At 71.0% G+C, this 57,671-nt stretch carries 48 protein-coding genes and 1 pseudogene (2 of these 49 cut by a window edge); 23 read left to right on the top strand and 26 right to left on the bottom strand.

Annotated features, from left to right (window positions below; translation table 11 throughout):
* From ACWDU4_RS01360 to ACWDU4_RS01335, 6 genes are all read right to left on the bottom strand, one after another.
* Window positions 1-1,252 carry the 5' portion of a flavin-containing monooxygenase gene (locus ACWDU4_RS01360; RefSeq protein ID WP_450112026.1) on the bottom strand. Its footprint begins 260 nt before the window's first position, so 1,252 of the gene's 1,512 nt are visible here — the first part of the coding sequence; the start codon lies at window positions 1,250-1,252; the stop codon falls past the left edge of the window.
* Window positions 1,249-1,827, bottom strand: coding sequence for a TetR/AcrR family transcriptional regulator (locus tag ACWDU4_RS01355; RefSeq protein WP_450112025.1), 579 nt, complete (start codon window positions 1,825-1,827; stop codon window positions 1,249-1,251). Before ACWDU4_RS01355 ends, ACWDU4_RS01360 begins: the two co-directional genes overlap by 4 nt.
* 63 nt (window positions 1,828-1,890) lie before the next feature.
* Window positions 1,891-2,832 (bottom strand): glycoside hydrolase family 19 protein, encoded by a 942-nt coding sequence (locus ACWDU4_RS01350; RefSeq protein WP_450112024.1) that lies wholly within the window; start codon window positions 2,830-2,832, stop codon window positions 1,891-1,893.
* Window positions 2,833-3,446: 614 nt separating this feature from the next.
* A complete protein-coding gene (locus ACWDU4_RS01345; RefSeq protein ID WP_450112023.1) occupies window positions 3,447-4,442 on the bottom strand; it encodes an aldo/keto reductase in 996 nt (331 codons plus the stop codon).
* Window positions 4,443-4,521: 79 nt separating this feature from the next.
* Window positions 4,522-4,950, bottom strand: coding sequence for a nitroreductase family deazaflavin-dependent oxidoreductase (locus ACWDU4_RS01340; RefSeq protein ID WP_450112022.1), 429 nt, complete (start codon window positions 4,948-4,950; stop codon window positions 4,522-4,524).
* Between the two features lie 95 nt (window positions 4,951-5,045).
* Entirely contained in the window at window positions 5,046-6,377 is a 1,332-nt protein-coding gene (locus tag ACWDU4_RS01335) for an acetyl-CoA C-acetyltransferase (protein ID WP_450112021.1), read from the bottom strand.
* A 130-nt stretch (window positions 6,378-6,507) separates the two neighbouring features.
* Here ACWDU4_RS01335 and ACWDU4_RS01330 point away from each other — a divergent pair, with 130 nt between their 5' ends.
* Together ACWDU4_RS01330 and ACWDU4_RS01325 are read left to right on the top strand one after the other, a co-directional pair.
* Window positions 6,508-7,854, top strand: coding sequence for a 3-oxoacyl-ACP reductase (locus tag ACWDU4_RS01330; RefSeq protein ID WP_450112020.1), 1,347 nt, complete (start codon window positions 6,508-6,510; stop codon window positions 7,852-7,854).
* Complete coding sequence (locus ACWDU4_RS01325) at window positions 7,854-8,738, top strand: MaoC/PaaZ C-terminal domain-containing protein (RefSeq protein WP_450112019.1); 885 nt, start codon at window positions 7,854-7,856, stop codon at window positions 8,736-8,738. The genes ACWDU4_RS01330 and ACWDU4_RS01325 overlap by 1 nt, the downstream gene beginning before the upstream one ends.
* A 91-nt stretch (window positions 8,739-8,829) precedes the next feature.
* Here the strand turns inward: ACWDU4_RS01325 and ACWDU4_RS01320 are convergent, their stop codons facing one another.
* Both ACWDU4_RS01320 and ACWDU4_RS01315 read right to left on the bottom strand, forming a co-directional pair.
* Window positions 8,830-9,423, bottom strand: a complete 594-nt coding sequence (locus ACWDU4_RS01320) for a TetR/AcrR family transcriptional regulator (protein WP_450112018.1) — start codon at window positions 9,421-9,423, stop codon at window positions 8,830-8,832.
* 129 nt (window positions 9,424-9,552) lie between these two features.
* Complete coding sequence (locus ACWDU4_RS01315) at window positions 9,553-10,746, bottom strand: glycoside hydrolase family 3 N-terminal domain-containing protein (protein WP_450112017.1); 1,194 nt, start codon at window positions 10,744-10,746, stop codon at window positions 9,553-9,555.
* Between the two features lie 275 nt (window positions 10,747-11,021).
* Between ACWDU4_RS01315 and ACWDU4_RS01310 the strand changes: the two genes are divergently transcribed.
* The 4 genes from ACWDU4_RS01310 to ACWDU4_RS01295 all read left to right on the top strand — a co-directional run bounded on the left by ACWDU4_RS01310 (window position 11,022) and on the right by ACWDU4_RS01295 (window position 17,294).
* A complete protein-coding gene (locus ACWDU4_RS01310) occupies window positions 11,022-11,489 on the top strand; it encodes a universal stress protein (protein ID WP_450112016.1) in 468 nt (155 codons plus the stop codon).
* Window positions 11,490-11,501: 12 nt separating this feature from the next.
* Complete coding sequence (locus tag ACWDU4_RS01305; protein WP_450112015.1) at window positions 11,502-12,584, top strand: isochorismate synthase; 1,083 nt, start codon at window positions 11,502-11,504, stop codon at window positions 12,582-12,584.
* An 86-nt stretch (window positions 12,585-12,670) separates the two neighbouring features.
* Complete coding sequence (locus ACWDU4_RS01300) at window positions 12,671-12,841, top strand: DUF2613 domain-containing protein (protein ID WP_450112014.1); 171 nt, start codon at window positions 12,671-12,673, stop codon at window positions 12,839-12,841.
* A gap of 58 nt (window positions 12,842-12,899) precedes the next feature.
* On the top strand, window positions 12,900-17,294 hold the full coding sequence (locus tag ACWDU4_RS01295; RefSeq protein WP_450112061.1) for an alpha-(1->3)-arabinofuranosyltransferase: 4,395 nt from the start codon (window positions 12,900-12,902) through the stop codon (window positions 17,292-17,294).
* 23 nt (window positions 17,295-17,317) lie between these two features.
* Here ACWDU4_RS01295 and ACWDU4_RS01290 read toward each other — a convergent pair.
* Window positions 17,318-18,379, bottom strand: a pseudogene (locus ACWDU4_RS01290) (acyltransferase family protein); the annotation flags it as partial.
* A gap of 225 nt (window positions 18,380-18,604) precedes the next feature.
* Here ACWDU4_RS01290 and ACWDU4_RS01285 point away from each other — a divergent pair.
* Both ACWDU4_RS01285 and ACWDU4_RS01280 read left to right on the top strand, forming a co-directional pair.
* Window positions 18,605-19,786 carry a DUF3068 domain-containing protein gene (locus ACWDU4_RS01285; protein WP_450112013.1) on the top strand — a complete coding sequence of 394 codons (1,182 nt, stop codon included), beginning with the start codon at window positions 18,605-18,607 and terminating at the stop codon, window positions 19,784-19,786.
* A gap of 151 nt (window positions 19,787-19,937) precedes the next feature.
* The gene (locus ACWDU4_RS01280) at window positions 19,938-20,693 is read left to right on the top strand and encodes a Mut7-C RNAse domain-containing protein (RefSeq protein ID WP_450112012.1); all 756 of its coding nucleotides are present in this window, start codon (window positions 19,938-19,940) and stop codon (window positions 20,691-20,693) included.
* Between the two features lie 32 nt (window positions 20,694-20,725).
* Here ACWDU4_RS01280 and ACWDU4_RS01275 read toward each other — a convergent pair whose 3' ends face one another.
* Entirely contained in the window at window positions 20,726-21,952 is a 1,227-nt protein-coding gene (locus ACWDU4_RS01275; RefSeq protein ID WP_450112011.1) for a polysaccharide biosynthesis protein, read from the bottom strand.
* A gap of 80 nt (window positions 21,953-22,032) precedes the next feature.
* Here ACWDU4_RS01275 and ACWDU4_RS01270 point away from each other — a divergent pair, with 80 nt between their 5' ends.
* Window positions 22,033-23,874, top strand: coding sequence for a hypothetical protein (locus ACWDU4_RS01270; RefSeq protein WP_450112010.1), 1,842 nt, complete (start codon window positions 22,033-22,035; stop codon window positions 23,872-23,874).
* Here ACWDU4_RS01270 and ACWDU4_RS01265 read toward each other — a convergent pair.
* Window positions 23,803-25,047, bottom strand: a complete 1,245-nt coding sequence (locus ACWDU4_RS01265; protein WP_450112009.1) for a glycosyltransferase family 4 protein — start codon at window positions 25,045-25,047, stop codon at window positions 23,803-23,805. The genes ACWDU4_RS01270 and ACWDU4_RS01265 overlap by 72 nt on opposite strands.
* Before the next feature lie 138 nt (window positions 25,048-25,185).
* Here ACWDU4_RS01265 and ACWDU4_RS01260 point away from each other — a divergent pair, with 138 nt between their 5' ends.
* The 4 genes from ACWDU4_RS01260 (at window position 25,186) to ACWDU4_RS01245 (ending at window position 29,712) form a co-directional block, all read left to right on the top strand.
* Complete coding sequence (locus ACWDU4_RS01260) at window positions 25,186-25,941, top strand: class I SAM-dependent methyltransferase (RefSeq protein WP_450112060.1); 756 nt, start codon at window positions 25,186-25,188, stop codon at window positions 25,939-25,941.
* Window positions 25,942-25,960: 19 nt separating this feature from the next.
* A complete protein-coding gene (locus ACWDU4_RS01255; RefSeq protein WP_450112008.1) occupies window positions 25,961-26,848 on the top strand; it encodes an ROK family protein in 888 nt (295 codons plus the stop codon).
* Between the two features lie 150 nt (window positions 26,849-26,998).
* Window positions 26,999-28,171: a phosphotransferase family protein gene (locus ACWDU4_RS01250; protein ID WP_450112007.1), complete on the top strand. Its 1,173-nt coding sequence runs from the start codon at window positions 26,999-27,001 to the stop codon at window positions 28,169-28,171.
* Between the two features lie 92 nt (window positions 28,172-28,263).
* A complete protein-coding gene (locus tag ACWDU4_RS01245) occupies window positions 28,264-29,712 on the top strand; it encodes an aldehyde dehydrogenase (protein ID WP_450112006.1) in 1,449 nt (482 codons plus the stop codon).
* A gap of 64 nt (window positions 29,713-29,776) precedes the next feature.
* On the opposite strand, the gene ACWDU4_RS01240 is transcribed toward ACWDU4_RS01245, so the two are convergent.
* Window positions 29,777-30,349, bottom strand: a complete 573-nt coding sequence (locus tag ACWDU4_RS01240) for a hypothetical protein (RefSeq protein WP_450112005.1) — start codon at window positions 30,347-30,349, stop codon at window positions 29,777-29,779.
* A gap of 198 nt (window positions 30,350-30,547) precedes the next feature.
* Here ACWDU4_RS01240 and ACWDU4_RS01235 point away from each other — a divergent pair, with 198 nt between their 5' ends.
* Entirely contained in the window at window positions 30,548-31,510 is a 963-nt protein-coding gene (locus tag ACWDU4_RS01235; RefSeq protein ID WP_450112004.1) for a cation diffusion facilitator family transporter, read from the top strand.
* Window positions 31,511-31,589: 79 nt separating this feature from the next.
* Here ACWDU4_RS01235 and epsC read toward each other — a convergent pair whose 3' ends face one another.
* From epsC to ACWDU4_RS01200, 7 genes are all read right to left on the bottom strand, one after another.
* Window positions 31,590-32,174 (bottom strand): serine O-acetyltransferase EpsC, encoded by a 585-nt coding sequence (epsC, locus tag ACWDU4_RS01230; protein ID WP_450112003.1) that lies wholly within the window; start codon window positions 32,172-32,174, stop codon window positions 31,590-31,592.
* A 5-nt stretch (window positions 32,175-32,179) separates the two neighbouring features.
* Complete coding sequence (gene cysK / locus ACWDU4_RS01225; protein ID WP_450112002.1) at window positions 32,180-33,115, bottom strand: cysteine synthase A; 936 nt, start codon at window positions 33,113-33,115, stop codon at window positions 32,180-32,182.
* A 162-nt stretch (window positions 33,116-33,277) separates the two neighbouring features.
* Complete coding sequence (locus tag ACWDU4_RS01220; protein WP_450112001.1) at window positions 33,278-35,104, bottom strand: phosphoenolpyruvate carboxykinase (GTP); 1,827 nt, start codon at window positions 35,102-35,104, stop codon at window positions 33,278-33,280.
* 317 nt (window positions 35,105-35,421) lie between these two features.
* A complete protein-coding gene (locus tag ACWDU4_RS01215; protein ID WP_450112000.1) occupies window positions 35,422-36,141 on the bottom strand; it encodes a hypothetical protein in 720 nt (239 codons plus the stop codon).
* Between the two features lie 184 nt (window positions 36,142-36,325).
* Entirely contained in the window at window positions 36,326-36,628 is a 303-nt protein-coding gene (locus ACWDU4_RS01210) for a DUF6802 family protein (RefSeq protein WP_450111999.1), read from the bottom strand.
* 45 nt (window positions 36,629-36,673) lie between these two features.
* Window positions 36,674-38,056 carry a hypothetical protein gene (locus tag ACWDU4_RS01205; RefSeq protein WP_450111998.1) on the bottom strand — a complete coding sequence of 461 codons (1,383 nt, stop codon included), beginning with the start codon at window positions 38,054-38,056 and terminating at the stop codon, window positions 36,674-36,676.
* On the bottom strand, window positions 38,049-38,795 hold the full coding sequence (locus tag ACWDU4_RS01200) for a hypothetical protein (protein WP_450111997.1): 747 nt from the start codon (window positions 38,793-38,795) through the stop codon (window positions 38,049-38,051). The genes ACWDU4_RS01205 and ACWDU4_RS01200 overlap by 8 nt, the downstream gene beginning before the upstream one ends.
* A 211-nt stretch (window positions 38,796-39,006) precedes the next feature.
* On the opposite strand from ACWDU4_RS01200, the gene trmB reads away from it, so the two are divergent.
* From trmB to ACWDU4_RS01185, 3 genes are read left to right on the top strand one after another with little or no spacing between them, the layout of a single operon-like run.
* Window positions 39,007-39,786 carry a tRNA (guanosine(46)-N7)-methyltransferase TrmB gene (gene trmB, locus ACWDU4_RS01195; RefSeq protein WP_450112059.1) on the top strand — a complete coding sequence of 260 codons (780 nt, stop codon included), beginning with the start codon at window positions 39,007-39,009 and terminating at the stop codon, window positions 39,784-39,786.
* Entirely contained in the window at window positions 39,783-40,481 is a 699-nt protein-coding gene (locus tag ACWDU4_RS01190) for an NYN domain-containing protein (protein WP_450111996.1), read from the top strand. The genes trmB and ACWDU4_RS01190 overlap by 4 nt, the downstream gene beginning before the upstream one ends.
* Window positions 40,481-43,360: an MMPL family transporter gene (locus ACWDU4_RS01185; RefSeq protein ID WP_450111995.1), complete on the top strand. Its 2,880-nt coding sequence runs from the start codon at window positions 40,481-40,483 to the stop codon at window positions 43,358-43,360. Before ACWDU4_RS01190 ends, ACWDU4_RS01185 begins: the two co-directional genes overlap by 1 nt.
* A gap of 61 nt (window positions 43,361-43,421) precedes the next feature.
* Here ACWDU4_RS01185 and ACWDU4_RS01180 read toward each other — a convergent pair whose 3' ends face one another.
* The 5 genes from ACWDU4_RS01180 to ACWDU4_RS01160 form a co-directional block, all read right to left on the bottom strand.
* Window positions 43,422-44,075, bottom strand: coding sequence for a DUF1707 SHOCT-like domain-containing protein (locus tag ACWDU4_RS01180; RefSeq protein ID WP_450111994.1), 654 nt, complete (start codon window positions 44,073-44,075; stop codon window positions 43,422-43,424).
* Between the two features lie 33 nt (window positions 44,076-44,108).
* Window positions 44,109-46,082, bottom strand: a complete 1,974-nt coding sequence (locus ACWDU4_RS01175) for a DUF2339 domain-containing protein (RefSeq protein WP_450111993.1) — start codon at window positions 46,080-46,082, stop codon at window positions 44,109-44,111.
* 67 nt (window positions 46,083-46,149) lie between these two features.
* Window positions 46,150-46,848, bottom strand: coding sequence for a response regulator (locus ACWDU4_RS01170; RefSeq protein ID WP_450111992.1), 699 nt, complete (start codon window positions 46,846-46,848; stop codon window positions 46,150-46,152).
* The gene (gene macS, locus ACWDU4_RS01165; RefSeq protein WP_450111991.1) at window positions 46,800-47,972 is read right to left on the bottom strand and encodes a MacS family sensor histidine kinase; all 1,173 of its coding nucleotides are present in this window, start codon (window positions 47,970-47,972) and stop codon (window positions 46,800-46,802) included. The genes ACWDU4_RS01170 and macS overlap by 49 nt, the downstream gene beginning before the upstream one ends.
* Window positions 47,969-49,075, bottom strand: a complete 1,107-nt coding sequence (locus tag ACWDU4_RS01160) for an AI-2E family transporter (protein WP_450112058.1) — start codon at window positions 49,073-49,075, stop codon at window positions 47,969-47,971. The genes macS and ACWDU4_RS01160 overlap by 4 nt, the downstream gene beginning before the upstream one ends.
* 237 nt (window positions 49,076-49,312) lie before the next feature.
* On the opposite strand from ACWDU4_RS01160, the gene ACWDU4_RS01155 reads away from it, so the two are divergent.
* Window positions 49,313-50,767, top strand: a complete 1,455-nt coding sequence (locus tag ACWDU4_RS01155; RefSeq protein ID WP_450112057.1) for an adenylate/guanylate cyclase domain-containing protein — start codon at window positions 49,313-49,315, stop codon at window positions 50,765-50,767.
* Between the two features lie 52 nt (window positions 50,768-50,819).
* Entirely contained in the window at window positions 50,820-51,995 is a 1,176-nt protein-coding gene (locus ACWDU4_RS01150) for a lysylphosphatidylglycerol synthase transmembrane domain-containing protein (protein ID WP_450111990.1), read from the top strand.
* Between the two features lie 100 nt (window positions 51,996-52,095).
* Here the strand turns inward: ACWDU4_RS01150 and ACWDU4_RS01145 are convergent, their stop codons facing one another.
* Window positions 52,096-52,788 (bottom strand): FadR/GntR family transcriptional regulator, encoded by a 693-nt coding sequence (locus ACWDU4_RS01145; protein WP_450111989.1) that lies wholly within the window; start codon window positions 52,786-52,788, stop codon window positions 52,096-52,098.
* A gap of 161 nt (window positions 52,789-52,949) precedes the next feature.
* Here ACWDU4_RS01145 and ACWDU4_RS01140 point away from each other — a divergent pair, with 161 nt between their 5' ends.
* Together ACWDU4_RS01140 and ACWDU4_RS01135 are read left to right on the top strand one after the other, a co-directional pair.
* On the top strand, window positions 52,950-54,662 hold the full coding sequence (locus ACWDU4_RS01140; protein ID WP_450111988.1) for a 2-isopropylmalate synthase: 1,713 nt from the start codon (window positions 52,950-52,952) through the stop codon (window positions 54,660-54,662).
* 232 nt (window positions 54,663-54,894) lie between these two features.
* A complete protein-coding gene (locus tag ACWDU4_RS01135; protein WP_450111987.1) occupies window positions 54,895-55,446 on the top strand; it encodes a YceI family protein in 552 nt (183 codons plus the stop codon).
* 84 nt (window positions 55,447-55,530) lie between these two features.
* Here the strand turns inward: ACWDU4_RS01135 and ACWDU4_RS01130 are convergent, their stop codons facing one another.
* Window positions 55,531-57,075 (bottom strand): FAD-binding protein, encoded by a 1,545-nt coding sequence (locus ACWDU4_RS01130; RefSeq protein ID WP_450111986.1) that lies wholly within the window; start codon window positions 57,073-57,075, stop codon window positions 55,531-55,533.
* 120 nt (window positions 57,076-57,195) lie between these two features.
* On the opposite strand from ACWDU4_RS01130, the gene ACWDU4_RS01125 reads away from it, so the two are divergent.
* Window positions 57,196-57,573 (top strand): DUF3054 domain-containing protein, encoded by a 378-nt coding sequence (locus ACWDU4_RS01125; RefSeq protein WP_450111985.1) that lies wholly within the window; start codon window positions 57,196-57,198, stop codon window positions 57,571-57,573.
* A 70-nt stretch (window positions 57,574-57,643) separates the two neighbouring features.
* Window positions 57,644-57,671, top strand: partial view of a peptide MFS transporter gene (locus ACWDU4_RS01120; RefSeq protein WP_450111984.1) — the 5' end (the start) only. It continues 1,442 nt past the right edge of the window; only the first 28 of its 1,470 coding nucleotides appear in the window; its start codon is at window positions 57,644-57,646; its stop codon lies beyond the right edge, outside the window.

The raw sequence follows: 57,671 nt of genomic DNA, 5'->3' as shown, positions 1-57,671 counted from the left end.
GGGCCGCTCGGACGTACGCGGACTGGCTCTCGAGCATGTAGACGATCGAACTGTGCCCGAGGTTCGTGTTGGGCCCGTACATCAGGAACAGGTTCGGGAACCCGTGAACCGTCATTCCGCGATGCGCGCTGGGGCTCCCGTCCCAGTGCTCGGCCAGGGTGCGGCCGTCGGCGCCGCGCAGCATCCGTGCGATCGGCGGTTCGGTCGGGGTGAACCCGGTGCCGAAGATGATGGTGTCCACCTCGTGCTCGACGCCGTCCGCCCCGATCACCCCGGTGGGCGTCACTCGCATCAACCCGGACGGCACCACGTCGACGTCGTCGCGGTCGAGGGTGGCCAGCCAGTCGTTGGACAACAGCATCCGCTTGCAACCGATGGTGAACGTCGGCGTCAGGTGGCGTCTCAGCGTCGGGTCCGACACCTGCGCCCGCAACTGCGCCTTGGACACCAGCGCGAACAGTGGCAGCAGCCAGGTCAGGTAGGCGAACACGACGACGAAACCCTCACGCAGGGCGTACACGAGACCGCGGACGAGCTTCTGCGTCAACGGAAATCGGCGGTACAGGCCCTTCTCCGCCGGCCCACGGGTGCGGTTGAACCGGGGGATCACCCAGGACGCGGTGCGCTGGAACACGGTCAGCCGCTGTGTGCGGTCGACGATCTGCGGGACGAACTGCACCGCCGACGCGCCGGTCCCGACCACCGCGACCCGCTCGCCGGTCAGGTCGTGATCGTGGTTCCACGATGCCGAGTGGAACACCGTGCCCCGGAACGAGTCCAGGCCCTCGATGTCCGGCAGGTTCGGTGCCGAGAGCGCACCTGTCGCAGCGATCAGGACCTCGGCGGTGACCTCACCGCGGCTGGTCCGTATCCGCCACAACGCGGCCGCCTGGTCCCAGTGCGCTTCCAGGAGTTCACAGTCGAACACCGTGCGTGCCCGGACGCCACTGCGGGTGGCCACGTCCTTGAGATAGTCGAAGATCTCCGGCTGTTCGGCGAAGGTGTGACTCCACTTCGGGCTGGGCGCGAAAGACAACGAGTACAGCGTCGTCGGCACATCGCAGGCGCAGCCGGGGTAGGTGTTCTCCCGCCAGGTGCCGCCGACCTCGCCGGCGCGCTCGACGACGACCACGTCCGCGGCCCGGCCGCCGCGGACCAGGTCGGCCGCCGCGGCGAGTCCGCCGAACCCGGTTCCGACGACGAGAACGCGGGTGTGCGAGGGAAGTTCGGTCAATGCGGTCGTGGTGCTCATCGCCCGGTCACCATCGCCTCCCACGCCGGCAACAGGCGCGCCCGGCGCTCGGACTCCTCGGCCGGGGTCCGGAACAACGCGGACACCGCGAAGCCACGGGCCAATTCGATGCTCAGCTCGATCCCGTCGGGTCCGAATCGTTCGCCCATCACCTCGGTGGCCCCGCCGGTCAGCGCGTCGCTGACGACCCGCTCGAGCGGCACCATCGCCTCGAACAGTTCGCGATCGGTGCGCGCGGCGACCCACAGTTCGAGAGCCGCGTAGAACAGCGGACCCGAGAACGCGTCGACGAGCACTTCGAGTCCGCGTTCCGGCGCGGGTCGGGTGGCGAGGATCTCGGCGAGCCGCTTCTCCACCAGGTACTCCACCGCGGCGACCACGAGGGAGACCTTGGTCGGGAACTGGTGTAGCTGCGCCCCGCGGGACACCCCGGCCCGCCGGGCGATGCCCTGGGTGCTGGTGCCGGCGTAGCCCAGCTCGACGAGCGACTCGATCGTCGCGTCGAGCAGCCTCTGGCGGGTGTGCGCGCTGCGTTGCGCCTGCGTCCGTGTCGGACGTTCCGTGTCCTGGGTCACACCGGCACGATAGCAACAAACAGTCCGGACTGTCTGTAAATCTTCGAACCGATTCCGGCGCCCCTAGGGGCGGATCAGCACGTCCAGTCCACGCTGGAAGTCCTCGATGCGCCGGGTGAGGGCGTGATGGCCGCCGTTGACGAGCTCGGACACCCGGACGATCCCCGCGGTGTCCGCAACCTGGTTGAGGTTGCGCGACGTCCAGTACCACGCCGCGGTGGTGAACGCGTTCTCCGGCGCCGCCAGCAGCTCGGGGTGCGCGACGAAGTCGATGCCGGTGTACTGGCTCACCTTCTCGTAGTTGTGGCGGCCGGTGATCTGGATGGCACCACGCCCCTTGTACCGCTCACCATCCCCCGGCTGAGTGTTGCCGAGGTCGGCCCGGCCCTCGTAGGCGCGCCCGGAGGCGTACTCCTCGAAGGTGCGGAACCCGTCGGACTCGACGGCGAGCTGCGCGATGAACGCCGCCTGACGGACCGGGTTGTCGATGCCACCGTGCGCCATCGCGTCGTTGAGCGGGAGGATGTACTGCGCGATCTTCTCACCCGAGATGCCGGGCACGATCCGTGCGAACTCATCCGGGGTGACCGCGAGCGGCGGCGGAGGCGGCGGCGCCGGGGCCGGGGCCGGTTCCGCCGGAACGGGTGCGGAGGCCAGCTCGACGGTGGCCTGCTCCTCCGCGGGCGAGGACTTCGTCTGCACCCAGCCCGCGGACGCCGACGCGAGCCACTCACCGGACGCAGGCTCGGCCTCACCCTCGGCCGCCGGCGTCTCCCCCGACGTGGACGCCGACCCGGCAGCGGTCAGCCCCGGGAGCTCCAGGTGCGCGAACAGGTCACCGGACTCGCGGTATCCGACCGTCACGGAGGCGACGGCGTCGGCGTTGGCGACGGGGCCGTCGCCGGTGCCGACCACCGCGGCCGCGGTTGCGATCACCGACGCGGCGGCGAGGGCGGCGCCGAAGTGGCGCGTGCGGACGAAGGACCGCGCATTCGAAACGAACATTGGTCGTGCTCCAGATTCGGCCGAGTGCGGTTTCGGCCTCCGAACGGGCGCGGGTGTCACACAGGGCGGCTTCGGCCCTCGCGAGTCACCATCACGCAGCGAAAAGGTCACGACCAGGTAACGCTGCAGGTGAAAGGATTTTCAATGAATAGTGAGCAGGGTCACATTGACAATGTATAAAAGTCCGGGCTCACATTCGCTGCCGATTCGCAGCTGCACGCCCCGACAAACACGACCGCACTCCGCCACCGCCACACCGGTCGGTATCCGACGCGGATCGGACGAGACCGGCAACCAGATCCAGAGCCGATCACACTGTACTGCAAGGTCATTCGACCGAAGACAGGCACCCCGACGCAACGAGGAGGGGCGGGAGGATCGCCTTCTCCGACCGCCCGCGCCCACGCATTCCGGGTCGGTTGCCCCCACAGACGCACCGCCGAGCGGGCAGGCCGTCGATGCGGGGCTCGTTGACCACTTCGTGATCTACACAACACAACGCCCACGGATGGCCGTGACCTTCGACGAGACGTCGGTCGCGGGCCCGTGACACTTTCCGGGCCCGCGACCGACGGCCGCGGGCCCGGAAAGCTCAGACGATCCCGGCAGACGTCCTACCCCCTGCCGAGGGACACCCAACTCGGGTCCGCCGAACGCGCCCCGACGGTGATCGCGGCCAGTTCGTCGAGCCGCGCGACACGGTCCGCGGGGAGGTCGAGTTCCACCGCCGCGGCGTTCTCCTCGACCCGGGCGGCGAAACGCGTGCCCGGGATCGGCACGACCGGCAGCGCGAACTCGCGGCCCTTGGCGTAGAGCCAGGCCAGCACCACCTGGGCGGGCGTCGCGTCGGACTCGCGGGCCACCTCGCCGATCACCTCGAGCACCTTCGCATTGCCGGCGAGCGCGTCGGCATCGAACCGGGGGAACCGGCGGCGCAGGTCGGACGCGCCGAGGGCGGCCGGGTCGTAGGTCCCGGCGAGGAAGCCACGGCCGACCGGCGAGTAGGGCACGAATCCGACCCCGAGTTCAGCCGCGGTCGGGACGACGTTGCGCTCGACGTCCCTGCTCCACACGCTCCACTCGCTCTGGATCGCGGCGATCGGGTGGACCGCGTGCGCCCGGCGCAGTTCGTCGCCCGTCGCCTCCGACAGACCCAGGTGCCGCACCTTGCCCGCGGCCACCAGCTCCGCCATCGCGCCGACCGTCTCCTCGATCGGAACGTTCGGATCGACCCGATGCAGGTAGTAGAGATCGACGCTGTCGACACCGAGGCGGCTCAGCGACGCGTCCAGGAAGCCCGCGACATGCTCGGGCCGCCCGTCGATCCCCCGCTGTCCGGCGGCGACGTTGCCGACGAGACCGAACTTGGTGGCCAACTGCACCTCGTCGCGCCGGGTGCGCAGCACCTCACCGACGGCCTTCTCGCTCGCACCCTCCCCGTACACGTTGGCGGTGTCGAGGAAGGTGACGCCGATGTCGATCGAGTGGTGAAGTGTGGCGAGGGCCTGCGCCGGGTCCACCGGCCCGTAGACCGGGGCGACCGACATGGCGCCGTAACCCTGGGCGCTGACCTCGAGTCCGTCGGCGAGTGCAATGGTGCGAACAGTCATGGTTCGCATCCTCACCCACCGCGCACCGGAACGCACGGTCTGAAATCAGCGTGATCGCAGCGAACCGCCGCGCGCCGGGTCAGATCCGCCGCAGCGCCAGCACCGGAATGGTGCGGACGCCCCTGGTCCGCTGCTCGTACTCGGCGAATCCCGGGTAGCGCCCGGCCTGCTCGGCGTAGATGCGGTCGCGGTCCGGGCCGGTCACCTCGGTGACGGTCACCCGGTACGTCTCGGTACCGCGCTCGATCTCGGCTTCGCCCGCCGCGGTCACGTTGAAATACCAGGCCGGGTTCTTCGGAGCACCCGCCAAGGTGGCGAAGACGTAGATCGTGTCCGGGTCCTGGTCGTCGGGCAGGTACATCACCGGATTCACCACGTGGCGGCCGCTCTTGCGACCACGGTGATGGAGCAACACCAGCGGCGCGCCCTCGAACTGCCCGCCGACCCGGCCATCGTTGGCCCGGAACTCGGCGATGATCTTCGTGTTCCAGTCGTCGTTGTCACTCATGACGTCCATCGTCGTCCAGCCGGCCCGCATTCGCGAGACACACGGCGGCGGGGCGGCACCGTCGTCCAGGTGCCGCCCCGCCGGGTTCCGCGCGGCTACCGCTCGATGATCGCGGTGACGCCCTGGCCGCCTGCCGCGCAGATGGAGACCAGACCGCGGCCGGATCCCTTCTCCGCCAACATCTTTGCCAGCGAGGCCACGATGCGTCCACCAGTCGCGGCGAACGGATGTCCGGCCGCGAGCGAGGAGCCGTTGACGTTGAGCTTGCTGCGGTCGATCTTGCCGAGCGCGCCGTCGAGACCGAGCCGCTCCTTGCAGTACTCGTCCGACTCCCACGCCTGCAGGGTCGCGAGGACGACCGAGGCGAACGCCTCATGAATCTCGTAGTAGTCGAAGTCCTGCAGCGTCAGACCGTTTCGGGCGAGCAGCCGCGGCACCGCGTAGGTGGGCGCCATCAGCAGTCCGTCGTCGCCGTGCACGTAGTCGACGGCCGCGGTCTCCGAGTCCACCAGGTGCGCGAGCACCGGCAGGTTGCGCTGCGCGGCCCACTCGTCGGTGGACAGCAGCACCGCCGAGGCGCCGTCGGTGAGCGGGGTGGAGTTGCCGGCCGTCATCGTCGCGTCGCCGAGCTTGGTGCCGAACACCGGCTTGAGTGTCGCCAGCTTCTCCACCGTCGACCCGGGGCGCAGGTTGTCGTCGCGGGTCAGGCCGAGGAACGGGGTGACCAGGTCGTCGAAGAAGCCGCGGTCGTACGCGGCGGCCATGTTCTTGTGGCTGGCGGCGGCCAGCTCGTCCTGGTCCTCGCGGCGGACGCCGAACTCCTTGGCGGTGATCGCGGCGTGCTCGCCCATCGACAGCCCGGTCCGCGGCTCGCCGTTGCGGGGGATCTCGATGCCGACCATGGACGGGCGGACGTGTCCGAGCAGCTTGACCCGGTCCGCGGTGGTCCGGGCGCGGTTGACCAAGAGCAGGAACTCGCGCAGTTCGTTGTTCACCCCGATCGGGGCGTCGGAGGTGGTGTCGCTGCCGCCGCCGACACCGGCGTCGATGCGGCCGGCCGCGATCGCGTCGCCGACCGCGATGACCGACTGCAGACCGGTGCCGCACGCCTGTTGCAGGTCGTAGGCGGGAGTGTAGGGGCTCAACGCACTGCCGAGCACGGACTCGCGGATCAGGTTGAAGTCACGGCTGTGCTTGAGCACCGCGCCGCCGACGACCATGCCGAGCCGCTCGCCCTGCAGGTTGAACCGGCTGACCAGGCCGTCCAGCGTGGCGGTGAACATGTCCTGGTTGGACGCCTGCGCGTACGCCTTGTCCGAACGCGCGAACGGGATACGGTTGCCGCCGACGATGGCGACGGGGCGCAGCCCGCGCCCGCCGGTGGACGCGGCGGCCGGCTTCTTGGTGGAACGCGCTCTGGTGGTCACGGTGTCTCCATCTGGACGAGGTCTCGATGTCGAGGCTGTGCCTCGACACCAAACTTACTTCAGAGTAAGTTCATTGTCGACACCGCACCCGGTGCCCGGGTGCACGAAATACCGACCAAGAAGGTGGACCGTGGCAGCCAGCAAGGGCGCTCCCGACCTCTACTCCCAGTTCCTCAACTCCGCGCCGGGCGCGTTCATCGCCAAGCAGGCCGGGCTGCCGCAGCCGGAGCACCTGCGCCGCTACAAGGCGGGCGAGCCCGCCCTGGCGGGCCCGATCCTCATCGGCGGCCACGGCCGCCTCGTCGAGCCACTGCGCGAACTGCTCTCCGACTACCCCGCCTCGCAGCCGCACGACGACCGCCACGGCGCCCTCGTCTTCGACGCCACCGGCATCTCCCAGGTCACCGACCTGGTGCAGCTGTTCGAGTTCTACCAGCCGGTGATCCGCAATCTCGCGCCGTGCGCCCGCGTCGTCGTCCTCGGCACCACCCCCGAAGAGACCGGCGGCGTCGACGAGCACATCGCCCAGCGTGCACTCGAGGGCTTCACCCGCAGCATCGGCAAGGAGATCAAGCGCGGCGCCACCGCCCAGCTCGTGTACGTCTCCCCGAAGGCGTCCGCCGGACTGTCCGGGGTCGAGTCCACCCTGCGCTTCCTGCTCTCGGCCAAGTCCGCATTCGTCTCCGGCCAGGTCATCCGGATCGGCGGCGCCGACGCGACGGCGCCGCAGTCCTGGGAGAAGCCCCTCGACGGCAAGGTCGCCGTCGTCACCGGCGCCGCCCGCGGCATCGGCGCGACCATCGCCGAGGTGCTGTCCCGCGACGGCGCGCACGTGGTGTGCGCGGACATCCCCGCCGCAGGCGAGGCGCTGTCCGAGACCGCGAACAAGGTCGGCGGCACGTCCCTGGCACTCGACGTCACCGCCGAGGACGCCGCCGACAAGCTCGCCACCCACCTGCTCGAGCGGCACGGCGGCGCGGACATCATCGTCCACAACGCAGGCATCACCCGGGACAAGACCCTCGCCAACATGGACGAGGCCCGCTGGAACATGGTGATCGGCGTGAACCTGCTTGCGCCGCAGAAGATCACCGACCACCTCGTCGCGAAGGGCGCACTCAAGGAGGGAGGCCGCGTGATCGACGTGTCCTCCATCGCCGGCATCGCGGGCAATCGCGGCCAGACCAACTACGGCACCTCCAAGGCCGGTGTCATCGGCCTGGTGCAGGCCACCGCGCCGGTGCTGGCGGAGAAGAACATCACCATCAACGCCGTCGCGCCCGGCTTCATCGAGACGGCGATGACCGCGGCGATCCCGTTCGCGACCCGTGAGGCCGGCCGCCGGATGTCCTCGCTGCTGCAGGGCGGGCAGACCGTCGACGTGGCCGAGACGGTCGCGTACTTCGCCAGCCCCGCGTCGAACGCCGTCACCGGTCAGATCGTCCGGGTCTGCGGCCAGTCCCTGCTGGGGGCGTGATGACCGGTCGCACAGTCGAACTCACACACCAGCCGGGCGCCCTCGACAACTACGTGCGCGCCGCTGTGAGCGCGCTACCGTTCGCGAAGCCGTCCGGGCGCCGGAGCCTGCCGAAACAGACGCTGGCACTGTCCGGCCTGCGAGTCGACCATGACAACCTGGCCGCGTACGCGAAGGTGTGCGGGCTGCGGTTCGGCGACACGCTGCCGATCACGTATCCGTTCACCCTCGTGTTCCCGACCGTGATGCGTCTGCTCACCTCACGCGAGTTCCCTTTCCCGGCAATCGGTTCCGTGCACATCGACAACGTGATCGAGCAGCTGCGGCCGATCTCGGTGAGCGAGCCGCTCGACATCGCGGTGCACGCCGAGAACCTGCGCCCGCATGCGAAGGGAACCCAGGTCGACCTCGTCAGCGAGGTCTCGGTGGGGCGTGAACTGGTGTGGCGCCAGGTCAGCACCTTCCTGAAGATGCACGCCACCGACGCACCCAAGGAACCGAAGACCGAGCACGAGGACGAGACACCGCCGCGGCCGATGCGCACCCTGCGGGTGGACCAGAAGACCGTCAGCCGCTACGCCGCGGTCTCCGGGGACCGCAACCCCATCCACGTCTCGTCGCTGGGCGCCAAGGCCTTCGGGTTCCCGGGCACCATCGCGCACGGAATGTGGAGCGCCGCCGCGATCCTCGGCGCCGTCGAGGGTCGCATCCCGGATTCCGTGACCTACCGCGTGAAGTTCGGCAAGCCGGTGGTGCTGCCTGCGACGGTGAACGTCTACGCCGAGCAGGTCGCGAGCTCCGCCGAATCTGCCGGCAGCGGATGGGACCTCGCGTTGCGGCACCCGAAGAAGGGCTACCCGCACCTGACTGCCACCCTGCGCTGACGGCGACCCGCCTGGTCAAGGGCACCTTCGTTCGGCCTGACCGCACGAGGGTGCCCTTCAGCCCGAAGGCGGGGGCAACAGCGGCGAGGGCCTATTTCTTCTTGCCGGCCAGGCCGCGCCAGGCGAGGGCCTCGAGCAGGTCCGCGGCCTTCTCGACTGCGATCTCGCCGCCGGCGACGCGGTCCGCGACCGCCTCGCCCGCGCCGACCAGAGCGACGGCCATGATGCCGAAATCGGTGTCGGGCTCGGGCTCCTTGGTGCTCGACTCGAGCAGTTTCGCGGTCAGTTCGATCAGCCGGTCGCGGCTGGTGCGGACCTGCGTCGCGAACGTCTGCTCCCCCATCGACTGGCGGTACAGCACCATCCAGGACGACCGGTGCTCGCCGACGAACCCGAGGAACCCGACCAGCGCGGCCCGCAGCTGCTCGCGGGGCGTCAGATTGGGGTCGGCGGCGGGCGTGATGGCCTCGACGAACCGCTGCCCCTCACGGGCGATGCAGGCGGAGAACAGTTCGTCCTTCGAGCCGTAGTACAGGTACAGCATCGGCTTGGAGATCTCGGCGGCCGCGGCGATCGCGTCCATCGAGGTGTCGTGGTAGCCCTTGGCGGAGAACACCTCGACGGCGGCGTCGAGCATCTGCTGCTCGCGCACCGCGCGCGGGAGCCGTTTGGTTCCGCCGGCCATCGTTCCTCCAGAGTCTGCGGCGCCGACCGTGGTCGGTCCCCAGGGGTCGATCTTACTCTAGAGTAAGAATGGGTGGGTCACCTGCCATTCTGCCCCGACACGCGGCGAGGGAAGTGCACCGCCCCACCGTCAGCAGTGCACGACACCCTTCGCAGTCGCCACCCGCAGCACCGACGCATCGACCTGCGCCTGCGGCAGCCGGCCCGCCGCGACCTCGCTCTCGAGATGGTCGAGAACCTCCGGCACCTCGGCCGTCGTCAACCACAGGGCGACGTCCGCGCCCGCCTCCAGAGCCGCCGCGACGGCCTGCGGCACACTGAGCCGGTCGGTGATCGCCTTCATCCCGGACAGGTCGTCGGTGAAGATCGGCCCGTCGAAAGCCGGTGCGCCGTACCCGGTGCCGGTCCGCAGCAGCGACATCGCCGCCGGACTGATGCTCGCAGGCACCCCCGGCGCGGTCAGACCGGGCACGTCCAGGTGCCCGACCATCACCCCGACCCCGGTGGTGACGAGCGTGCGGTACGGCACCAGGTCGTGGGTCTGCAACTCCGCCAGGGGCGGGGTGGTGACCGCGCCGGTGTGCGAATCCCCCGACGCCGACCCGTGGCCCGGGAAGTGCTTGATCACCGGCAGCACCCCGGCGTCGCGCAGGCCGCGGGCGTACTCCCCGGCGTACTGCGTCACCACGTCCGGATCGTCGGAGAACGACCGGTCCCCGATCACCGAGTTCGCGGGCTGGTCGCTCACGTCGACGACCGGGGCGAAATCGACGGTGATCCCGAGGCCGTGCAGGCCGCGGCCCCGTTCCAGCGCCATCTCGTAGGTCTGTTCGGGTGTCATCGTCTGTGCGACCGTCCGGGGTGCGGGGTCCTCGCCGAGCAGGTCCGCGACCCGCGACACCCGGCCACCCTCCTCGTCGATGCTCACCATCACCGGCACCTTCGCGACCGCCTGCACCTGCGGCACCTGACGGTTCGCCAGCATCGTCTCGTCGGTCCAGCTTCCGACGAAGACGCCACCGACCTGCTCGTCCCGCACGACCGCGACGGCGTCGGCGGTCCCCGCCACCCCGACGTTGAGCAGCTGCGCGAGCCGCTGCCGCGGCGTCAGCCCGGCCAGGAAGTCGGCGCCGCAGGGCGCGCCCGCGAGCGGCGCGGCGGCGGCGCTGCTCTGCGGGGCCGAGGTCGTGGTGAGGTCGGTCGTCTCCGCCGACTCCGCCGCCGGGGTCGTCGCCGTCGTCTCGGTTCCCGAGTCGCCGCAGCCCGCCACCAGCCCGAGGCCGAGCAGCAGCGGAAGAACACGGAACGAGCAGATGCGGGTCATGACAGCGAGCCTAGGGCGTGTCTCCTGATCCCTCTCGGATGCATCTGGCGAAGCAATCGTCGTCCCGTAAGGCGGAGGAGAAGCCGATACCGCTGTTGTATCGGCGCCGACGACAACGCAACGGGGCGGCGATTGGGCGCCAGAGGCGCCGAAACGGGGATTGGGAGACATGCCCTGGGACCTGCCGACCGGACGCGTCCCGCGGCGACCGCGCTCGACCCGGCCCGACGGGTAGCCTGACAGCAGGATCGTCCCCCCGACTCCAGGAGGTCTCGATGCCCGCGGACCTGATACTCATCGCATACGACGGAACCGACAATTCCAAGCGCGCAATCGAATACGCCGGCCGTTTCCTCAGCGCCGACCGCGCGATCGTGATCACCGCGTGGGAACCGATGGTGCGCCAGGCCGCCCGGATGTCCGGGCTGTCGGGGGTCATGCAGCCCGAGTGGGTTCCCGACGAGGACACCGAGGACATCGCCCTCACCGACGCCAAGACCGTCAACAGCGAGGGCCTCGACCTGGCGCGCAGTGCGGGCCTGAACGCGGAGGGCCGCACCATCGAGTGCGTCACCACCGTCTGGACCACGATCGTCGAGGTCGCCGACCAACTCGACGCCGACATCATCGTCACCGGCACCCGCGGAACCACGGGGCTGAAATCGCTGCTGCAGTCCTCCGTCGCCGACCACGTGCTGCGGCACAGCCACCGGCCGGTGCTGATCGTCCCGCCCGGCAAATAACCTCGCACCCGAGTGAACGGATTCCTCCTCTCCCGCGCCGACCGGACCCTGCGCACCGCGGGAGGCCGGGCGCGCTTCGACACCGTCGACGCCGCCGTGGAGGCGCTGGCCGCGGGCGACGTCCCGCTCGTGGTGGGGGCGCTTCCGTTCGATCCGGCCGGCCCGGCCGCGCTGACCGCCCCCGAGACCGCCCGGTTCGACGCCGGTCCGTGGCGTCCCGACGCGGTGCCCGCGCCGCCCCGCGCACGGATCACCGCCACGATTCCCGCACCCGACGAACACCGGAAGCGGGTTGCCGCGCTGGTGTCCCGGCTGCGGGCCGGTGAGCTGGACAAGGTGGTCGCGGCCCGCTCGGTGGTGGTCGAGACCGACACCGAGATGCGTCCGTGGCCGCTGCTGGCGCGGCTGGTCGCCCGCGACCCCGGCGGCAACGGCTTCGGCGTCGACCTGTCTGCCGCGGGGGGCGAGTACATCGGCCGGTCACTGGTCGGGGCCAGCCCGGAACTGCTGCTCGAACGCGTCGGCCGCGAGATCCGCTGCTTTCCGCTCGCGGGCACCGCGACCCGCCACTCCGACCCCGACGTCGACAGGGCGGAGGGTGACCGTCTGCTCTCGTCGGCGAAGAACCTCGCCGAGCACGCGTTCGTCACCGACCGCATCCGCGCGGTCCTCGCACCGCTGTGCACCGAGCTGACCGTGCCGCGGCCGCAACTGATCGGCACCGGCCAGGTGTGGCACCTGGGCACCCCCATCCGCGGCCTGCTCCGTGACCCCGTTCCCACCGCGCTGGAACTGGCCCGCCTGCTCCACCCCACCCCGGCCGTGTGCGGCACCCCGCTGCAAGCCGCACTGGACGTGATCCGCGAGGTGGAGGAGCCGCGCGGCTTCTACGGCGGCGCCGCGGGCTGGTGCGACGCCGACGGCGACGGGGTGTGGGTGGTCGCGATCCGCTGCGCCGAACTCGACGCCGACGGACGCCGGTTGCGGGCCTGGGCCGGCGGCGGAATCGTCGCCGCGTCCGATCCCGTGGGCGAACTGGCCGAGACCACCGCCAAGCTCGGCACCCTGCTGTCGGCGCTCGACATCACGATCTGAATTCGCCTGCCGCCCCGAAACGGACCGGGCGGGTGATACCTTGGCGCGAACGTTTCCGTCAGGCAGCAGCAATTGGGAGATCCGAGATGAAGTTCCTTGTCCCCGGTGTGGCAAGTGCAGTGATCGGCGCGGTCCTCGGACTGGCCACCGTCTTCGGCGTCACCGCAGCCGCCTCGGACAACACCCGCCCGGACATCGACCGGACCGGGAACGCGAACTCGTCGCTGCTGAACCAGGTGGAGTACGGCAGCCGTTAACAGCACCACTAAGGGCGAGTGGCAGGGTCACTCGCCGATCTCCATCCCCCACGACGCGATCACCGAGACGCCGACCACCGCACCGCTGACCCGGCGGTGGCTGGTCGGCGCCTCGGTCGTCGCGTTTCTGCTCGCATTCGCTCAGGCGCCGGGCCGACTGGTCGCCGACACCAAGTACGACCTGACGCAGAACCCGCTCGGCTTCCTCGAGCGGGCGTCGCACCAGTGGTCGTCGCTCGCACCCCTCGGGCAGGTGCAGAACCAGGCCTACGGCTACTTCTTCCCGCACGGCGCCTTTTTCGGCGTCGGACACGTCCTGCACGTCCCGCCGTGGATCACCCAGCGGATCTGGTGGGCACTGCTGCTCATCGCCGGATTCTGGGGCATCATCCGGCTCGCCGAAGCGCTCGGTGTCGGCTCCCGCAGCTCCCGCATCATCGCGGCGATCGCCTTCGTGCTCTCACCGCGCGTCCTGACCACCCTCGGCTCGATCTCCTCCGAGACGCTGCCGATGATGCTCGCCCCGTGGGTGCTGCTGCCGGTGGTCCTGGCCCTGCAGGCGCCTTCGGCGCTCGTGCGTGGTTCGGGGGTCTCTCGACCCGCAAACCACGCACGAGCAGCGCAGCTGCCTCGGCTGGCGGCGCAGTCGGCGGTCGCGGTCGCGCTGATGGGCGCGGTGAACGCCGTCGCAACCGCGGCGGCGTGCCTTGTGACCGCCCTGTGGTGGATCGCGCACCGGCCGAACCGGCGCTGGTGGGTGTTCACCGCGTGGTGGCTTCCGCTGTGCGTGGTTGCCACGGTGTGGTGGATCGTGCCGCTGCTGCTGCTCGGCAAGGTCAGTCCACCGTTCCTCGACTACATCGAGTCGTCCGGGGTGACGACGCAGTGGACCAGCCTGACCGAGGTGCTGCGCGGCACCGACAGCTGGACCCCGTTCGTCTCCCCCGAACGGATCGCAGGCGCCGTGCTCGTCACGCAGCCCGCCGCCGTCGTGGCGACCGGCGCGCTCGCCGCCGCCGGGATGGCCGGCCTGGCGATGCGGTCGATGCCCGCGAAGGGCCGGCTGACGCTGATCCTGTTCGTCGGTCTCGCCGGGCTCGGCGCCGGCTACGTCGGAGAACTCGGATCACCGATCGCCGACACCGTCCGCACCTTCCTGGACTCCGGCGGCGCGCCGCTGCGCAACGTGCACAAGCTCGAACCGCTCGTCCGGCTGCCGCTCGTGCTCGGGCTCGCACACCTGCTGGCGAAGGTGCCCCTCCCCGGATCGGTGCCGACGCGACGCTGGCGCAGCGCGTTCGCCCACCCCGAACGCGAACCGATGGTGGCGGTGACCAGCCTGATCCTGGTCGCGCTCACGCTCGCGACGTCGCTCGCGTGGACCGGCAAGCTCGCTCCCCGCGGCGCCTACGACGAGGTCCCCGCCTACTGGCACGAGGCCGCCGACTGGCTCGGCGACCACGCCGCCGGCGCCTCACCCGACGGGTCGGACGCCGCCCGCGCGCTGGTGGTGCCGGGGGCGCCGTTCGCCGCGCAGGTGTGGGGCCTGACCCGGGACGAGCCCCTGCAGGCCCTCGCGTCGACCCCGTGGGCGTCCCGCGACGCGGTGCCGCTGGTGCCGCCCGGCGCGATCCGCGCCCTCGACTCCGTCCAGCGCCTGATCGCCGACGGCAGCCCGTCCGCCGGGCTCGCGCAGACCCTGCTCGGGCAGGGCATCCGGTTCGTCGTGGTCCGCAACGACCTCGACCCCGAGTCGTCCCGGTCCACCCGGCCCCTGCTTGTGCATCGGGCGATCGAGGGCTCCCCCGGCCTGACCCGCGTCGCGACGTTCGGGGAGGACGTCGGCCCGGGCGAGGTGGAGGGCATCGTCGCCGACGGCGACCTGCGGCCCCGCTACCCGGCGATCGAGATCTTCCGGGTCGACGCCCCGGAGTCGGGCCCCGCCGCACCGCCCGCGGGCCCGTACACCGTCGACCTGGCCGATGTCCCGTTCGTGCAGGGCGGCCCCGAATCGCTCCAACGGCTGGCGGCCCGGCGCGCGCAGGACGGAGACGGGGTGCCCGCCGGTCCGGTGCTGCTTGCCGCGGACGCCGCCCGCGCCGGACTGCCGATGGACACCGTCACCGTCACCGACACCCCCACCGACCGGGAGACCGACTTCGGGCAGGTCGACAACCACAGCTCCGCGCTGCGCGACCCTGACGACGCGCGCCGGACCCACAACCTGGTCGCTGACTACCCCGTCGACGGAGCGGAGCTGGTCACCGGCCGGTGGGAGGGTGCCCGGATCACCGTGTCGAGTTCGGCGGCCGACGCCACCCAGCTCGGCGGGACGGCACCGGGCAGCGGACCGGCCGCGGTCGTGGACGGCGACCAGGCCACCGGCTGGTTCAGCAACGGCCTGGAAAGCGCTCTGGGGCAATGGCTTCGAATCGACTTCGACGAGCCGGTCACGAGCGCGCTGCTGCACCTGCGGACCAGCGCGGCCGCTCTCGGTGTGCCCGTCAAGCAGCTCGAGGTCACCACCGCCAACGGCAGCACCGCCGTCCGGGTTTCCGAACCCGGGGAGCCACTCAAGGTGTCGCTGCCGCCGGGCCGTACCGACTGGGTGAAGATCACCGCCACCCACACCGAGGACGGTTCCGTCGGAACGCAGTTCGGAATCAGCGAGCTGTCCGTCGACGACTTCACCGACCGCGACGATCCGGTGACGGTGCCGATCCGGCACCACACCGTCCTGCCGCCGACCCCCGCCGGCGCGACCGTCCTCGGCTGGGACCTCGGCCAGGAACTGCCCGGCCGCACCGCCTGCGTCGAGGCGGAGGACCAGGTGCGCTGCCACCCCGGACTCGCCCTGCAGCCGGAGGAGCCCGGCGTCTTCGAACGCACCCTGTCGGTGCCGCAGGACACCGCGGTGGCACCGCGCCTGCTGGTCCGCTCGCGCCAGGGCCCCGAACTCGAGGCGATCCTCGCCGACCCGGCCCGGCCGCGGGCGAGCGGCGACGCAGCCGTGTCGGACGTGCGCAGTTCCCCGGCCGCAGCCGTCGACGGCGACAGGCGGACCAGCTGGACCGCCTCCCGCGACAGCATCGACGGCAAGGGCCCGAAGCCGACGATCACACTGACCCTGCCGGCACCCGTGGAGGTCTCCGGGCTGGAACTGACCCCGAGTACCGGGGCACTTCCCGCCCGCGCCACCCGCGTCGCCGTCGACCTCGGCGCCGGCCCACAGGTGCGGGACCTGACCGACGGCGACCGGATCGCACTGAACCCGAGGGTCACCGACCGCATCGTGGTCAGCATCGTCGACTGGGACGACGTGCTGGACCAGACCGCGCTCGGCTTCGCGCAGCCGGCGCCGCCCGGGTTCGCCGAGATCGGCGTGCTCGGCACCGACGCCGAGGGCGCGACCGTCACCGTCGCGGGCACCGGAATCTCGGACGTCCCGGCCGGTGACCGCACCGTCACGGTCGGGTGCGCGGACGGCCCGGTCGTCTCGTTCGCCGGGTCCGTGGTCCACACCACCGTCACCGCGACCGCTCTGCAGTTGCGTTCCGGCGCACCCGTTCCCGCGACCGTGTGCGCGGTCGACGGACCGTTCGGGCCGGCCGATGGCACCGCCCCGGTTCCGCTGCCCGCGGGATCACCGTCGGTGGTGGTGGCGCCCGGACCCGCGTTCACCGTCGACGGACTCCGCCTCGACGCCGCCGCGCCGACATCCACCCCGCAGCGCCTGGACCCCGTGTCGACCACCGCCTGGACGGCGAACCAACGCGAACTGACCGTCACGGCCGGTGCCGAGGACCGGCTCCTGGTGAACCCGGAGTCGCAGAACATCGGCTGGGTCGCCACCGCCCCGGACGGCACCGAACTGGCCCCGGTCGTGGTGGACGGCTGGCAGCAGGGCTGGATCGTGCCGGCCGGCACCGACGGCACCGTCACCCTCGAGTTCCCCACCGACCGCTGGTACCGGCTCGGCATCTTCGCCGGACTGCTCGCGCTGATCCCGCTGTTCGTGTTCGCGCTGTGGCCCCGGCGCCGGCCGGGACGCGATCCCGGGCCTGCGCCGCGCACCTGGCACAGCACCGCTGCCGGGGCCGCGGGCGTGCTGGCCACCGCGACGGTGGTGGCCGGCTGGCCCGGCGCCCTGGTCGCGGTCGCGGTCCTCGCCGCGGTCGCGGGCATCGGCCGGGCGCGCGGACCCGTGACCGCGGCCCGCGTCCTGGTCGGCGCCGCGGGGATCGGCACCGCGGTCGGCGCCGCGCTGCTCTCGACCGGGCCGTGGCGGTTCCCCGGCGGCTACGTCGGGCACTCGTGGCTGGTTCAGCTGACGGCGCTGGTCGCGGTCGTCGCGGTCGGATGGTCCGCGGTGCCGCTGTCAGCGACCGCCGCACGCCGCCTGGCCTCCCGCCGGGCCAGGGCGCGGCGCGCGGGCTCCTCGACCAGCGCGTAACTCGCGGACGCCACCGCCAGGCTCAGCACCACCGTCACCACGAGCACGAAGACGAAGTGCCCGTCGAACGGCAGGATGCCGAACACCGGGAACACGATGGACAGCACCAGCAGGTGCCAGATGAACACGCCGTACGACCAGCGCCCGGCCGCCAGCGCGGCCGGGCCCGCGAGCAGCCGGTGCCGGATTCCGTCGCCGAGCACCAGCGGGGCGAGCAGCGCGAACGCCAGCACCGCACCGAGCGCGATCTTCACCGCGTACTGCCACGGCGCCGCGCGGACGAGGCCCTCCGGGCCGGCGAGGTCGGTGCAGGAGAGCCCGAACGCGACCACCGCGACCGCGGCCATCACCCCGCGGCGGCGGGCGAACCGGTGCACCGGGCCGTCCGAAAGCATGACGAGTTCGGCGAGCAGCATCCCGGCGCCGAACCACGGCAGGTAACCGGGCAGCCAGTTGTCGGAGTGGATGCCGTCGGGGGTGGGGATCGGCAGGAATCCCCAGCCCAGGCTCACCGCCATTGCCGTGAGCAGCACGGGGATCCGCCACCGCGCCGCCGCGCCGCGCAACCGGACCAGAGCAAACGCCAGCAGCGGCAGCACCAGATAGAACGCCACCTCCACCGACAGGCTCCACATCTGGGTCAAGCCATCGGTCAGTGTCAGCGGCACGAACACCTGCACCAGGCCCAGGTTCGCCGCCCACACCTTCCACCCGCCGCCCGCGGCAGGCAGGAAGATCAGTACCACCACGACGACGACCCAATAGGCGGGCAGGATGCGGACCGCGCGGTGCAGGAAGTACCGGCCGGTTCGGGGACGGGCGCCGAGGCCCCGCGCGGCCGCGGCATGCGGACGCCACAACAGGAACCCGGACAGAGCGAAGAACACCGCCACGGCCAGGTCGAATCGCCCCCACACCCGTCCGAGTACCGGTGTCGACACCGCCCCGGTCTGAAAAGCGACGTGGGTGAGCAGCACCCCGAGCGCGGCCAGTCCGCGCATGCCCTCGAGCGCGGGGACGAATCCGCGCGCCGCCAGGTGCGGGGCGGTCGACGGGGTGGCTGTGGGAGCTGCGGTGATATCCATTTCGCGTCCAGTGTGCCCGGCGTGGGACAGATCGGACGTACCGACGAGTTTCGTACCGCGTGCAATATCTGGCGTGCCAGCGCAATCGAGCGCTCGACACTGTTACTGTCTGGGCTCACTGGGTGTCGTTTTGCGACACTCTGCGATCGATGCGGCGCCAGTCACCGCATCACAGGGGCGGCTCATCGGAAGACGGGCTCATCAGGAGACGAAGGAGATTCACGGATGGCGGAACGCTCAGGGCCGAGCAGAACACTCGCCTGCATTCTGGTGGGGCTCGGCGCATTCCTACTGGCAGCCGCTCTGCTGATCCCGACGTACACCGTCGGCAAGCTCAAGAAGACCCCGCTCGACCTCGAGGTCACGACGATCGCCGAGGGCAAGGGTGAGGTCCTCGACTCCAAGTCGCTGACCGCGGGCAAGGCCGTCGTCAACACCGACGTGCCGCTCGTCGCGCAGCGCTACGTCACCGTCGTCGACCCGTCCGACGCCGACCGCATCACCGTCCAGGCCGGTCAGACGCTGCGCCGCACCGACAAGCAGGGCGACACCGGCCTGCTGACCGCGACCATCGACCGCGTCACCCTGGACCGCGTGAGCTCGATGCCGATCCAGGACCCGATCGGCACCATCCAGACCGACGCCAACAAGCCGGCCGAGGAGGTCGAGCACACCGGCCTGCAGTACAAGTGGCCGTTCGACGCCGAGCAGAAGGCGTACCCGTACTTCGACATCAACGCCCGCGAGTCCAAGGACATCGACTTCGTCGAGGAGACGGAGATCAACGGGATGAAGGTGTACCACTACAACCAGAAGGTCGGCCCGGTCGACCTGTCGAAGGTCGTCGCCTCGCCGACCAACAAGCTCTCGCTGCCCGCGGCCACCTGGGGCGTGGAGGGCGGCGACGCCCCCGTCACGATGACCCGCTTCTACGAGAACGAGCGCGACGTGTGGGTCGACCCGGTCACCGGCGTCGTCGTCAAGGGCCAGGAGCAGCTGTACCAGTACTACGCGCGCACCGCGGACAAGCCCGAGGTGACCGTGCTCAAGGCGACGCTGCCGTTCAACGAGGACACCATCGAGTACCAGATCGGGCAGGCCAAGGACGGCCAGGACAAGCTGGCGGTCTTCGGTCGCACCGTGCCGATCATCGCCGGCATCCTCGGCCTGATCTCGCTGATCGCCGGCATCTTCCTCGGCACCCGCGGTGGCCGCGGCGGCGCGAAGCCGGCCGTCGCCGGTGGCGCCCCGGTCGCCCCGGAGGGTGGCACCGCGCCGGACACCCACTCGGGCAACTACAACGAGCCCGACACCGAGCTGATCCCGCGCCACGACTACACCTCCGACGAGACCGTCGAGATCCCGCAGGTCAAGCCCGACCAGGATCCGCCGACCACCCGTCTGTAGACAGATGCAGCGAAGGGCCCGCACTCACCGAGTGCGGGCCCTTCGCGTTGCACCACCCCCGGTGTGACCGAATGGGCCATTCGGTCACTCAGACCGTCCAGGTGACCCATTCGGTCGGTCCCGGCGGGCGTAGGTTGAGGCCGGGGGCTGTATGGCTGTCACCGACCGGCACTGCGAGTTCCGCTTCTACGAGGAGCTGAACGACTTCCTCGCGCCGAGTCTGCGCAGGCGGACCTTCCGGCACGACTTCACCGGCACCCCCTCGGTGAAGGACCGCATCGAGGCGTTCGGGGTGCCGCACACCGAGGTGGACCTGATCCTCGTCGACGGTGCACCCGTCGGATTCGACCGGCTGCTGCGCGGCGGCGAACGGGTCGCGGTGTACCCGGTGTTCGAACGCTTCGACCTGTCGGGAACGACCCGGCTGCGGCCGCGACCACTGCGGCAACCCCGGTTCGTTGCCGACGTGCACCTGGGCAGGCTGGCGTCGTACCTGCGCCTGCTCGGCTTCGACTGCCGGTACCGCAACGACGCCGACGACGCCGACCTGGTCGCGGTGTCCGTCTCCGAGTCACGCACCCTGCTGACCCGCGACGTCGGGCTGCTGCGCCGGTCCGCGGTGACGCGGGGCGCGTTCGTGCACGCCACCGAGCCGCGCCTCCAGCTGCGGGAGGTGCTCGACCGGTTCGACCTGCACGGGCAGATCCGGGCGTTGACGAGGTGCGCGCGCTGCAACGGTGTGCTCGACCCGGTCGCGCGGGGTCGGGTGCGGGACCGGGTGCCCGGCAGCGTCGCCCGCGAACAGACCCGGTTCAGCCGGTGCCGCGACTGCGGTCGGGTGTACTGGCCCGGCGGGCACGTCACCCGGCTGCGGCGACGGCTCGCGGAGGTCGGGGTGCGGCTGTGAGCCCCCCGGGACTTACCCGATGACCCGTTCGTTCAGTCGGAGCGATCCGATGGGACATTCGGGAACCCCGGGGAGGGCGGTTCGGCGCCGCGCAGTACCAGCAGGCTCGCGGCGGCCGCGGTGACGGCGGCGACGGTGGCCGCGACGGCAATCAGCTGCGACATGCTCGTCACCGCCGTGAGGACCACCGCCACCTCGACCGCCAGACCCAACCAGGCGACGCCCGCCAGCCACGTGCGTTCCCGCGCGATCGCCGACAGCAGCGCACCCTGCAGGACCGCCAGGCAGGCACCGGAGAGCGCGAACGCCCACAGCAGTCCCCGCACCGGAGCGTACGACTCCCCGAGCAGCGCGGGGACGAGCGGCGCGACGACCGCGGCCGCGACGACCGTGACGGCGCCGACCGCGACCAGCACGCCGAGCGCCGAGCGCACCGCCTGCGCCGAGTGCTCCGGGTTGGCCATCCGCGGGTACAGCACCACCCCGACCGCGGCGGGCAGCCAGAACGCGACCTTGGTGGCGACCGCGCCGAGTGCGTACTGCCCGGCCTGGTGCTCGTCGAGCACGATCCGCGCGAGCAGCACGTCCACCGACGAGAGCACGATCAACGCGAGCTGCACCTGCGAGGCCCGCAGCACGGCGGCGAGGGCGACCGCGGTCCGTGGGGTCGCGCGCGGCGGACCGTCTCCGGTGAGCAGCCGCGCGGCGACCGCGACCGCGCCGGTCCCGACCGCGGATGCGGTGAGGGCGGCCCCGGGACCGCCGCCGAGCACCAGCACGGCGACCGCGGGTGCCACCTTCCCGATGCCTGCCGCGGCGAGCACCACCGCCAGCGCCGCGAACCTCCCGACGCCCTGCAGCAGGCCCTGCTCACCGGCCAGGAGCACCAGCATCGGCGCGGTGAGCAGCGCGGCCGCGGTCGCGGCGACCCCGGTGTCCAGGATCGTGGCGATGGGGACGACCAGCAGCGCCGCGAGGACCGCGACGATGGCCGTGGCGCGGGCGGCCAGGCGGCGCAGCGCGGCGTCGTCGCCGCCGAGCACCACCTCCCGCGCGATGACGGTCTGCAGGGCGAGGGCGGGCACCGCAAGGACCAGCTGCGCGGCGGTGAGCGCGGCGAACTCTCCGTACCCGGCCGGGCCGAGCCACCGGGCGGCGAGCAGCGCCAGCAGGTAGGACAGGGCGTTCGCGGTCATCGACCCGGCGGTCACCATCGTCATCCCGGCCACGGCGGAGCCGGCGGCGGGGCGAGGTGTCATCCGCCCATGATGGCACCCGGCCACGCGTGTCCCCCACCGCCGCCCGAATACGCCCGCACGTCCCCTATAACGTGTGGTCCATGATCGAGCGGCCCGTGGGGCTCACCCGGGCCCCCGGGCCCGCACGGCCGGCCCTGTTCCTGGTGCCCGGGTACAGCCTGGCGTTGACGTTGCTGATTCTGGGTCCGCTGCTCGGGCCCGGGTATCTGCTGCTGCGGGACGCGGTGAGCACTCCGCGGTCGTACCTGACCGATTCGGCGTTGGGGCTGTCGGACGCGGCGGCGCGGGCGGTGCCGCAGGACGTGGCGGTCGCGGCGGCGTCGACGGTCGTGGACGGCGGCATCGTGGTCAAGGCGATCCTGCTGCTCGCATTGTGGGCGGCCGGGTGGGGCGCGGCGCGCATGGTGGCGGCCCTCCTGCCCTCCGCCGGAACCGCCGCCCGGCTGGTGGCGTCGACGGTGACGCTGTGGAACCCGTATGTCGCCGAGCGCCTGCTGCAGGGGCACTGGAGTCTGCTGGCCGGGTACGCGGCGCTGCCGTGGATCGTGGTGGCGGCGCAGAGGATTCGCCGCGAGCGCACGCTCCGCTCCCCACTGCTGTGGGCCCCGCTCGCCCTGCCGCTGGCCGCGGCCGGGCTGACCCCGACCGGCGCGGTGCTGGCATCGCTGCTGACGCTGGTGCTGCTCGCGGCACCGGGCGGCCGGGCTCCGCGCATGCCTCGTGTCGGCGTCGGGGCGGCGCTCGCGGTCGCGGCGTCGGCGCCGTGGCTGGTCGCGACGGCCCTGTCGGGTGCGGGCGCGCAGGGGGCGGATGCGGCCGGGGCGGCGGCGTTCGCGGCGCGCGCGGAGCCGGGACTGGCCACACTCGGCAGCCTCGCCGGCCTCGGCGGCATCTGGAACGCGGACGCGGTGCCGGGCAGTCGGACGACACCGTGGGCACTGGTCGGCACGGTCGTGCTGCTCGCGGTGGTCGGCTGCGGGCTGCCCGCGCTGTGGCGCAGGCGCGGCAACCCGGTGCTGGTCGCGCTGGCCGTACTCGCGGGGCTCGCGGTGGCGCTGCCCGCGCTCGCGGCGACCGGCCCCGGCCTGGTGGCCGGCGAGTGGGCAATGGTGCACGTGCCCGGCTACGGGTTGCTGCGCGACGCCCAGAAGTGGGTGGCCCTCGCGGTGCCGTTCTACGCGCTGGCCGCGGCCGCGGGTGTCGCGGCGGGCGCACGCCTGGCACGTCGGGTGTTCGCGCCGGAGCGGACGGGCGGCCGGGAGCGGACCGGGGTCGCCGCCGGGGTCGTGATCGTCGCGGTGCTGCTGTCGCTGCCGGACCTGGCGTGGGGTGTGGGGGGTGCGCTGCGTCCGGTGCACTATCCGACGTCGTGGCAGCAGGTCGCGACACTGCTCGACGGCGAGGACGGCGACGTCGCGGTGCTTCCGGTGGGCACGTTCCGCCGCTTCCCGTACTCCGGGCCTGCGCCGGTCCTGGATCCCGCGCCGCGGATGCTGCCACTCGACGTGCCGCAGACCGGGCGCCTCCTCGTCCTCCCTTCGGAGCCGACGTTCACCGGCGCCGGGTTCACCGAGATCACCGGGGAGGGTGGCCGGGCCGCGGAGGTCGAGCTCGTGCTTCTCGGCAGGGGCACCGCGGCGGACCTGTCCGCGCTCGGTGTCGGCTGGGTGCTCGTCGAGAAGGGCACCCCGGGCCTGCCCGGCGACCAGGAGTTGCTCGCCGGGCTGGATCACGTCTTCGGCGACGAGCACCTGACCCTCTATCGGGTGCCCGGCGACCCGGCGCCGCAATCGGAGCGCGGTGCGACGCGGATCGCGTTGGCCGCCGCCCACCTGGTGTGGGCGGCGCTGCTAGCGGGCGGCGGACTCGGCTGCGTACTCGGCGTCCGGCATCGCCGCCGGGTCCGCACCGATCAGCCCTGACACGTGGCGGCCGGCGGCGGATTCGGCGAGCACCCGGTGCACGCCGGCCGCGGTCTGCGACCACGAGAACTCCCGCGCCCGCGACCGCGCCTTCTCGCCCAGCTCGGTGCGGTGCTCCGCGTCCAGCAGCAGTTCCTCGACGGCGTCCGTCAGCGCCGTCACGTCCTCGGCGTTGTCGGCCGGATCGGCGACGTCGGCCCCGACCACCAGGCCGGTGACCCCGTCCACGATGGAATCGGTCAGGCCGCGGGAGCTTCGGTAGCCGACGGTCGGTACACCGTGCTGCGCCGCCTCGATCACCGCCAGGCCCCAGCCCTCCTTGCGGGACGGCATCACGTGCACCCAGGCCCGGGAGAGCAGTTCGTGCTTGCGGTGCTCGGACACGTGACCGTGGAAGGTCACCGCGTCCGCGATGCCGAGGTCGGCCGCGCAGGCCCGCAGGTTCTCCTCCCACCAGCCGCCGCCGATGACGTCCAGGTGCAGCGCGGGGATGCGGTCCCGCAACGTCGCGACCGCGGTGAGCGCGTCCTCGATCTGCTTGTGCGGCACCAGCCGTGACAACACGCAGATGCTCGGGTGCGCCGTGCGGGTGCCCGCGTCCCCGACCGGCGCGGTCGCGGGCACCGGGTCGACGCCGTTGCGGACCACGGCGACGCGGCCGCGATCGACGCCGAGCGCGTCGAGCTCCTCCGCGGACGGCAGCGACACCGTCAGGTACTGGTTGCCGCGGTGCAGCCGCGGCGAGAGCCGGGACTCGACCCACCAGCCGATCCGTCCGACCAGCCGGCCGGCCACGGGCCACTGCTCGCGGTGGCAGTGGTGCACGAGCACGGTGCTCGGGGCGCCGGCCACCAGCCGAGCGAAGAAGGGGATGCCGTTCTGGGTGTCGATGACGGCGTCCGGCGCGAGGCCCCTGAGCGGTCCGAAACCGAACCGGCCGGCGGCGATCGCGGCGAGGGCACGCGGATAGACGGTGAACCGGCCACCACCCCGGCTGATCCGGATACCGTCGACGACTTCCTCGCGCGGGGCGCCCGGATAGGAGGCCGTGCGGAGTGTCACCGAGATGCCGCGCGCGGCCAGACCGGCGCCGACCTGCTCGAGATAGCGTTCGCTGCCGCCGCCCTGGGGATGCCCGGTGTCGCGCCAGCACAACAACAGAACCTCGCGCACGGCACTACTCCTGGACCTCGGGCGTGTCGACCGCGGCGGCGGCCGGTGCACACCTTATCGGCTCAGCCCGGCCTGATGGTGCGGTCCGACCGCACCGTTTCCGGACCGATAGGCTGGCGCCTCGTGACCGCGCTCCCCGTGACCCGCATCTTCGCCCGTCGGGCCACCCTCCGCCGCTCGGTGCACCTGCTGTCGACCTTCAAGTACGAGCAGACCGACCCCGACGTCTTCTACGGCGCCCTGGCCACCGATTCGCTGGAACTGATCGCCGACCTCCACGCGGGAGCGACCGGCCGGACGCTGGACGGGTTGACGGTCCTCGACGTCGGTGGCGGTCCCGGCTACTTCGCCGACGCATTCCGCGGCGCGGGCGCGACCTACGTTCCGGTGGAGCCGGATCCGACGGAGATGCACGCGGCCGGGCTGCCCGCGCACGGCGGCATCCGCGGGTCGGGGATGGCACTGCCGGTCCGGGACGCGTCCGTCGACATCTGCTTCTCGTCGAACGTCGCCGAGCACGTGCCGGAACCGTGGACGATGGCGGACGAGATGCTGCGGGTCACCCGACCCGGTGGGCTGATGGTGCTGTCGTACACGCTGTGGTGGGGCCCGTTCGGTGGGCACGAGACCGGGCCGTGGCACGCGTTCGGCGGCGAGTACGCGGCCCGCCGTTACGCCCGCAAGCACGGCAGGGAGCCGAAGAACCGGTTCGGGGTGTCGCTGTTCGACGTCGGGGCGGCCGACGGGTTGCGCTGGGCGCGTTCGACTCCGGACGGCGAACTGCTCGCCGCGTTCCCCCGCTACCACCCCCGCTGGGCGTGGTGGCTGGTCAAGGTGCCGTGGGTGCGCGAGATCCTGGTGTCGAACCTCGTCGTCGTCCTGCGCAGGCGCTGACGCACTCTATGGTCGCAGGATGACCGCGCTCGCCCTGGACATCGGTGGCACCAAGTTCGCGGCTGCGCGGGTGCAGCCGGACGGAACGCTGGTCGCCGAGCGCCGCGTCGCGACACCGGGGTCCGACGTGTGGGCGGTCGCCGAGAAGCTGCTGACCGAGGTCGCGGGCGGGCACCGCGTGCGACGGATCGGGATCGGCTCGGCCGGCCCGGTCGACGTCGCGGCCGGCACGGTCGGGCCGCTGAACATCCCCGAGTGGCGCGGCGGCTTCGGACTCGTCGACGCCGTCCGCGGACTGTTCCCCGAAGCGGAGGTCACCCTCGCCATCGACGGCGCCTGCTGCACCCTCGCCGAATACCGGTTCGGCGCGGGGCGCGGGACCGGGAACCAGATCGGGATGATCGTCTCGACCGGGGTCGGCGGCGGGGTCCTGATCGGCGGCCGGATCGCGGGCGGGCGGACCGGCAACGCCGGCCACATCGGGCACGCCGTGGTGCCGGGCGCCGAGGACGTCGCGTGTGCCTGCGGCGGATTCGGCTGCCTCGAGGCGGTCGCCTCGGGACCGTCGGCGGTGCGCTGGGCGAACGCCCGCGGCTGGTCGGGGTCGACGGGGCTGGAGCTGTCGCGGGCGGCGGACGCGGGTGACGGGGTGGCGCTCGCGGCACTGCACCGGGCGGGAACCGCGGTCGGGACGGCGATCGCATCGGCGGCGGCCCTGCTGGACCTGGACCTCGCGGTGGTCGGCGGCGGGTTCGGTCAGGCCGGCGCCCCGCTGTGGGAGCCGATGCGGGCGGCCGCGCGGCGACATGCGCGGTTGTCGTTCAGCCGCGGGCTGCGGATCGTCCCGGCGGCGCTCGGCGGACGCGCGACGCTGATCGGCGCGGGCGCGTTGACGCTGGTCGACTGACCTTTCGCAATTTCGTTACAGGTCCAACCGAAATGGGGGCTGAATTCACGTCCGGAACTCTGTAACGTGTTCTAGTGTGCTTCTCACCACACTCTGCCTCGACGGCCGGGCGCACCGCCCTGCCCGCGGGGACGACGGAACGAGGGCACCGTGAGCGCAGCAGAAACCGCGTTTGGCGAAGGTGAGAACTTCTCGGAGGTCGCGCGTCCGAGCGATTCGAGACGCGATCCCGAGCAACTTCGCACCGCACTCCAGTCCTGGCTGACCGGCCGCCTACCCGACGGCGCCGATCCGCGCGTGTGCGAGGTGCACCTCCCCGACGCCAACGGCATGTCGAGCGAGACCATCCTGTTCGACGCCGAGTGGACCGAGGACGGCACGCGCCGCACCCACGATCTGGTCGCCCGCATCGAGCCGGGCGCCACCTCGATGCCGGTGTTCCCGAGCTACGACATGGGCACCCAGTTCGACGTGATGAAGGCGGTCGGTGAACTGTCCGCGGTGCCGGTGCCGGCCACCTACTGGTCCGAACCCGACCCCGCCGCGCTCGGTGCGCCGTTCTTCGTGATGCAGCGCATCGAGGGCGAGGTGCCGCCGGACGTGATGCCCTACAACTTCGGGTCGTGGCTGTCCGAGGCCACCCCCGAGCAGCGACGGGCGCTGCAGGACGCGTCCGTCGAGGTGCTCGCGCAACTGCACGCGATTCCCGACCCGGTTCGGCACTTCGGGTTCCTGCGCCTGCACGACGCGGGATCGAGTGCGGAGGAGTCGTTCCGGGCGCACCTGGCCCGCCAGCGCGGCTACTACGAGTGGGCGACCGCGGGCGGACCCCGGTCGCCGCTGATCGAACGGGCCCTGGGCTGGCTCGAGGCGAACGTGCCCGCCGACCCGTCGCCCGCCGTCCTGTGCTGGGGCGACTCGCGGATCGGCAACATCATGTATCGCGACTTCGCGCCGGTCGCGGTCCTCGACTGGGAGATGGCCGCGCTCGGCCCCCGCGAAATGGACGTCGCGTGGATGGTGTTCCTGCACAGGTTCTTCGAGGATCTCGCCACCCTGGCCGGGCTGCCGGGCCTGCCGGACTTCATGCGCCGCGAGGACGTCACCGCCCGGTACGCGACCCTGACCGGACACACTCCCGAGAACCTCGACTACTACAGCGTCTACGCGGCGCTGCGGCACGCGACGATCATGTTCCGCGTGCAGAGCCGGGCGATCGCGTTCGGCCAGTCCGCCCGACCCGACGACCCGGACGACATGATCCTGCACCGCAAGACGCTCGAAGACATGCTCGACGGCACCTACTGGGCCAGGGTGTCGTGACACCCGCCGCCGGCGAGGAGGCCCGCACCGCTCCCTAGACGCCGCACGACCGACCAGCGTTCCACGAAATCCGCACCAGCAAGGAAGAACTCATGACCGACTACGACAAGCTCTACATCGGCGGCCAGTGGGTGGCGCCGTCCACCGACGAACGCCTCGAGGTGTTCTCCCCCGCCACCGAGGAGCGGGTCGGCAGCGTGCCGGTCGCCGCCCCGGCCGACATCGACGCCGCGATCGCCGCCGCGCGCACCACCCTGGAGTCCGGCGCCTGGCCGCAGACGTCGCCCGCGCAGCGTGCCGAGATCCTCACCAAGGCAGCCAAACTCATCGAGGAGCGCTCCGACGAGCTGTGCTCGCTGATCTCGGCCGAGATGGGTGCGCCGCGGGCCGGGGTCGAACTGATGCAGAAGACCCCGTCGCTGGCCGCGCTGAACGCGTACGCGGGATTCGCGGAGTCGTTCCCGTGGGAGGAGGAGCGCACCGGCGTCTTCGGCACCACCAAGGTCTTCCGTGAGCCGGTCGGCGTCGTCGCCGCGGTCATCGCGTGGAACGTGCCGCTGTTCCTGCTGATCAACAAGCTCGCTCCGGCCGTCCTCGCCGGCTGCACCATGGTGCTCAAGCCCGCACCCGAGACCCCGATGAGCGCGAACCTCGTCGCGGAGATCTTCGCGGAGGCCGGCCTGCCCGAGGGCGTGCTGTCCATCGTTCCCGGCGGCGCGGAGACGGGCGAATACCTGATCTCGCACCCCGACGTCGACAAGGTCACCTTCACCGGCAGCACCGCCGTCGGCCGCAAGATCGGCGCGATCGCCGCGCAGAACCTCAAGCGCTGTTCGCTGGAGCTCGGCGGCAAGTCCGCCGCGATCCTGCTGGAGGACATGGACGTCCCCGCGACCATTCCGATGCTCGTGCTGTCGGGCCTGATGAACTCCGGCCAGGCGTGCGTCGGCCAGACCCGCATCCTGGCGCCGCGCTCGCGCTACGACGAGATCGTCGACGCGATGGTGAACTTCGCCCCGTTCCTGCCGATGGGCATGCCGGACGACCCGGCCGCCCAGCTCGGCCCGATCATCACCGCCAAGCAGCGCGACAAGATCCTCGGCTACATCGAGAAGGGCAAGGCCGAGGGTGCGCGCCTCGTTCTCGGTGGCGGTGTCCCGGCCGGCCTGGAGAAGGGCTACTTCGTCGAGCCGACCATCTTCGCCGACGTCGACAACTCGATGACCATCGCGCGCGAGGAGATCTTCGGCCCCGTCCTGTCGGTGATCCCCTACGACAGCCTCGACGAGGCCATCAAGATCGCCAACGACTCCGACTACGGCCTCGCCGGCTCGGTGTACACCACCGATGTCGAGAAGGGCCTGGAGGTCGCCAAGCAGATCCGTACCGGCACCTACGGAATCAACTGGTACGCCTTCGATCCCGGCGCCCCGTTCGGCGGCTACAAGAACTCCGGCATCGGCCGCGAGAACGGCCCCGAGGGCCTCGACGCCTACTGCGAGCTCAAGTCCGTCCTGATGCCCGCCGGCTACGGCATGTAGTCACGACCTCCACACGCGAACGCGCGCCGCACCGAAAGGTACGGCGCGCGTTCGCGTCTCTGGATCAGCTGCCGCTGCTGCCGCTGCTGCCCTGCGACACGCCGGCCAGGGTGAGGAGGACCGGGATCGCCTCCGGGTTCTCGAGCACCGTGCTGCCGAAGTCGAGAACACCACTGACACTGCCGATGCCGGACGGGACGATCACCGGCTTCATCGCCGTCGCGGCGTCCTTGGTGATCCCGGCGCACGCGCCGACCACGGCGTACACGCCGTCGGGCAGGTTCGAGACCGTCACCGTCACGGACCGATCCAGGATCGTGGTGACCGCCGGCGAGCCCTTGATGACCCCCGAGTTGAGGATCCCGAGGAAGTTGGCCGGGTTGGTGATGTCCGCCAGCATGGCTGAGATCTCGATCGCCCGGCCCGCGTCGACCAGGCCGGCCGCGCACCCGTCGAGCACGCCGGTGTTGGGGTCGGTGAGAGTGAAGGTGACGTCCCCGCCGCTGACCGACGCACTGAGCTCGGGCGCGGTCGCGGTCGCGGCCGACGCCGTCGCAGGCATCGCCAGGGCAAGCGCGGCGGTGGCGGCGGTGATCGCGGCGCCGCCGGCGATCCTCTTCATGGTGGTACTCGGCATCATGGCCCCTTCTCGGTGGTACACACGGAAAGCCGCGGCCACACCGTGTGGCCGCGGCAGCGGTAGAACGTCAGCAGGGTATGCATCCCGTGCCGGAAATAGGCGGAATACGCGGTTGATCGTTAGCAATTCAAGATCAAACTCGTTGCGCGGTGTCGGTCGGACCCGCCGAGTGCATCCGGTCGTATCGTTCGTTCCATGACCGAACGCGACACCGCGGCGGACGCGGACCAGGAGAGCACCCTGACCGTACTGCTCGCCTTCGGGGCGAATCTGGCCATCGCCGTGGCGAAGTCGGTCGCCGCCGCGGTGACCGGATCGGCGTCGATGGTCGCCGAGGCCACCCACTCCTGGGCCGACACCGGCAACGAGGTGCTGCTGCTGATCGCGAACCGGCGGTCCCGGCATGCCGCCGACCGGGCGCACCCGCTCGGCTACGGTCGCGAGGCGTACATCTGGTCGATGTTCGCCGCGCTCGGTCTCTTCGCGCTCGGCTCGGGCGTCTCGATCACGCACGGCGTCCAGGAACTGTTCCACGCGGAGCCGGCCACCGACTTCGGCATCGCCTACGCGGTGCTGGGCATCTCGCTCGTGCTGGAGGCGATCTCGTTCCGGCAGGCGTTCCGGCAGGTGCGTGCCGAGGCGGCGACCGCGGACCGAGACCTGTTCGAGCACGCCCTCAAGACGTCCGATCCCACGGTGCGCGCGGTGTTCGCGGAGGACGCGGCCGCGCTGATCGGACTGGTGATCGCGTTCGGCGGCGTGCTGTTGCACCAGCTGACCGGCTCCCCGGTGCCCGACGCCATCGGTTCGATTCTCGTCGGCATTCTCCTCGGCGTGATCGCGGTGATCCTGATCGACCGCAACCGGCGCTTCCTGGTCGGTGAGGAGGCGTCCCCGCAGCTCCGTGAGGCCGGCCTGCGGGCACTGCTCGACCTGCCCGAGGTGGACCGGGTGACGATGCTGCGAATGGAGTACCTCGGACCGCGGCAGGTGTATCTCGTGGCGGCCGTCGACCTGGTCGGCGACGACGTCGAGCACACCGTCGCGGAGCTTCTCGACCGCTGCGAGAAGGCACTCGAGCGGCATCAGCACATCCGCAAGGCGGTGCTGTCGCTGTCCACCCCCGACGAGCCGGCACTCACGCCCGACAACGCCTGAGAGCCCCCGATCCCGAAATGGCCCACCCGTTCGGTCGGACCGAACGGGTGGGCCATTCAGGAAGTCGCCGGGACGGGGATCAGATGTACATCGCGGGATCGATGTACATGTTCGGGTCGACCAGCTGCTCGTGCTGGCGTCCGCTGCGGTGCCGGACCGTCGCGGGAATCCCCGTCGCGATCGAGTCGGCCGGGACATCGCGGGTGACAACGGCATTCGCCCCGATCGCGCTGTCGTCCCCGATCACCACCGGGCCGAGCACCTTCGCGCCCGCGCCGATCGTGACCCGGTTGCCGATCGTCGGATGCCGCTTGGTCTTCGCCAGCGAACGACCGCCCAGGGTGACGCCGTGGTAGAGCATCACGTCGTCACCGATCTCGGTGGTCTCCCCGATCACCACACCCATGCCGTGGTCGATGAAGAACCGCCGGCCGATCGTCGCACCGGGATGGATCTCGATGCCGGTCAGGAACCGGGTGAACTGCGCCAGCACCCGCGACGGACCGCGAAGCGCGGGCACGGCCCACATGCGGTGCGCGACCCGGTGCGACCAGATGGCGTGCAGCCCCGAGTAGACGAGCGCGTTCTCGGCGTTGCTGCGCGCGGCCGGGTCCTGTCCGCGCGCGGCGTTCAGGTCCTCCCGAACCGTGCGCAGCACTCCCATACCGCTCAGTCCCGGATGTGCTCGAAGAGCGGCGTCGAGATGTAGCGCTCACCGAAGTCCGGGATGACCACGACGATCAGCTTGCCTGCGTTCTCCGGACGCTTGGCCAGCTCCAGCGCACCCCAGACGTTGGCGCCTGCGGAGATGCCGCCGAGGATGCCCTCGTCGGTGCCGAGGCTGCGGGCGGTGGTGATGGCGTCGTCGAACTTGACGTCGATGATCTCGTCGTAGACCTCGCGGTCGAGGATGTCGGGCACGAAGTTCGGGCCAAGGCCCTGGATCTTGTGCGGGCCGGGCTGGCCGCCGGTCAGGATCGGCGAGTCGGCAGGCTCGACACCGACGATCTGCACTCCGGGCTTGCGCTCGCGCAGCACCTGGCCGACACCGGTCAGGGTGCCGCCGGTACCGATGCCCGCGACGAAGATGTCGACCGCACCGTCGGTGTCGGCCCAGACCTCCTCGGCGGTGGTGGCCCGGTGGATCGCCGGGTTGGCCGGATTCGCGAACTGGCGGGCGAGGATCGCGTTGTCGGTCTGCCCGACGATCTCCTCGGCCTTCTTCACGGCGCCGGCCATGCCCTCGGCGCCCGGGGTGAGCACGATCTCGGCACCGTACGCGCGCAGCATCACGCGACGCTCGGTGGACATGGTCTCCGGCATCGTCAGGATCACCTTGTAGCCGCGGGCCGCCGCGACCATCGCCAGCGCGATACCGGTGTTGCCGGAGGTGCCCTCGACGATGGTGCCGCCGGGCTTGAGCTCGCCCGACTTCTCGGCGGCGTCGATGATCGCGACACCGATCCGGTCCTTGACGCTGTTGGCAGGGTTGTAGAACTCCAGCTTCGCGACGACCTGCGCCTGCGTGCCGTCCGTCAGTCGGTTCAGGCGGACGAGCGGCGTGCGCCCGACCAGCTCGGTGACGTTGTTGTAGATCTGGCTCATCGCTGATCCTCTCCCCGTGCGTATACGCCGGGCGTCGCTGTTCGTTGCATGTATTCCACCACTGCCACTCGAACCGACCCACACCGGCTCCCGAAACAACCGAAGGGAGCCCCCGATCGGTCGGACCGATCGAAGACTCCCTTCAACGTGAAGCGGCGTGACTCAGCCGAGGCGCTGCTTGAGTGCCTCGAACTCGTCGCGGACACCGGACGGCACCTTCTCACCGAGGAACTCGAACCACTCCTCGATCAGCGGCAGCTCCGCCTTCCACTCGTCGACGCTCACCGCGAGGGCCTCGTCGACGTCGGCGGCGACGACATCGAGACCGTCCAGCTCGAGATCCGCCGCGGTCGGCACGAAGCCGATCGGGGTGGTCTGCGCGCCGGCCTTGTGCTCGATGCGGTCCACGATCCACTTGAGGACGCGGGAGTTCTCACCGAACCCGGGCCACAGGAACCGGCCGTCCTCACCGCGACGGAACCAGTTCACGTAGAAGATCTTCGGCAGCTTGTCGGCGTCGGCGTTCTTGCCGAGGGTGATCCAGTGGTTGATGTAGTCACCGGCGTTGTAGCCGATGAACGGGATCATCGCCATCGGGTCACGGCGGACCGAACCGACCTTGCCCTCGGCCGCGGCGGTCTGCTCGGACGACAGGGTCGCGCCGAGGAAGGTGCCGTGCTGCCAGTCGAAGGACTCGCTGACCAGCGGGACCGTCGTCTTGCGGCGGCCACCGAACAGGATCGCCGAGATCGGCACACCCTGCGGGTCGTCCCACTCGGGGGCCAGGATCGGGCACTGCGACATCGGGGTGCAGTAGCGCGAGTTCGGGTGGGCGGCCTTCTCGCCGGACTCGGGGGTCCAGTCGTTGCCCTTCCAGTCGATCAGGTGCTGCGGGTCGCCCTCGAGGCCCTCCCACCAGACGTCGCCGTCGTCGGTCAGCGCCACGTTGGTGTACAGCGTGTTGCCGGCCTCGACCGTTTTCATCGCGTTCGGGTTCGAGCCGTGGTTGGTGCCCGGCGCGACGCCGAAGAAGCCGAACTCCGGGTTCACCGCGTACAGGCGGCCGTCCTCACCGAACCGCATCCACGCGATGTCGTCGCCGAGGGTCTCGGCACGCCAGCCGGGGATGGTCGGCTGGATCATCGCGAGGTTCGTCTTGCCACACGCGGACGGGAACGCGGCCGCGATGTAGTAGTTCTTGTTCTCCGGCGAGATCAGCTTGAGGATGAGCATGTGCTCGGCCAGCCAGCCCTCGTCGTGGGCCATCGCCGACGCGATGCGCAGGGAGTAGCACTTCTTGCCGAGCAGGGCGTTGCCGCCGTAGCCGGACCCGTAGGACCAGATCTCCCGGTCCTCGGGGAAGTGGGTGATGTACTTGGTGTCGTTGCACGGCCACGGCACGTCGGCCTGACCCTCGGCCAGCGGCGCACCCACCGAGTGCAGCGCCTTCACGAACGGCTTGTCGGTGCCGAGCTTGTCCAGGGCGGCCTGACCCATGCGGGTCATGATGCGCATCGAGACGACGACGTACTCGGAGTCGGTGATCTCGACTCCCAGCTTCGGGTCCTCGGCGCCGAGCGGGCCCATGCAGAACGGCACCACATACATGGTGCGGCCGCGCATGCTGCCGCGGTACAGGTCGGTCATCAGGCCGCGCATCTCGGCCGGATCCATCCAGTTGTTGGTGGGGCCGGCGTCGATCTCTTCGCGCGAGCAGATGTAGGTGCGGGACTCGACGCGCGCCACGTCGGACGGGTCGGAGTTGCCGAGGAACGAGTTCGGCTTCTTCTCGTCGTTGAGACGGGTGAAGGTGCCGGCCTCGACCAGCTTGGTGGTCAGCCGGTCCCACTCCTCGTCCGAACCGTCGGCGAAGACGACGCTGTCGGGCTGCGTCAGCTCCGCCACCTCACGAACCCAGGCGAGAAGTTCGCCGTGCGAGGTGGGCGCGGGGTCGGTGCCATTCAGACCGGGAATGGTCGCTGAGGTCATCAAACTCTCCCTGGGGTGTTCCGGAATCGATTCACCGCGCCCCGCCCTCCGGCGGTGCTCGATGTAGCGCGATTGACCCCTCTCGGCGGGGCACTACCCGCTGTTCCGTCTCCGTGTGCGAGTGGTTTCACACGGTCGACGACGACGCGGGCGCCGGGTGTCCTGGTAAGAGGTTAGCGCTGCAGGTCCGCGTGGTGGGAATCGGGTCACGTCCGATCGGTCACAGGACCGATTCAGTGATCTGGCACGGCCGTCACACGACTCCGGCGGTGACGACCGAAGTCGTCACCGCCGGAGTCGGTTGTGGTGCTCTCGGATCAGCTGAGGCTGCCCTCGATCACCTTCAGAATGGTGTCGCCGAGGACGTCGCTGATCGAACCGGTCGAGGACAGCTGTCCCTCGGCCGAACCGGTTCCGGTCTCGTCCGCGACGCTGAGCACGGTCTCACCGGCGTTGGGCAGGCGGACCTTGAAGCACGCGGTCAGGTCCGGCAGCTCGTTGCTGACGCCGACGGTGCCCGCGACGCCGACGCCACCGCTGGTGATCGCCGTGCCGGGGGTCGAGTCCTTCGGAACCACGTAGGTCGTCTCGAGAGTGACCGGGTTACCGGAGTTGACGAACCACCCGGTGCTGGTGAACTTGTAGCCGGCTCCGTTCGGGGTCGCGGTCACCTCCTCGGGCTGCTGACCGCCGATTGCGTTGAAGGCGGTGATGACCGACTTGACGGGCGCACCGAATCCGGTGGGCGGGAACTCGGTGATGGTGTTGACGTACGGGTTGCCGATGCTGGTGGTACCGATCACCGTCTTGTAGGTGACCTGGGTGCCACCCGCGGCCTCCGTGACGTTGACCGAGCGGTCGTAGGTGTGGGTGATCCACACGGTGCTGGCGTTGTTCTTCTCGGCGTGGCTGGACTGGTTGCAGTCGGCGGCGCTGGCGACACCGGTTCCGAGGCCGAGGCCGACGACCGCGCCTGCGGCGACGAGGGCACCGGAGGCGGCGACAGCAGTGATCCGGCGCATCGAGGATCGGGACATGTAGATCTCCGTTTCGATCAGGTACAGGCCCCGCGCATCCCACCGCGGTCGGCCCGGTGAAGGTGTGACATGTGCGTGATCGTCGTTACGCACCCGACCTTTATACGGACATCCGTCCAGTTTGCTGAGCGTTTTCGGAAATTCCGATATGCATCCGCTCGTATACGACGCCGCGCGGCCGCGCTCACAGCTGTCCGAGGTCGGTGCGGTCCCAGCGCACCGTGCCGTCGGCGTCCCGCCGTGGCTCCCACGCCGCGTACCCGCCGTCCCCCTCGACCCTGGTCAGGTGGTCCGCGCGGCCGTCGCCGTCGAGGTCGGACACGACCGTCACCCCGTCCGCATCCGCGAACGCCCGGGTGTCGAGGATCCCGTCGCCGTCGAGGTCGACGGTCGGATCGAACAGGACGATGTCCCCGTCCGCCGGACCCGACTCCACCGACACGGAGTGTTCTCCGAGCAACCCCATCATCAGCATCTCGTCCTGCATCGCCGCCACCCTCCCTCGATCACACCGGCCCGTCCCCGAGACCGGTCACTGCCGACTTGGACGCACCACTCCGTCCCCCGGTTCCGCCAGCGCCCGGTCGATCACCGCGAGGTCCCGCTCCACAGCAGCCACCCGGCCCGAGGTGCGGGCCAGGTTCTCCCTCAGCGCCCGGTCCAGGTCGGCGAGCGCCGGCTCGGTCGCCGCGACCCGCTGCCGGTGGGCGCGGCCGATCGCCTCGCCGATCTCGGCCTCGGTGTCGACGAGGCGGGTCAGCACCCGCTGTTCGAGCCCGGAACGAACCTGCGCCATCGCCTCCGCGATCCACTGCCGCAGGTGTGCACGATCGGCAGCCACGCGGCGCATCCGCGTCAGCCACCAGGCGGCGAGTGCGCCGAGGAGCAGGGTCACCGGGACGGCGATCAGGTCGAACACCGCACTGCCCGCCATCGGGGACATCACCAGCCTGCCCAGGCCCGCCCCCGCGGATGCCCCGACGACGATCACCATCCGCTCCTCGACGCCCCGGTGCCGCGGCTGCGGATCCACCACGGCCGGCGGCGGCCGGTTCGGACCGGCCACCGGATGCGCCTCTCCCAGCACCTGGGCTCCCAGCCCGGTCAGCGCGACGCTCGTCGCCGCGTCCAGTTCGACGGTCAACGTCGCGACCTCGTCGCGCAGCCGTTGCGGGACCTCGTGGAGTGCGTCCTCGTCGGACCGGTCGAGTCCGGCGCGCAGCGTGGTCGCGGCCGCGCGCACCCGGTCGCCGACCTGATGTGTGAGGTCGACCCGGGCCAGCGCGGTCAGCCGGCGCAGTGCGGCGAGGCCCTCGGCGCGGACGTCGTCACGGTCCGCGATCAGGGCAGTGCGCCGTTCCCGCAGCCGCGGCGTGTCGTCGTCACGCCGCAGGTCGGCGGCGGCCTCGGCCACGATCGCGCGGGTCCGTTCGAGGACGGCGCGGCGCGGGTACCCGGGATCGGCGCCGCACAGGGCCTCGTCGACCGCGGCCCGCAGTTCCGGCAGCCCGCGGCCGGTCACGGCGGACACCGGCAGGATCGGGTGCCGCGCGACCGCGGGCATGTGTTCGGAAAGCAGCGCGGCGTCGCGGCCGAGCACCGACGGCCAGTCCCGGTGCGCGTCGACCCGAGTCAGCGCGCACACCACCGTCGTCCCGCTCGCCGCGACCGACTCGAGCAGCGAAAGTTCCTCCCGTCCGAGCGGGGCCGCGGCGTCGAACACCGTCACCGTCACGGTCGCCACGGGATCCGGGCCGTCGACGACCCGGAGGTCGGGCAGCAATTCGCCGAGCCGCGTGGACAGGGTGCTGCGACCGGTTCCGGGCAGGCCGGCGACAGCGACAACCGGCGCGGACGACTCGTGGACGCCGGGGTGCCACCGGCGCAGGACCCGGTCGATCTCCCCGTCAGGCACGACGCACCAACCGGCGAACGGCCGCGCGGTGCCCGGCAAGGGCGGCACGGGCGGAGTCCGCGTCGGACGCGGTGTTCAGCCGGACCCGCCAGCACGACGCCTCGTCGCCGGCGTCCCCGTCCTCGGCGGACACACCGGCCGCGGAGGCCGCGAGCCACACGGCGTCGTCGGAGGCGAGGAGGTCCTCGACCGCGTCGCGCAGGCCCGCCACCCCGGCCAGCGACCGCAGGAGCGTCAGCAGGGCCGCCGCCCGATCGGCCCGGACCGCGGCGACCCGCACCGCGAGCACGTCGCGGACCTCGCCGAGACCGCGGACGGCGCCGACCGCCGTCACCGGCAGGCACGGCGCGCCGAGCGCGACCGCCGCCCGGGACGCGGCCCCGGCCGGGTCGGTCAGCGTGTCCGCCTTCGTGAGCACCACCACCAGTCGCCCACCGGCGGCATCCGCGGCGGCCCGGTCGGCACCTCGCGGCGGGTCGAGCACGGTCAGGACCACGACGTCTCCGGTGGGGACCGGGTCGGTCGCCCCCGGGCGGTCCCACGCCTCGGACTCGACCACCTCGGCACCGGGTACCGGCCCCAGCGCGGCGACCAGGGCGGACCGGCCGACGCCGGCACGGCCGGTCACCTCGATCCGCACCGGCGCACACACGGTTCCGACGAGCCTGTCGAGGTCCGCTGCGGCGCCCGTGTCGAGTGCCGACCGCACCCGGTGCAGGATCGTTTTCGTCGACGCCATCGCGTCACCCCCAGTGCTGAAACACCCGTGCGCGCCTCCCCGACGCGCGTGGCGATAATCGCAGCCGGCGAACGAAAACGACAGTCGATTCGCGGAGCGAACTGGCAAACATCCGGCGAACGTGCAGGTCGTGGACCATTAGCGCGCGCAAGGCAGCGAAAGCCGTGATGACACGCCGGGGCCAAAGTCTCAACCAGCCCTTAAGACCCAGCTGCCAGAATCCGGGGTCATGCGTGACAATGGTGCGGTGAATGACGCCGAACCCCGGGTGGAGGGTGCTCCCGAACGGGGCTCCCGCCTGTATCCCCGGGTGACCAGTTTCCGCTCCCGCCGCGGCGCCCTGACCGATTCCCAGCAGCAATCCTGGGACCGGATGTGGCCGACCATCGGTGCCGACGTATCGGACACCCCGCTCGACATCGACGGGTGGTTCGGCCGGAAGGCACCGACCATCATCGAGATCGGATGTGGAACCGGCACGGCGACCACCGCGATGGCCAAGGCCGAGCCGCACACGAACCTGCTTGCGGTGGAGGTGTACCGCCCTGGGCTCGCGCAGCTGCTCCAGTCCATCGAGCGCGACGACATCACCAACATCCGCATCCTGCGCGGCGACGCGATGGACGTGCTGGAGAACATGTTGACGCCGGAGTCGCTGGTCGGTGCGCGCGTGTTCTTCCCGGACCCGTGGCCGAAGGCTCGCCACCACAAGCGCCGGCTGCTGCAGCCTGCGACGTTCGCCCTGATCGCGGACCGGCTCGCGCCCGGTGGCGTGCTGCACGTGGCGACGGACCACGCCGAGTACGCAGAATGGATCTCCGAGGCGGGCGACGGCGAGCCTCGATTGACCCGGCTCGACTGGGACGAGTTGGCGAGCGGCGCGATCGACTCGCCGATGACCCACGAGCGCCCGGTCACCAAGTTCGAGGACAAGGCGCATCGCGTCGGCCGTCCGATCACGGAAATGATCTGGGGAAAGGTCAGCGGATGAGCGTCAGCGAACGACTACCGGACACGGCCGGGGCCGCCGGCGACGACAGCCGAGAGCCCCGACAGCCACGCCGGGTACTGCTGGTGTGGGACGCGCCGAACCTCGACATGGGGCTCGGCGCAATTCTGGGTGGCCGGCCCACCGCGGCGTACCGGCCCCGCTTCGACGCGCTCGGCCGCTGGCTGCTCGGCCGCACGGCCGAGCTGTCGGGGACGAGTTCCGTCCGGCTGGAGCCGGAGGCGACGGTGTTCACGAACATCGCGCCGGGCAGCGCCGACGTCGTCCGCCCCTGGGTGGAGGCACTTCGTAATGTCGGTTTCGCCGTGTTCGCGAAGCCGAAGATCGACGAGGACAGCGACGTCGACTCCGACATGCTGGACCACATCGCGCTGCGGGCCCGTGAAGGCGGTCTCGGCGGTGTGATGGTCGCGTCCGCCGACGGCCAGGCGTTCCGCGAGCCGCTCGAGGACATCGCGGCGACCGGGGTCCCGGTGCAGGTGCTCGGGTTCCGGGAGCACGCGAGCTGGGCGGTTTCCTCGGAGATCCTCGAGTTCGTCGACCTCGAGGACATTCCCGGGGTGTTCCGTGAGCCGCTGCCGCGCGTGAGCCTGGAATCGCTGCCCGACGAGGGCGCCTGGCTGCAGCCGTTCCGTCCACTGTCCGCTCTGCTCCTCGGACGTCAAGGAGTGCAATAGTGTTCGCCAGCTGGGGTCGCCTCGTCTATCGCCTCCGATTCACTGTGATCGGGGTGATGGTCGCGCTGATGCTCGGCCTCGGCGCGTACGGCCTCGGACTGGAGAAGAACCTCAGCCAGAGCGGGTGGGACGATCCCGGCTCCGAGTCGGTGGCGGCCGCGAAGCTCGCCGACGGCACCTTCGGCCGCGACACCACGGCGGACGTGGTGCTGCTCTACACGGCACCCGAGGGCAAGACTGTCGACGATCCGACGTTCGCCGCGAAGATCACGAAGAACCTCGAGGACGTCGTCGCGAACAACCCCGACCAGATCCTCAAGGTCAACGGTAGCTATTGGACGACGAAGGTCGCGGCGCTGGCCGATGCGACCAAACAGCACGCGATCGCCAGTGTCGCGATCGCCGGCGACAACGACACCGAGGTCGCGGCCAACTTCCGCGAGATCCGCGACCAGTTCTACATCGACGGCATCGACGTGCGGTTGTCCGGCCTGCAGCCGGTCACCGGAACGCTCAACGACACGATGGCCAACGACGTACACCGGATGGAACTCCTCGCGATTCCCGCGGTCGGTGTGCTGCTGTTCTTCATCTTCGGCGGCATCGTCGCCGCCGCACTGCCGCTGATCGTCGGTGGCCTGACGATCATCGCCGCCAACGGCGTCGTGAAGCTGTTCACCCAGTTCACCGAGGTGAACTCGTTCGTGTCGCCGGTGGTTTCGCTGATCGGCCTCGGCCTGGCGATCGACTACGGCCTGTTCATGGTCAGCCGGTTCCGGGAGGAGATCGCCGAGGGCTACAGCACCGGCGACGCGGTGCGCCGGACCGTGATGACCGCGGGCAGGACCGTCGTGTTCTCGGCGACGATGATCATCGCCAGCTTCAGCGGGCTGCTGATCTTCCCGCAGGGCTTCCTGAAATCCGTCGCGTACGGCGCGATCGCCGCGGTCGCATTGGCGGCCCTGATCTCGGTGACGGTGCTGCCCGCCATCCTCGGCATCCTCGGGCGCCGGGTCGACGCGCTGGGCCTGAAGTTCATGCGCAAGACCAAGACCACCGAGGAGATCGAGAACAGCTACTGGGGCCGGATCACCCAGTGGGTCATGAAGCACCCACTCAAGGTCGCGATCCCGATCGTGATCGGCCTGCTGTTGCTGACCATCCCGATCTCGGGCATCAAGTTCGGCGGCATCAACGAGACCTACCTGCCTCCGGACAACGCGACCCGGCTCGCCCAGGAACAGTTCGACGAACTGTTCCCGAACAACCGCACCGAGCCGATCAAACTGGTCGTCGAGGGCGCGCAGGGCGCGCAGCTGACCCAGATCGTCAAGGAGGCCAGCGAGGCCCCCGGCCTGGTCGAGAAGTTCACGATCAACAACCCCACCAAGGACGACGTGACCGTCTTCAAGGCCGGGCTCGTCGACCGCAACGACGCGGAGTCGACAATCGACTACCTGCGGTCGATGGACGTCCCGGACGGGGTGACCGTCCTGGTCGGCGGCACACCCGCGATCGAGCACGACTCGATCGGGGCACTGCTCGGCAGCCTGCCGCTGATGGTGGTGATGGTGGTGTTCCTGACCACGCTGCTGATGTTCCTGGCGTTCGGATCGCTGGTGCTGCCGATCAAGGCGGTGCTGATGACCGCACTGGGCCTCGGCGCCACCCTCGGCATCCTCACCTGGATCTTCATCGACGGTCACGGCGCCGGCCCGTTGAACTTCACCCCGGGACCGATCATGTCGCCGGTGCTGGTGCTGATCATGGCGATCATCTACGGCCTGTCCACCGACTACGAGGTGTTCCTGCTGTCCCGGATGGTCGAGGCCCGCGCACAGGGCGCCAGCACCACCGAGGCGGTCCGGGTCGGCACCGCGCACACCGGTCGCATCATCACCGCGGCCGCGTTGATCCTGATCGTGGTCACCGGCGCGTTCGCGTTCTCCGAACTGGTGATGATGAAGTACATCGCCTACGGCATGATCGCCGCGCTGATCATCGACGCCACCCTGATCCGGATGGGCCTGGTGCCCGCGGTGATGAAGCTGCTCGGCGACGACTGCTGGTGGGCTCCGGCGTGGATGAAGCGCATTCAGGAACGCCTGGGTCTGGGCGAGCCGATCCTCGACGACGAGCGGATGCCCGACAACGTCCCCGAGATCGAAGCGGTCGGTGTCCCGGTGCCGCGACCTGAAGCCACGCGACGTCGGACGACGCCGTTGACCCGCGACGCGATCGAACGGGTGCTGCCACCACGCACCGCCGCCGCGTCCCGGATCGCGGCGACGGCCGAGCCGCTGGTCGGCGAGCCGATGACGGAGCCGATCCCGCAGGTGACGCCGAAGCCCGCCACTGCTCCTCGCCCGGCCCCCGCGCCGGCCCCCGCGCCCGCGCCGGCGCCCGCGCCGAGAAGCGGTATTCGTGGGCCTCGGCCGGAGCCGACCGAGCCCCCGCGCCCGGCGCCGCCGGCACCCGAGCCGCCCGCCACCGCGGACCGGCCGATCGAGAGTTGGTTGTCCAGCCTGCGGGTTCCGACCGGCGCACCCGTGAACGGTGCGCCCGGCGCCGCGCCGACGAACGGTGGGACGCCGCCGCCCTCGCCGGTGCCCCCGGCACCGCGACCGGCACCGGTCCCCGCTCCCCCGCCCGCACCCCAGCAGCAGGCCGGCCCTGCGCCGCGCCCGGCAGCTCCGGCGCCGCGTCCGACTGCTCCGGCACCGCGTCCGGTTCCGGCACCCACTCCCCCGCCGACCGCACCGGTCACCGCACACCAGGGCGACGCGGAAGCCGATCCGAACGCCGGTCGGCATCGGCACACCGAGGGCGCACCGACCGTCAGCGTCCGGGAACTGCTGGCCCGCCAGCGCCGGGACTGACCGCGGGTCGTCGCGGGATCGCGTCTGCCCGCGCGAACCGCGACGACGGGGAGCCGTCGGCTCAGCCGAGCATGCGCCGGAGGCCGGTGCCGAACGGGTGCTTCGCGGTGACGGAACCGAACCGCACCTGACCCCGGACGACCAGGTGCAGCGGTCCGATCGGCGGCCCGCTGCGCACCTTGTTCGTGGTGCTGCCGCCGACGGTCTCGACGCCGTTCAGATCGACGGTGGCCTCCGCCGGGACGATGAGCGTGACCGAGCCGCAGAACCCGTCGACCGTCACCTCCACGACCTGGGTCTGCATCACGGCGGAGGTGAAGTCGAGGGTGACGCCGGAGAGCCAGTTCTCGATGTGCAGCGTCGGGGGGACGGTCCAGGCCCCCTTGCGGTTGACGCTGGTCATCTTCGCCCGAATCACATTCGACGCCGGGGCGGGCGGGTACGCGCCGGCCGACGCATACCCGGGAGTGCTGGACGGCTGGCCGACGGGCGGCGGGGTGCCGGGTGCGGACGGCGCGTCGTCGCCGACCACGCGGATCCCCGGCAGGTCGAAGAGCACCGCGTTCAGTTCGCCGCGGGTGCGGGCGGCCAGGGCGGTGTCCATCCGTTCGCTGAACTCGCCGAGCGAGAGCATCCCCTGCCCGACCGCCCGCTGGAGCAGCTGCCCCACATACTCCCGTTCCGCATCCGACACCCGCAGATCCCTCGCCTCCATACCGCACAGGATAGGCGCAGCGGGTGGGTGCACTCAGATTCCCGGTTGCTCGCGCTGCGCCCCGGTCGCGAAGGCCCGGGCGTAGCGGGTGCCCGCCGCCAGCAGCAACAGTCCGACCCCGATGAACGCCAGCACGCGGAACACACCGTCGAGCGTGGCGAGGTCGAACAGGAACAGCTTGGCCAGCGCCGCACCTGTCACCGCCAGGCCGGCGCCGAGCGCGAGGTGGGTGCGCTCCGGGTGCGTGAGTCCCCACCGCAGCATCGCGCTCGCCAGCACCATCCACGACAGTGTCGCGGCGCAGTGCCCGGCGATGAATCCCGGCTGCGCGCCGAGCGCCGCGACGCCCGCCGCCACCACGGCCGCCGTGCCCGCGTAGACGGTCACCACCCCGGCCGCGACCCACGCCGCGTCCGTCCGATCGGCGGCCGGCAATCCCACACCGCGGGCGTGCACGACGAGCAGCACCGTCACCGCCGCCAGCAGCATCCCGGACGCGATCACCGCCAGCGACGAGGGGGCGTCGGCGGCGGTCGCCAGCGCGGCCGGCGGTGCGGCCTCGACGAACAGGAGTCCGCCGAGGGCGGCGAAACCGAACCCGATCAGGAAGGCGATCCGGGACCGGGCTCCGGCGGTGACCAGGCCGAGCGCCAGCACCAGCAGCGTCACCGGCAGTGCGTCGCCGGGGGTGGCGCCGATGCTCGCCTGGAGCACGGCCACCGCCGCGACCGCAGACAGGGCGACACGGGTGTGACCGGGCAGCGCGGGCACGGTCGCGAGGACCCCGAGTAGCGCGGCGGCCAGCGTGCACTGCACCGCCACCTCGGTCCACCGCGCGAGCACCCCACCGCTGAGCAGCAGGGGCAGCGTCGAGGCTGCGAGCATGGCGGTCGCGGTCACGTCGTCGGCGCGCCTGCGCACCACGATCAGCGACGTACCGACCCCGACGACGGCGACGGTCGCCGCCAGCGCGATCAGCGCCGCGACCGGACCGTTCACGCCGTCCCACCAGCCGCCTCCGCCCCAGGACACGGATGCGAACGCGGCGAGCAGCGCGACGACCACCGGGATCGTCCGGGCCGCATGCAGGTACGGCCAATCCCTGCCGAGCTGCGGCGCGAACCCGGCGATCTGCAGCAACACCAGGAAGGCCAGCAGGCCGATCGTGAGACCGTCGGCCAGCGCGGGCGCAAGGGCCGCGACCGCGAGCACGACGAGCGCAGCCATCGGCTGAGAGCGCCACCTGGTCGCCAGCACCATCCCGCCCGCGGCGATCGCGGCGGCGAGAGCCAGGCCGAGTGCCGGCGGCAGCCAGCCGTAATACGTCGTCGCGGCGACCACGTCCAGGAAGCCTCCGGCGATACCGGTGCCGGCCAGGGCGATCCCACCGACCCGGCCGCCGCTGCGGCCGAACACCCGCAGGCCCGCCCCGACCAGGGCCCCGGAGAACACCGCACCCGCGACCACGCGCGCGACCGGGCCGAAGAACCCGGCCTGCGCGGCGAGCACCAGCAGCATCACGACGCCGATCAGGGTGACCGCCGCCCCGGCCACCGCGAGGACCCGGCTGACCAGGCCGTCGCGCTGCCACCACGGGTCGCGGCGCGGCGGGGATGCCGACCGGGTCGGGTCGGAGCCGGCAACCGGAACGGGCTGCGACACAGCGGGACCGGGTGGCCGGGGCGGCTGCGCCACGTACATCGCCTGGGCCGGGTAGGTCGGCTGCACCGGGTACGGCACTGCGGCCGGATGCTGCATCGGTGTCGCCTGCGGTGCGGCCGTGGGCATCGGCATCGGCATCGGCATCGGCGCCGACGAGTGCACCGGCTGCGGTGCGGAGACCTCGAGTTGCGACCGGAGCCGCGTCAGGTCCGCCGCTACCTCGTGGAGGTGCTGCCCGAGCGCACTGAACTGACCGGAGAGCCGAGCCACCAATTGCGGATCGATCTGGGAACCACCGGGATTGACCATGGGTCCCAGCATCGGGGCGCAGGTCGGCGTGGACATGAGTAGTCCTACCCGATCGGCACAGGGGTTTTCCGGCGACGTCTGCTAGGTCACTCGCGACCGGATCTCAATCGAGGCCGCGTTCGATGACGTACCGGGTCAGTTCCACCCGGTTGGCCAACTGCAGCTTGCGCAGCGTGGCCTGGACGTGGTTCTCCACGGTCCGGTGACTGAGCGAGAGCCGCGTCGCGATCTGCTTGGCGCTCAGGCCCTTCGCGACGAGTCTGAGCACCTCGGTCTCACGGTCGGTCAGGCGCGGTACGTCGACGGTGGTCTCTCCGGTCGTTGCGCCCGCGATGCGGCGGTACTCGCCCAGCACCAGTCCGGCCAGCCCGGGAGTGAACACGGCCTGCCCCGCGGCGGTGGCGTGGACCGCCGCGACCAGTTCGGCGGCGGACGCGCTCTTGACCAGGTACCCGGTGGCGCCTGCCTTGATCGCCTCCAGTACGTCCTCGCGCTCCGCCGACGCGGAGAGCACCAGCACCGTGGACGTCGGCGACGCCGCCAGCACCGCGACCGTCGCCTCGGCCCCGTTGCCGTCGGGCAACTGCATGTCCATCAGGACCACGGCGGGTCGCACTGCAGCGGCCCGCCGGCGCGCGGCGTCCACGCCGTCCGCGGTGGCGACGACATCGAAGCCCGCCTCCGAGAGGTCGCGGGCCACCCCTTCCCGCCAGATCGGATGATCGTCGACCACCATCACCGTCACCGGGTCCGTCACGTTCTCCCCCTCTCCGGCGCGCCTTTGCCCACCCGGATCTCCCATTCGACGCCCTCACCGGCCGCGGTGTCCAACACGGCGGTGCCACCGAGCGCCTCCACCCGGCCCAGGATCGACCGCGACACACCCATCCGGCCCTCGGCCTCCGCTTCGGAGAGCCGTCCCGGCGCGATCCCGACGCCGTCGTCACGCACCGACACGATTACCTCGTCACCGAGATCCTCAAGCAGGACATAGGCTTTCGCACCGCTACCGGCGTGTAGGGCGACGTTCGACAATGCGGTCCGGACCACCGCGGCGACTTCGTCCGCGCGCGTCCGCGGCATCGTGACCGGTTCGGCGGGCGCCGACACCGACACCGCGGTTCCGGCTTCGCCGCGCAACAGCGTCCGCAGGTCCACGTCCGCGGTGTCGCCGGGCACCGGCGCCGCCTGTTCCGAGATCAGCTCCCGCAGCGCGACCTCCTGCTCACCCGCCAGAGTCGCCAACTCGGTTGTCGGACCGCCGATCTCGGCGCCGCGCCGGCGGACGTAGGCGAGTACCTGCAGCACCCCGTCGTGGACTTCGCGACCCAATCGCTCACGTTCGTCGGTCGCGGCGGCGAGGCGGGCGGCCCGTTCGAGTTGTTCCTGGGACCGGCGTGCGGTGTTCGCCGCCATGCCCACCGCGAGGCCAACGGAGAGCAACACCGGCGCGGTGGCGTCACGGGCCAGGTCGAGGTCGATCTGGCCGCGCACCACGGCCCCGGTCGCCGCGATCACCAGCCCCGACAGCACCCCGACCGTCGGTCCGCTCAGGATCGCGGCGGAGATCACCGCGTTGGTCGCCCACAGCGTGGTGGGCAGGCTCTGGTGGGTGGAGTACCAGTCCTGGTCGGCGACCAGCCGGGTCGCCGCCATCGCGCCGACCACGAAGCACTGATCGGCGACCACCCACCACCGGCGCCGCGTGGTGTCGCGGGACAGCGCGACCGCGGCCACGCCCGACCACACCGCCATCAACGCCACCAGGACCCAGCTCAGCGTCGGGCGGGTGTACTCCGCCACCGCGGTCATCTGATAGCCGACGGCGTACACCAGGGTCGCCAACCGGAACACCTGCGCCGCGCGCCAGAGCGGTGCGGTGGCCCGTGAGTCCTTCCGGTCCCCCTGCGGGCCGAAAGCGCTCACGGCGGCGGGTCCGGGGTGGCCGGAAACAGCGGCAGGGTCGGATCCGCGACGTCGACCTCGTCGGGCACCTCGCCGGGGTCCGACGCAAGCAACGACCGGATCGCGGTGTTGAGCACCGCGACGATCGGGACCGCGAGCAGTCCGCCGACGATCCCGGCGAGCACGATGCCGGTGGTGATGGCCAGGACGACGGCCAGCGGGTGCAACCGCACGGCCCGCCCGAGCAGCAGCGGCTGAAGCACGTGCCCCTCGAGCTGCATGATGCCGATGATGATGCCGAGCGTGATCAGTGCGGTGATCAGCCCCTTCGACACGAGCGCGACGAGGACCGCGACGAAGCCGGTGACGAACGCGCCGACGATCGGGATGAATGCACCGACGAACACGAGCGTCGCGAGCGGCAGCGCCAACGGCACGCCGAGGATCGCGAGCCCGGCGCCGATGCCGACGGCGTCGGCGGCCGCAACAACCACGGTCGCGCGGGCGTATCCGACGAGGGAACCGAAGCCCTGGCTGCCGGCGAGCCGGACCCGCTCCCGCGACCGCGACGGCACAAGACCGGTGACGAACCGCCAGATCTGCTCACCGCCGTACAGGAAGAAGACGAGGGTGAACAGGGTCAGCGCGGCCCCGGTCAGCAGTTCGCCGATCACCCGGCCGGTGGTCAGCGCCCCGCTGGTGACCGCTTGCTTGTTGTCCTCGATGGCACCGACGACCGAGTCGCCGGCGTGGCGGATCTGATCTTCCGAGAAGTGGAAGGGACCGTCGGTCAGCCAGTCCTGGATCTGGTCGACCGAGTGGGTGAACTGATCGGTCAGCGCGGGCAGCCCGGCGACGAACTGTTCGACCACGAACGTCATGATCCCGGCGACGACACCGATGGCGGCGATCAGCACCACCGCGACGGCGGCCGCGCGCGGCACCCCCCTGCCGTGCAGCCAGTCGACGGGCGGGTGCAGCAGGGCGGCGGCGAGCAGCGCCAGCGCGACCGGGATGACGACCGTGTCGAGTTCGACGACGATCCACCCGAGCGCGAGCAGGCCCGCGAACAGGACCAGCAGCCGCCACGTCCATTCGGTGGCGAGGCGGATCCGCGGATGCACCGAATCGGCGTCTCGGCGCGCCTCGCCGCGGGGCGGGAGGGTCCGCGGCGGGTCGTTCGCGGTCACCTCGGCGAGCCTACGGCGCGTGGCCGCGGTTTCGCGGGAGGAGCGCCGCGGCGCGACACTGGGGACCTCCGGCTCTGCTGGGGTACACGACGCCCCGCTAAATTGGTCGCTGTGCTGGCATCCTCCTACCGAGCGGTCGCGCTGACCATGCGCAGTCGTTGGCCGCTCTACATGGGGTCGATGATTCTGGCCAACTTCATCGGCGCAGTACTGGTACTGGCGTTCATCCGGTACGGGCTTCCGATCACCGAGTCCGACGCGATCCTCGAGGATCGGGTGCGCAACGTCGTCATCTTCGGGATCTACCTCGCCCTCGCCGGGGTCGTCAGCCTCGGCGCAGCGGCGATGATGCTCCGGTCGGTGATCCGCTGGCAGTTGCGGGGCGGCCCGCCCACCCGCAGCGAGCAGATGGCGGCGCTGCACGCCCCGTTGCGGCAGGCGATCGTGCACCTGATCCTGTGGATCATCGGCGGCATCCTGTTCGTGATCCTCACCGTCTCGGAGATGCCGGAACTGGCGGTCGCGGTGATCGTGACGGTCTGCATGGCCGCGACCACCACGTTCGGCTTCACCTACATGCTCGGCGAGCGGATCTTGCGGCCCGTGGCGGCGCGGGCGTTGTCCGAGGGCCGGTTCGACCGCACCCTCGCGCCGGGCGTCGGCACCCGGATGGCGATGACGTGGGGACTGGGCACGTTGATGCCGGTGATCGGCATCATCCTGCTTTGTGCGACGCAGCTGAGCACCGACCTGCAGTTCTCGACGAATGCGCTGGCGATCGCGGTGCTGCTGCTCTCCGTGATGACGATCACCACGGCATTCGTGCTGTCGATGCTGACCGCGAGTCAAGTGTCCGATCCGATCCGCCAGTTGCGGCGGGCGATCGAGCGGGTGCAGCGCGGCGCGACGGATGTGCAGGTCGAGGTGTTCGACGGCTCCGAGATCGGTCGGCTGCAGGTCGGGTTCAACCGGATGATGCAGGACTCGGCGGAACGGCGCGTGCTGCGCGAACTGTTCGGTCAGCACGTCGGTGAGGACGTGGCCCGGCGGGCGCTGCAGTTCGGTACCGAGCTCGGCGGCGAGACCCGGTTCGTGGCGGTGCTGTTCGTGGACATGGTCGGCTCGACCGGCGCCGCGGCCGAACGTCCACCCGGCGAGGTGGTCAGCCTGCTCAACGAGTTCTTCCGGGTCGTGGTCGACGTGGTGGACCGGCACCACGGGTTCGTCAACAAGTTCATGGGCGACGCGGCTCTGGCGATCTTCGGTGCCCCGCTGGACCGGCCCGACGCCCCGACCGCGGCACTGGCCGCCGCGCGGGAGCTGCGGTTCGCCCTCGACGGCATCACCGCCCTCGACATCGGCATCGGCGTGTCGGCGGGACTGGCGGTGGCCGGGAACATCGGTGCCGCGGAGCGGTTCGAGTACACGGTGATCGGGGACCCGGTCAACGAGGCGTCGCGACTGACCGAGCTGGCGAAGATCCACCCCAGCCGGGTGCTGGCGTCGACGAGCGCGCTGTACTTCGCCGACGAGGAGGAGCAGTCCGAGTGGGAGCTCGGCGACCAGGTCCAGCTACGCGGCCGCAACCGCGTCACCCATCTGGCCTCACCGGTCCAATACCCGTAACCAGCGGTTCGCGGTGCGGGGCGATCTCGATCCGATTGGCTACGCTGGCCTGGTGGTGACGCCGCAGCCCGACCCGACCGGGGGTACCCCTCACACTCGGGAGGTGCCTCGGTCCGGCCGTGTCCGCGGACGATTCTGGTGGCTGAAGTGGGTCGCCGGTGTCGCTCTCGTGGTGCTGCTTGTCGCCGAGGGCGTCTACCTGTGGCCGCGGCTGCACGACTCGTGGCGGGCGCTGACCGAGATCCACTGGGGTTGGCTGGCTGCGTGCGTGCTCGCCCAGGCCGTGTCGCTCAGCGGGTACGGGCGGGTGCAGAAGCAGTTGCTGCACGCAGGCGGAGTCGACGTGGGACAGCCCAAGTCGGTCGCCGTGGTGTACGCGTCGACGGCGATGGCCGTCACGCTGCCTGCCGGGCAGGTGTTCTCCACCGCGTTCACGTACCGGGAGACGCGCCGCTGGGGCGCGAATCCCGTGGTCGCGTCCTGGCAGCTGGCGATCTCCGGCGTGATCGCCGGCATCGGACTGGCGCTGATCGGGTTGGGCGGCGCGCTGCTCGTCGGCGGCTCCGTCAGCCCGGTGACGCTGCTGCTGTCGGTCGTCGGCCTGATCGCGCTGGTCCTGGCGGTCCGCTACGTCTCCGCACACCCGAGTGCGATCGAGGCCGCCGCCGGGTGGGTCCTGGTCCGCGTCAACCGGATGCGCTCGAAGCCCGCCAACGCAGGGATGCACGCGGTGCGCGAGACGCTCACCCAGCTCGAGTCGGTGCGATTGGGCAAGCGGGACGGGCTGATCACCGCGGGCTGGTCGGCGGTGCACCGGATCGCGGATGTCGCATGCCTCGGCCTGGCGTGCTGGGCGATCGGCGCGAACCCGACGCTGTCGGGTGTGCTGATCGCGTTCGCTGCGGGCAAGGCGGTCGCGACGATCCCGCTGGCGCCGGGCGGGCTGGTGTTCGTCGATGCCACCTTGATCGCGACGCTGACGACTGCCGCCCGGATCAGCGCCTCGGAGGCCGTCGCGGCGGCGTTCGTCTATCGCGGGGTGAGCTTCATCCTGGTTGCGATCATCGGGTGGATCGTGTTCGCGTTCCTGTTCCGCGGACACCACCACGAAGACCTCGAGTTCGACGTCGAACTCGAACGCCGTGAGCAGCGTGAGCAGTTCGGGTTCGAGCAACCCGAGCGCCGGCTGACCGCCCGGGACGACGGCACCCCCACCGACCCCGCCTGACCATCTCCCACCCCCTTACCAAATGTGGGATTCGGTCGGCCTGACTGACCGAATCCCACATTCGGTCAGTCGGGACTGGTGTGTATCCGACGGCCGGGGTTCACTCACCGGGGCGGCGGACGGCGGCGAGCATCGCATCGAGGTGCGCGCGACAGGTTGCGACCGCGCCTTCGATGTCCCCGGCGGCGACGGCCTCGACGAGGGCGCGGTGGTCGTCGGCGTCGGGTTCGGGATCGTGCGCGCGGATCCCGAGCAGCTCGACCATGTCGACCATCGCCTCGGTCAGCCGTGGCACGAAAGTCTCGAACAGCTCGGCCAGCACCGGGTTGTGGGCGGCCGCGACGACGGCGCGGTGGACCTCGATGTCGGCCTCGACGAACGCGCGGTCCCCGAGCGGGAACGCCTCCTCACGTCGGGTCAGCGCCCGGCGCATCGCGGCGACGTCGTCGGTGGTGGCGCGGGATGCCGCGAGTCGCGCGGCCTCGACCTCGATGGCGTTGCGGACCTCGACGACCTCGGCTATCGCCTGGCCCCGCAGCACCGCCTCCCAGGTGACGACGGGTGTGGTCCGTTCGACGAAGACACCGGCGCCTTGGCGGGCCCGGAGCAGTCCCTGTCCGGTGAGCATCCGCAGGGCCTCGCGGATGGTGGAGCGCCCGACGCCGAGTTCGGCGGCGAGGGTGGTCTCGCCGGGCAGCTTCGTGCCGACCTCCCATTCCCCTGCGGCGAGCCTGCCGAGCAGTCGGTCTGCGGCCTGGTCGGCGAGCAGGTTGCGGTGCAGCGGGGCGGCCACTCGAGACTCCTCGGGTTGTCAGACAAGTTGTTCGGGTCTAGCCTACCTTTCGTGGCCGTTCGTGGACTGCTCCTCGACCGCCGCGGCGGGATCTGACCGGACCGGCACCCCGCCGCGGGGTTCGATCGTGCCGGTCGTCCGATCCGACCCGGAGTGCCGCCATGAACGTCAACCGTCAGACCCCGTCCCCGATGCCGTCGTACCGCTATCGCCCGCACACCGAGCGGGTGACCGTCCCCATCACCGAACGCCACTGGCCCACGAATGAATTCACCGCGCCTCCCCTGTGGGTTCCGGTCGACCTGCGGGACGGCAATCAGGCACTCGCCGAGCCGATGGACCCCAGCCGCAAGCGCCGCTTCTTCGAATTGCTGGTCGCGATGGGCTACAAGGAGATCGAGGTCGGCTACCCCTCGGCCAGCCAGACCGACTTCGACTTCGTCCGCGCCCTGGCCGAGCAGGACCTGGTCCCCGACGACGTCACGATCGTGGTGTTCACCGCCGCCCGCACCGACCTGATCGAGCGCACCTACGAGTCGGTGCGCGGACTGCCGAACGTGGTGCTGCACCTGTACACGGCAACGGCACCCACGTGGCGGGACGTCGTTCTGGGTCACGGCCGGGAGTCGTTGCACCGCTTGATCATCGATGCCGCCGCGGATGTCGCCCGCGGCGGGGACGCGCAGCCCGGCGTCCGCTTCGAGTTCTCCCCCGAGGTGTTCAACCTGACCGAGCCGGACTACGTCCTGCAGGTGTGCGACAGCCTCACCGACCTGTGGGACGCCAGCCCGGACCGGCCGGTCATCCACAATCTGCCTGCGACCGTGGAGATCTCGACGCCGAACGTGTACGCCGACCAGATCGAGTACATGCACCGGAATCTCGCACGCCGGGAGTCGGTGATCCTGTCGGTGCATCCTCACAACGACCGCGGCACCGGCGTCGCGTGCGCCGAACTGGCGGTACTGGCCGGCGCCCAGCGGGTCGAGGGTTGCCTGTTCGGCAACGGGGAACGCACCGGGAACGTGGACCTGGTGACGCTCGCCCTGAACCTGCATGCGCAGGGTATCGACCCGATGATCGACTTCTCCGACATCGATTCGATCCGACGAACGGTGGAGTACTGCAACAGGATCGACGTCCATCCTCGGCACCCGTACGGCGGAGACCTGGTGTACACCGCGTTCTCCGGGACCCATCAGGACGCGATCAAGAAGGGCTTCGCCCACCACGCCGCCGCGGCCGCAGCGGCGGGCGTCGACCCGGACGAGGCGCCGTGGGACGTGCCGTACCTGCCGATCGATCCGCACGATGTCGGCCGGGACTACGAGGCGGTGATCCGGGTGAACAGTCAGTCCGGCAAGGGCGGCATCGCCTACCTCCTGCAGGCGGGGTACGGGGTGGACCTGCCCCGCGGGCTGCAGATCGACTTCGCCCGACACGTCCAGCGCGCCACGGACGACAGCGGCGCCGAGGCGACGGCGGTGCAGCTCTGGAAGTTGCTGCGGGACACCTACTCCCACCATTGTGGCCTGCAATGGTGGGCAGTCGAGCACGTCGCCGACGGGGACCGTGTGCGCGTCCGCGCCACGCTCGACGACCTGATGCTCGACGGCGAGGCCACCGCGCCCGGTCCGGTGGATGCGCTGACCGAGATCCTGGCCGGACACGGACTCGCGGTGGAGGTGCTGTGGATGACGCAGCAGTCCGTTGGCTCGGGGCGCGACGCGGAGGCGGTGACCTTCGTCCGATGCCGGGTCGGTGACCACAGCGCGTGGGGCGTCGGCGTCGACCGGTCGGCGACGGCGTCGAGCCTGCGCGCGACCCTGGCCGCCGTGCACCGCGCCCGGGCAGCGGCCCGCGTCGCGGCCTGAGCCCGCGCCGGAGTCGGCCCAGCCCCGAGCCCCGCCCCCACCCCCGCCCCCGCCCCCATTTGACCGAATGGGTCATTCGTTCGTCCTGACTGAACGAATGACCCATTCGGTCAGGCACCCGGGCGACCCGCCTCAGTGATGGAGGTCACATCGGGTTGCGGGAAGCGTTCCGCGAGTGGCACGGTTGAACCTGCCAGTGCTTGAACATTCAACTACTCGCCAAGGAGCCTTCATGACCACCGCCATCGCCCTCCCGACCCTGACCGCCGGCACCTGGGCCATCGACCCGACCCACTCGACCGTCGGCTTCAGTGTCCGGCACCTGATGGTCAGCAAGGTCCGTGGCCGTTTCCAGGACTTCTCCGGTGCGATCACCGTCGCCGAGGACGGCACGCCTGCCGTCGAGGCGCAGATCCAGGTCGCGTCCATCACCACCGACAACGAGCAGCGCGACGGCCACCTCAAGACCGCCGACTTCTTCGACGCCGAGCAGTTCCCGACGGCGACCTTCAAGTCCACCGGCGTCCGCGCGAAGGGTGACGACTTCGTGGTCGTCGGCGACTTCACCCTGCACGGCGTCACCAACGAGGTCGAGCTGAAGATGGAGTTCAACGGCGTGAACCCGGGCATGGGCAACGGCCCGGTCGCCGGCTTCGAGGCCACCACCGTCATCAACCGCAAGGACTTCGGCATCTCGATCGACATGCCGCTCGAGGGCGGCGGCGCCGTCGTCGGCGACAAGATCACCATCACCCTCGAGATCGAGGCCGGCCTGCAGGCCTGATCGACCGTACAGACGGCGCACCCGCCGAGCCCCTCCCCCTCGGGCCTCGGCGGGTGCGCTTCGTCGTCGGTTCCCCGGTCGCGCCTAGCGGCCGGCGACGATGTCCTTGACCGCGAGGTGGGCGAACAGCATGCTCGCGCCGATCGGGTTGCCGCCACCGGGGTAGACGGTGCCGCTCGCCGCGGCCATCGTGTTGCCCGCGGCGTAGAGGCCGGGGATCGGGTTGCCCGCGGTGTCGAGCACCCGCGCGACGGTGTCGGTGCGCAGCCCGCCCTTGGTGCCGAGGTCGGAGATGCCGAACGCGGCCGCGTGGAACGGGCCCTGCTCGATCGTCACGAGCGGCGGCTCGCCACCCGAGAAGGCCCGGTCGTATGCCTCGTCGCCGCGACCGAAGTCGGGATCGACGCCGGTGCCGACGAACGAGTTGAAACGCTCGACGGTCGCGACCAGGTTCTCGGCGGGGACACCGATCTTCTCGGCCAGCTCCTCGAGGGTGTCGGCGGTGTGCCACAGGCCGGCCTCGACATACTTCTCCGTCTCGACCATGGAAACGTTGGTGGCGTTCACCGGCGGACGCTCGCCGCCCTTGTCGTCGTAGATCATCCAGTACGGCAGGGTGATCTTGCCCTCGTCCATCTGGGCGATGATGTCGCGGCCGATGCGGTCGTATGCCGAGGACTCGTTGACGAACCGCTGGCCGTCCTGGTTGACGAAGATGCCGGCGGTGAACCACAGCGCGAACGCGGAGCGGCCGTCCGGATGGGTCATGCCGGGCGACCACCACGCCTCGCCCATCAGACCGGTGTCGGCGCCGACCGCGATGCCGGCCAGGTGCGCCTTGCCGAGGTTGGCCGGCGGGCCCATGGTGTCGCGGGCCTCGCCCGGGACGCCGTACTTGCGGCGGAGCTCGTCGTTGCCCTCGAAGCCACCCGCCGCGAGCACCACACCCTTGCGGGCCCGGATCGCGACCTGCTCGCCGTCACGCTCGACGAGGGCGCCGACCACCGCGCCGTCCTCGACGACCAGCTCGACCAGCGGCGAGTTCCGGTGCAGGGTGGCGTTGGGGTACTTGCCGATCGCCTTGAGGAAGCGGGCGATCAGCGCCCGGCCGCCGATGAAGAAGTCGTCGGGCTGCGGCGTGCCGAGACGGTCGTTGTCGAGCGGTCCACGCACCACCTCGCGGAGCTCGGGGGCGTCCGACACCTTGAGCGGCGACGGCATGGTGTGCCGCTGACCGTCCAGCCGCGCCTTGGGCGCCTTGCCGAAGTAGTCGGGCCACGGCAGCATCTGGAACTTGAGATCCTCGTCCTGCTCGAGGTACTCGATCAGCGGTGCGCCGCCGAGGACGTAGGCGTCCTGCAGCTCGCGGGGAGCGCCGTCGCCGACCACCGCGTGGAAGTACTCGAGCGCGTCCTCGATGGTGTCGTCGGTGCCGGCCCGCACCAGCACCGGGTTGCACGGAAACCACACGCCGCCGCCACCGGAGTAGGCGGTGGTGCCACCGAACTTGTCCGTCGCCTCGACGAGGATCACGTCGAGCCCCTCCCGGGCCGCGGTGTAGGCGCCGGCGACGCCGCCGCCACCCGATCCGACCACAAGGACGTCACACTCGTCGTTCCACTGGGTCATCTTGATTGCCTCCGAATGTCTGGTCGATCACAGTGTCCCGACCACGCTAGGAGCATGACGCGGTTCCGTCCGCCCATATCCCGTCCAGAGGGAGGCGAAGGGCCGCCTACTCTGGACGCCGTGAAGAAGGTGCTGCCGATCCTGCTCGTCGACGTCGTCCTGGTGATCGTGTTCTGCGCGATCGGTCGCCGCAGTCACGACGAGGCGAACGCGCTGACGGGGCTGCTGACCACGGCGTGGCCGTTCCTCTGTGGCCTCGCGCTGGGCTGGGTGGTGAACGAGGCGCTGTACCGGAACAAGTCCGTCCCGGCGTCGGTGGTGCCGGCCGGGATCGTGATCTGGCTGTGCACCCTCGTCGGCGGCATGCTGCTGCGGGTGGTCTCCGGACAGGGCACCGCGTTCAGTTTCATCCTGGTCGCCGGCACGGTGCTCGCGGTGTTCCTGCTGGGCTGGCGAGCGATCTACGCCCGCGTGGCGAGGCGCCCCGCGGGTCGCTGAACAACTTTCCTTCGCTAACATTGCGGAGTTGCGCCGCGCCGTCACGCGCGGCGCGTGGGAAGGTTCTGCAATGAGTGAAGTCGTGACGCCCCGCCAGG

The organism is Rhodococcus sp. NPDC003348, from assembly GCF_053589375.1.
The sequence above is the reverse complement of the archived record's forward strand: the minus strand, read 5'-3'. Positions and strand labels throughout refer to the sequence as shown.

Excerpts from the sequence above, each read along its gene's own strand:
- ACWDU4_RS01215 (WP_450112000.1), bottom strand. The coding sequence starts at position 36,141 with ATGTCCCGATCCTCGATGCGCCGGATCACTGCTGTCGCCGCCTCCGGT.
- cysK (WP_450112002.1), bottom strand. The coding sequence starts at position 33,115 with ATGAGCCAGATCTACAACAACGTCACCGAGCTGGTCGGGCGCACGCCG.
- ACWDU4_RS01210 (WP_450111999.1), bottom strand. The coding sequence starts at position 36,628 with ATGCAGGACGAGATGCTGATGATGGGGTTGCTCGGAGAACACTCCGTG.
- ACWDU4_RS01135 (WP_450111987.1), top strand. The coding sequence starts at position 54,895 with ATGACCACCGCCATCGCCCTCCCGACCCTGACCGCCGGCACCTGGGCC.
- ACWDU4_RS01300 (WP_450112014.1), top strand. The coding sequence starts at position 12,671 with ATGAAGTTCCTTGTCCCCGGTGTGGCAAGTGCAGTGATCGGCGCGGTC.
- ACWDU4_RS01350 (WP_450112024.1), bottom strand. The coding sequence starts at position 2,832 with ATGTTCGTTTCGAATGCGCGGTCCTTCGTCCGCACGCGCCACTTCGGC.
- ACWDU4_RS01155 (WP_450112057.1), top strand. The coding sequence starts at position 49,313 with ATGGGGTCGATGATTCTGGCCAACTTCATCGGCGCAGTACTGGTACTG.
- ACWDU4_RS01170 (WP_450111992.1), bottom strand. The coding sequence starts at position 46,848 with ATGGGAGATCCGGGTGGGCAAAGGCGCGCCGGAGAGGGGGAGAACGTG.
- ACWDU4_RS01235 (WP_450112004.1), top strand. The coding sequence starts at position 30,548 with ATGACCGAACGCGACACCGCGGCGGACGCGGACCAGGAGAGCACCCTG.
- ACWDU4_RS01245 (WP_450112006.1), top strand. The coding sequence starts at position 28,264 with ATGACCGACTACGACAAGCTCTACATCGGCGGCCAGTGGGTGGCGCCG.
- ACWDU4_RS01285 (WP_450112013.1), top strand. The coding sequence starts at position 18,605 with ATGGCGGAACGCTCAGGGCCGAGCAGAACACTCGCCTGCATTCTGGTG.
- ACWDU4_RS01345 (WP_450112023.1), bottom strand. The coding sequence starts at position 4,442 with ATGACTGTTCGCACCATTGCACTCGCCGACGGACTCGAGGTCAGCGCC.
- ACWDU4_RS01310 (WP_450112016.1), top strand. The coding sequence starts at position 11,022 with ATGCCCGCGGACCTGATACTCATCGCATACGACGGAACCGACAATTCC.
- ACWDU4_RS01180 (WP_450111994.1), bottom strand. The coding sequence starts at position 44,075 with ATGGAGGCGAGGGATCTGCGGGTGTCGGATGCGGAACGGGAGTATGTG.
- ACWDU4_RS01200 (WP_450111997.1), bottom strand. The coding sequence starts at position 38,795 with ATGGCGTCGACGAAAACGATCCTGCACCGGGTGCGGTCGGCACTCGAC.
- epsC (WP_450112003.1), bottom strand. The coding sequence starts at position 32,174 with ATGGGAGTGCTGCGCACGGTTCGGGAGGACCTGAACGCCGCGCGCGGA.
- ACWDU4_RS01240 (WP_450112005.1), bottom strand. The coding sequence starts at position 30,349 with ATGCCGAGTACCACCATGAAGAGGATCGCCGGCGGCGCCGCGATCACC.
- ACWDU4_RS01325 (WP_450112019.1), top strand. The coding sequence starts at position 7,854 with ATGACCGGTCGCACAGTCGAACTCACACACCAGCCGGGCGCCCTCGAC.
- ACWDU4_RS01255 (WP_450112008.1), top strand. The coding sequence starts at position 25,961 with ATGACCGCGCTCGCCCTGGACATCGGTGGCACCAAGTTCGCGGCTGCG.
- ACWDU4_RS01320 (WP_450112018.1), bottom strand. The coding sequence starts at position 9,423 with ATGGCCGGCGGAACCAAACGGCTCCCGCGCGCGGTGCGCGAGCAGCAG.
- ACWDU4_RS01280 (WP_450112012.1), top strand. The coding sequence starts at position 19,938 with ATGGCTGTCACCGACCGGCACTGCGAGTTCCGCTTCTACGAGGAGCTG.
- ACWDU4_RS01275 (WP_450112011.1), bottom strand. The coding sequence starts at position 21,952 with ATGACACCTCGCCCCGCCGCCGGCTCCGCCGTGGCCGGGATGACGATG.
- ACWDU4_RS01340 (WP_450112022.1), bottom strand. The coding sequence starts at position 4,950 with ATGAGTGACAACGACGACTGGAACACGAAGATCATCGCCGAGTTCCGG.
- ACWDU4_RS01130 (WP_450111986.1), bottom strand. The coding sequence starts at position 57,075 with ATGACCCAGTGGAACGACGAGTGTGACGTCCTTGTGGTCGGATCGGGT.
- ACWDU4_RS01175 (WP_450111993.1), bottom strand. The coding sequence starts at position 46,082 with ATGTCCACGCCGACCTGCGCCCCGATGCTGGGACCCATGGTCAATCCC.
- ACWDU4_RS01270 (WP_450112010.1), top strand. The coding sequence starts at position 22,033 with ATGATCGAGCGGCCCGTGGGGCTCACCCGGGCCCCCGGGCCCGCACGG.
- ACWDU4_RS01190 (WP_450111996.1), top strand. The coding sequence starts at position 39,783 with ATGAGCGTCAGCGAACGACTACCGGACACGGCCGGGGCCGCCGGCGAC.
- ACWDU4_RS01220 (WP_450112001.1), bottom strand. The coding sequence starts at position 35,104 with ATGACCTCAGCGACCATTCCCGGTCTGAATGGCACCGACCCCGCGCCC.
- ACWDU4_RS01315 (WP_450112017.1), bottom strand. The coding sequence starts at position 10,746 with ATGACCCGCATCTGCTCGTTCCGTGTTCTTCCGCTGCTGCTCGGCCTC.
- ACWDU4_RS01140 (WP_450111988.1), top strand. The coding sequence starts at position 52,950 with ATGAACGTCAACCGTCAGACCCCGTCCCCGATGCCGTCGTACCGCTAT.